General features: G+C 66.4%; 45 protein-coding genes, 1 rRNA gene and 1 riboswitch (1 of these 47 running past the window's edge). Of the genes, 13 read left to right on the top strand and 33 right to left on the bottom strand.

All coding sequences use genetic code 11. From position 1 onward, the window contains the following. From uvrD to ACVOJ1_RS12385, 8 genes are all read right to left on the bottom strand, one after another. Positions 1-1,466 carry the 5' portion of a DNA helicase II gene (uvrD, locus tag ACVOJ1_RS12420; RefSeq protein WP_053519932.1) on the bottom strand. It extends 727 nt beyond the left edge of the window, so only the first 1,466 of its 2,193 coding nucleotides appear in the window; it begins with the start codon at positions 1,464-1,466; its stop codon lies off the left edge, out of view. 9 nt (positions 1,467-1,475) lie between these two features. Next, positions 1,476-2,897: an FAD/NAD(P)-binding protein gene (locus tag ACVOJ1_RS12415; protein WP_346480496.1), complete on the bottom strand. Its 1,422-nt coding sequence runs from the start codon at positions 2,895-2,897 to the stop codon at positions 1,476-1,478. Between the two features lie 69 nt (positions 2,898-2,966). Continuing rightward, the gene (cls, locus tag ACVOJ1_RS12410; RefSeq protein ID WP_053519935.1) at positions 2,967-4,385 is read right to left on the bottom strand and encodes a cardiolipin synthase; all 1,419 of its coding nucleotides are present in this window, start codon (positions 4,383-4,385) and stop codon (positions 2,967-2,969) included. A gap of 118 nt (positions 4,386-4,503) precedes the next feature. After that, a complete protein-coding gene (locus ACVOJ1_RS12405) occupies positions 4,504-4,752 on the bottom strand; it encodes a hypothetical protein (RefSeq protein ID WP_346480495.1) in 249 nt (82 codons plus the stop codon). A 477-nt stretch (positions 4,753-5,229) separates the two neighbouring features. Beyond that, a complete protein-coding gene (rpmG, locus tag ACVOJ1_RS12400; RefSeq protein ID WP_169411268.1) occupies positions 5,230-5,397 on the bottom strand; it encodes a 50S ribosomal protein L33 in 168 nt (55 codons plus the stop codon). A gap of 10 nt (positions 5,398-5,407) precedes the next feature. Beyond that, positions 5,408-5,644, bottom strand: coding sequence for a 50S ribosomal protein L28 (gene rpmB / locus ACVOJ1_RS12395; protein ID WP_005411638.1), 237 nt, complete (start codon positions 5,642-5,644; stop codon positions 5,408-5,410). A 199-nt stretch (positions 5,645-5,843) separates the two neighbouring features. Continuing rightward, on the bottom strand, positions 5,844-8,795 hold the full coding sequence (locus ACVOJ1_RS12390; protein ID WP_346480494.1) for a P-loop NTPase fold protein: 2,952 nt from the start codon (positions 8,793-8,795) through the stop codon (positions 5,844-5,846). A gap of 160 nt (positions 8,796-8,955) precedes the next feature. Further along, the gene (locus ACVOJ1_RS12385; protein ID WP_128987627.1) at positions 8,956-9,852 is read right to left on the bottom strand and encodes a LysR family transcriptional regulator; all 897 of its coding nucleotides are present in this window, start codon (positions 9,850-9,852) and stop codon (positions 8,956-8,958) included. 108 nt (positions 9,853-9,960) lie between these two features. Here ACVOJ1_RS12385 and ACVOJ1_RS12380 point away from each other — a divergent pair, with 108 nt between their 5' ends. The 5 genes from ACVOJ1_RS12380 to ACVOJ1_RS12360 all read left to right on the top strand — a co-directional run bounded on the left by ACVOJ1_RS12380 (position 9,961) and on the right by ACVOJ1_RS12360 (position 16,696). Continuing rightward, complete coding sequence (locus ACVOJ1_RS12380) at positions 9,961-10,350, top strand: RidA family protein (RefSeq protein WP_128987626.1); 390 nt, start codon at positions 9,961-9,963, stop codon at positions 10,348-10,350. A gap of 278 nt (positions 10,351-10,628) precedes the next feature. Further along, positions 10,629-10,964, top strand: coding sequence for a hypothetical protein (locus ACVOJ1_RS12375; RefSeq protein WP_053517722.1), 336 nt, complete (start codon positions 10,629-10,631; stop codon positions 10,962-10,964). Between the two features lie 56 nt (positions 10,965-11,020). Then, the gene (locus tag ACVOJ1_RS12370) at positions 11,021-12,274 is read left to right on the top strand and encodes a TolC family protein (RefSeq protein ID WP_053517721.1); all 1,254 of its coding nucleotides are present in this window, start codon (positions 11,021-11,023) and stop codon (positions 12,272-12,274) included. Further along, positions 12,271-13,476 (top strand): efflux RND transporter periplasmic adaptor subunit, encoded by a 1,206-nt coding sequence (locus tag ACVOJ1_RS12365; protein WP_128987624.1) that lies wholly within the window; start codon positions 12,271-12,273, stop codon positions 13,474-13,476. Before ACVOJ1_RS12370 ends, ACVOJ1_RS12365 begins: the two co-directional genes overlap by 4 nt. A 10-nt stretch (positions 13,477-13,486) precedes the next feature. After that, positions 13,487-16,696 (top strand): efflux RND transporter permease subunit, encoded by a 3,210-nt coding sequence (locus ACVOJ1_RS12360; RefSeq protein WP_346480493.1) that lies wholly within the window; start codon positions 13,487-13,489, stop codon positions 16,694-16,696. 123 nt (positions 16,697-16,819) lie between these two features. Here the strand turns inward: ACVOJ1_RS12360 and ACVOJ1_RS12355 are convergent, their stop codons facing one another. From ACVOJ1_RS12355 to ACVOJ1_RS12320, 8 genes are all read right to left on the bottom strand, one after another. Beyond that, positions 16,820-18,592: a DUF885 domain-containing protein gene (locus ACVOJ1_RS12355; RefSeq protein WP_053517728.1), complete on the bottom strand. Its 1,773-nt coding sequence runs from the start codon at positions 18,590-18,592 to the stop codon at positions 16,820-16,822. A 243-nt stretch (positions 18,593-18,835) separates the two neighbouring features. Next, a complete protein-coding gene (locus ACVOJ1_RS12350; protein WP_053517717.1) occupies positions 18,836-19,177 on the bottom strand; it encodes a lipid-A-disaccharide synthase N-terminal domain-containing protein in 342 nt (113 codons plus the stop codon). Then, positions 19,177-19,899, bottom strand: a complete 723-nt coding sequence (locus ACVOJ1_RS12345) for a glycosyltransferase family 2 protein (protein ID WP_065174256.1) — start codon at positions 19,897-19,899, stop codon at positions 19,177-19,179. Before ACVOJ1_RS12345 ends, ACVOJ1_RS12350 begins: the two co-directional genes overlap by 1 nt. 89 nt (positions 19,900-19,988) lie before the next feature. Next, on the bottom strand, positions 19,989-20,954 hold the full coding sequence (locus ACVOJ1_RS12340; RefSeq protein ID WP_065181412.1) for an NAD-dependent epimerase/dehydratase family protein: 966 nt from the start codon (positions 20,952-20,954) through the stop codon (positions 19,989-19,991). A gap of 29 nt (positions 20,955-20,983) precedes the next feature. Then, complete coding sequence (locus tag ACVOJ1_RS12335; RefSeq protein WP_065174254.1) at positions 20,984-21,907, bottom strand: ParB/RepB/Spo0J family partition protein; 924 nt, start codon at positions 21,905-21,907, stop codon at positions 20,984-20,986. Next, positions 21,907-22,704: a ParA family protein gene (locus tag ACVOJ1_RS12330; RefSeq protein WP_053517712.1), complete on the bottom strand. Its 798-nt coding sequence runs from the start codon at positions 22,702-22,704 to the stop codon at positions 21,907-21,909. The genes ACVOJ1_RS12335 and ACVOJ1_RS12330 overlap by 1 nt, the downstream gene beginning before the upstream one ends. Before the next feature lie 111 nt (positions 22,705-22,815). Further along, the gene (rsmG, locus tag ACVOJ1_RS12325; RefSeq protein WP_053517711.1) at positions 22,816-23,454 is read right to left on the bottom strand and encodes a 16S rRNA (guanine(527)-N(7))-methyltransferase RsmG; all 639 of its coding nucleotides are present in this window, start codon (positions 23,452-23,454) and stop codon (positions 22,816-22,818) included. 39 nt (positions 23,455-23,493) lie between these two features. Next, positions 23,494-24,093, bottom strand: coding sequence for a 4'-phosphopantetheinyl transferase family protein (locus ACVOJ1_RS12320; protein ID WP_065174253.1), 600 nt, complete (start codon positions 24,091-24,093; stop codon positions 23,494-23,496). A gap of 84 nt (positions 24,094-24,177) precedes the next feature. Here ACVOJ1_RS12320 and ACVOJ1_RS12315 point away from each other — a divergent pair, with 84 nt between their 5' ends. Then, positions 24,178-24,429 carry a GlsB/YeaQ/YmgE family stress response membrane protein gene (locus ACVOJ1_RS12315; RefSeq protein ID WP_005411656.1) on the top strand — a complete coding sequence of 84 codons (252 nt, stop codon included), beginning with the start codon at positions 24,178-24,180 and terminating at the stop codon, positions 24,427-24,429. 36 nt (positions 24,430-24,465) lie between these two features. On the opposite strand, the gene xth is transcribed toward ACVOJ1_RS12315, so the two are convergent. The 4 genes from xth to ACVOJ1_RS12295 form a co-directional block, all read right to left on the bottom strand. Beyond that, positions 24,466-25,233, bottom strand: a complete 768-nt coding sequence (gene xth / locus ACVOJ1_RS12310) for an exodeoxyribonuclease III (protein WP_065174252.1) — start codon at positions 25,231-25,233, stop codon at positions 24,466-24,468. 113 nt (positions 25,234-25,346) lie between these two features. Beyond that, on the bottom strand, positions 25,347-26,756 hold the full coding sequence (locus tag ACVOJ1_RS12305) for a coniferyl aldehyde dehydrogenase (protein ID WP_346480492.1): 1,410 nt from the start codon (positions 26,754-26,756) through the stop codon (positions 25,347-25,349). A 260-nt stretch (positions 26,757-27,016) separates the two neighbouring features. Continuing rightward, positions 27,017-28,681: an MFS transporter gene (locus ACVOJ1_RS12300; RefSeq protein WP_053517700.1), complete on the bottom strand. Its 1,665-nt coding sequence runs from the start codon at positions 28,679-28,681 to the stop codon at positions 27,017-27,019. A 94-nt stretch (positions 28,682-28,775) separates the two neighbouring features. After that, entirely contained in the window at positions 28,776-30,197 is a 1,422-nt protein-coding gene (locus ACVOJ1_RS12295; RefSeq protein WP_053517699.1) for a DcaP family trimeric outer membrane transporter, read from the bottom strand. 245 nt (positions 30,198-30,442) lie between these two features. Here ACVOJ1_RS12295 and acs point away from each other — a divergent pair, with 245 nt between their 5' ends. Together acs and ACVOJ1_RS12285 are read left to right on the top strand one after the other, a co-directional pair. Then, on the top strand, positions 30,443-32,386 hold the full coding sequence (gene acs / locus ACVOJ1_RS12290; RefSeq protein ID WP_065181408.1) for an acetate--CoA ligase: 1,944 nt from the start codon (positions 30,443-30,445) through the stop codon (positions 32,384-32,386). 94 nt (positions 32,387-32,480) lie between these two features. Further along, complete coding sequence (locus ACVOJ1_RS12285; RefSeq protein ID WP_005411662.1) at positions 32,481-33,146, top strand: response regulator transcription factor; 666 nt, start codon at positions 32,481-32,483, stop codon at positions 33,144-33,146. 89 nt (positions 33,147-33,235) lie between these two features. On the opposite strand, the gene ACVOJ1_RS12280 is transcribed toward ACVOJ1_RS12285, so the two are convergent. The 8 genes from ACVOJ1_RS12280 to glyQ all read right to left on the bottom strand — a co-directional run bounded on the left by ACVOJ1_RS12280 (position 33,236) and on the right by glyQ (position 49,347). Beyond that, positions 33,236-33,550, bottom strand: coding sequence for a hypothetical protein (locus ACVOJ1_RS12280; RefSeq protein ID WP_346480491.1), 315 nt, complete (start codon positions 33,548-33,550; stop codon positions 33,236-33,238). Between the two features lie 148 nt (positions 33,551-33,698). Then, entirely contained in the window at positions 33,699-34,274 is a 576-nt protein-coding gene (locus ACVOJ1_RS12275) for a manganese efflux pump MntP (protein ID WP_065174245.1), read from the bottom strand. A gap of 88 nt (positions 34,275-34,362) precedes the next feature. Beyond that, positions 34,363-34,452: riboswitch (yybP-ykoY riboswitch) on the bottom strand. A 138-nt stretch (positions 34,453-34,590) separates the two neighbouring features. Further along, positions 34,591-38,049: a hybrid sensor histidine kinase/response regulator gene (locus ACVOJ1_RS12270; protein ID WP_053517694.1), complete on the bottom strand. Its 3,459-nt coding sequence runs from the start codon at positions 38,047-38,049 to the stop codon at positions 34,591-34,593. A 136-nt stretch (positions 38,050-38,185) separates the two neighbouring features. Next, positions 38,186-40,333, bottom strand: a complete 2,148-nt coding sequence (locus ACVOJ1_RS12265; RefSeq protein ID WP_346480490.1) for a S46 family peptidase — start codon at positions 40,331-40,333, stop codon at positions 38,186-38,188. Between the two features lie 115 nt (positions 40,334-40,448). Next, complete coding sequence (locus ACVOJ1_RS12260; RefSeq protein ID WP_346480489.1) at positions 40,449-44,306, bottom strand: translocation/assembly module TamB domain-containing protein; 3,858 nt, start codon at positions 44,304-44,306, stop codon at positions 40,449-40,451. After that, a complete protein-coding gene (locus ACVOJ1_RS12255; protein WP_053517726.1) occupies positions 44,303-46,099 on the bottom strand; it encodes an autotransporter assembly complex protein TamA in 1,797 nt (598 codons plus the stop codon). Before ACVOJ1_RS12255 ends, ACVOJ1_RS12260 begins: the two co-directional genes overlap by 4 nt. Before the next feature lie 176 nt (positions 46,100-46,275). Next, positions 46,276-48,351 (bottom strand): glycine--tRNA ligase subunit beta, encoded by a 2,076-nt coding sequence (gene glyS, locus ACVOJ1_RS12250; RefSeq protein WP_346480488.1) that lies wholly within the window; start codon positions 48,349-48,351, stop codon positions 46,276-46,278. 84 nt (positions 48,352-48,435) lie between these two features. Next, a complete protein-coding gene (glyQ, locus tag ACVOJ1_RS12245; protein WP_053517689.1) occupies positions 48,436-49,347 on the bottom strand; it encodes a glycine--tRNA ligase subunit alpha in 912 nt (303 codons plus the stop codon). 83 nt (positions 49,348-49,430) lie between these two features. Between glyQ and ACVOJ1_RS12240 the strand changes: the two genes are divergently transcribed. From ACVOJ1_RS12240 to ACVOJ1_RS12230, 3 genes are read left to right on the top strand one after another with little or no spacing between them, the layout of a single operon-like run. Further along, complete coding sequence (locus ACVOJ1_RS12240) at positions 49,431-51,266, top strand: GspE/PulE family protein (RefSeq protein ID WP_111187173.1); 1,836 nt, start codon at positions 49,431-49,433, stop codon at positions 51,264-51,266. Next, complete coding sequence (locus tag ACVOJ1_RS12235) at positions 51,238-51,984, top strand: glutamine amidotransferase (protein ID WP_053517686.1); 747 nt, start codon at positions 51,238-51,240, stop codon at positions 51,982-51,984. The genes ACVOJ1_RS12240 and ACVOJ1_RS12235 overlap by 29 nt, the downstream gene beginning before the upstream one ends. A gap of 49 nt (positions 51,985-52,033) precedes the next feature. Then, positions 52,034-52,945, top strand: coding sequence for a BPSS1780 family membrane protein (locus tag ACVOJ1_RS12230; protein ID WP_053517685.1), 912 nt, complete (start codon positions 52,034-52,036; stop codon positions 52,943-52,945). 73 nt (positions 52,946-53,018) lie between these two features. On the opposite strand, the gene tatC is transcribed toward ACVOJ1_RS12230, so the two are convergent. From tatC to ACVOJ1_RS12210, 4 genes are all read right to left on the bottom strand, one after another. Then, positions 53,019-53,768: a twin-arginine translocase subunit TatC gene (gene tatC / locus ACVOJ1_RS12225; RefSeq protein ID WP_010482410.1), complete on the bottom strand. Its 750-nt coding sequence runs from the start codon at positions 53,766-53,768 to the stop codon at positions 53,019-53,021. Continuing rightward, complete coding sequence (gene tatB, locus ACVOJ1_RS12220; RefSeq protein WP_065181400.1) at positions 53,765-54,250, bottom strand: Sec-independent protein translocase protein TatB; 486 nt, start codon at positions 54,248-54,250, stop codon at positions 53,765-53,767. The genes tatC and tatB overlap by 4 nt, the downstream gene beginning before the upstream one ends. 15 nt (positions 54,251-54,265) lie before the next feature. Then, the gene (tatA, locus tag ACVOJ1_RS12215; RefSeq protein WP_053517682.1) at positions 54,266-54,493 is read right to left on the bottom strand and encodes a Sec-independent protein translocase subunit TatA; all 228 of its coding nucleotides are present in this window, start codon (positions 54,491-54,493) and stop codon (positions 54,266-54,268) included. Positions 54,494-54,568: 75 nt separating this feature from the next. Beyond that, complete coding sequence (locus ACVOJ1_RS12210) at positions 54,569-55,462, bottom strand: lipid-binding SYLF domain-containing protein (protein WP_111187172.1); 894 nt, start codon at positions 55,460-55,462, stop codon at positions 54,569-54,571. A 166-nt stretch (positions 55,463-55,628) separates the two neighbouring features. Between ACVOJ1_RS12210 and hemH the strand changes: the two genes are divergently transcribed. Together hemH and ACVOJ1_RS12200 are read left to right on the top strand one after the other, a co-directional pair. Further along, on the top strand, positions 55,629-56,591 hold the full coding sequence (gene hemH / locus ACVOJ1_RS12205) for a ferrochelatase (protein WP_111187171.1): 963 nt from the start codon (positions 55,629-55,631) through the stop codon (positions 56,589-56,591). Beyond that, on the top strand, positions 56,588-57,442 hold the full coding sequence (locus ACVOJ1_RS12200) for an alpha/beta fold hydrolase (protein ID WP_111187170.1): 855 nt from the start codon (positions 56,588-56,590) through the stop codon (positions 57,440-57,442). Before hemH ends, ACVOJ1_RS12200 begins: the two co-directional genes overlap by 4 nt. Before the next feature lie 66 nt (positions 57,443-57,508). Here the strand turns inward: ACVOJ1_RS12200 and rrf are convergent. Then, a 5S ribosomal RNA gene (gene rrf, locus ACVOJ1_RS12195) occupies positions 57,509-57,623 on the bottom strand. Positions 57,624-57,671 lie beyond the last annotated feature (48 nt).

Genomic DNA, 57,671 nt, shown 5'->3' with positions numbered 1-57,671 from the left:
GAGCGCGAGAGCACGTGGTCCACGCGCTCGGCCAGGGTCATGTCCCGGGTCTGCGCCTGCAGTTCGTTGACCAGCACCAGGAATCCCGCCAGTGCGTTGCGCGCACGCGCGGCCAGCGCATTGCCCTGGGTGACCAGCATGGTGGCTTCCCACAGCGAAATGCCCTGCGCTCGTGCCTCGCGCCGCACTTCGTCGAGGGTGCGCTCACCGATGCCGCGGGTCGGCGTGTTCACCGCGCGCTCGAAGGCGGCATCGTCATTGCGGTTGGAGAGCAGGCGCAGGTAGGCCAGCGCGTCCTTGATCTCGGCGCGTTCGAAGAAGCGCATGCCGCCGTACACGCGGTACGGCACCTGCTCGCTCAGCAGGGCTTCTTCCAGCGCACGCGACTGCGCATTGCTGCGGTAGAGCACGGCCACTTCGGTGTAGCTGCCACCATCGCGCACCCACTGGCGGGCACGTTCGACGATGTAGCGGGCCTCGTCCATCTCGTTGTACGCCGCGTACAGGTCGATCGGCTCGCCGTCACCGCTGTCGGTCCACAGCTGCTTGCCGATTCGATCGGGGTTGTGCGCGATCACCGCGTTGGCAGCACCGAGGATGTTGGCCGTGGAACGGTAGTTCTGTTCCAGGCGGATGGTCTGCGCGCCCGGGAAATCACGCAGGAAGCCCTGCACGTTCTCCACCTTGGCACCGCGCCAGCCGTAGATGGCCTGGTCGTCGTCGCCGACCACGAACACATGGCCGGACTCCCCGGCCAGCACGCGCACGAAGGCGTACTGGATGGCATTGGTGTCCTGGAACTCGTCCACCAGGATCTCGCGGAAGCGGGCGCGGTAGTGCGCCAGCAGGCCGGGATTGTCACGCAGCAGCTCATGCGCGCGCAGCAGCAGTTCGGCGAAGTCGACCAGGCCGGCACGGTCGCAGCGCGCCTGGTACTCGATGTAGGCCTGGCGCATGGTTTCCAGCCACGCATCGTGCGGCTCGGGCTGAATGTGCTGCGGGCGGCGGCCTTCATCCTTCTGTTCGTTGATCCACCACGCGATCTGCTTGGGCGGATGCTTGCCGTCGTCGATCTCCAGCGCCTGCACCACACGCTTGACCAGCCGCAGCTGGTCGTCCGAATCCATCACCTGGAAACCTTCGGGCAGCTTCGCGTCCTGCCAGTGCAGGCGCAGCAGGCGGTTGGCCAGGCCGTGGAAGGTACCGATCCACATGCCACGGCTGCCATGCGGCAGCTGTGCGTCGATGCGGTGGCGCATCTCGCCGGCGGCCTTGTTGGTGAAGGTCACCGCGAAGATGCCATGGGTCGGCACGCCTTCGACTTCATGCAGCCAGGCGATGCGGTGGGTAAGTACGCGGGTCTTGCCGGAACCGGCACCGGCCAGCACCAGGTGGTGGCCGGGGGGAGCGGAGACGGCTTCGCGCTGGGCCGGGTTCAGGCCATCAAGCAGGTGGGAGACATCCATGCCCCCATTTTACGGCATCGCCGTCGCGGCTCCTGCGACCACCTGGGTGGCCAGTGCCTGCGCCTGCTGGCGCAGTTCAGGCACCGCCAGGCTTTCCCACAGGCTGCCGATGCGCAGGCTGCCAAGTACGCCCAGCCGCGCCTGCGGCTGGCCGCCGGCGCTGCGCACGCGGTCGCCGGGCACCGTGCTGTCCAGGCCCAGCCCATGCGGCCCGGGACGGGCCAGGCCATCGGCCTGAAGCTGCTGCAGCAACGGATTGCGCAACGCGGTGGCGCGGGTCTCCACACCGGTGGCGTTGATCACACCCCCGATCGTCCACTGCTGCGGGTGTCCGGCCGCATCGTGGCCCGACAGCTGCAGCGCATCGCCCTCACGCCAGACCCGATCCAGGCGTGCGCGATGCACGCGCAGCTGACCGTTGGCCTGCAATGCGCGCAACTGTGCATCGACCTCTTCGGCGATGCGATGGCGATGTACATCCCAGTAGCGCACCCCATGGCGCAGGAACCGCCGCTGGTCGGCCTCGTCGAGGCTGCACCACAGCGCCTGTCCATGCGGACGGAGGCGGTCCATCACGCCCTGCCAGGGCAGGCCATCCGCCTCGGCCCGGCGCACCTGCCGGCGCAGCGTGCGCAGGCGCTGGCGCAGCGTCATCGGCAGCAGGGGGGCGGGGTCGAAATCCGGCAGGCCCGCGTGCGCGTGCGGCAGCGGCAGCAGGCCGTGACGGGAAATCACATGCAGCGGGCCGGTGTGACCGGCCGCGACCAGCGCCAGCACCGTATCAGCCATGCTCAGACCGGAACCGACGATGGCCAGCGCGTGCGCGCCTGCCAACGCGCGCACGCCGTCGTAGTCCCAGGCTTCGACCACGGTGTCGGCAGGCAGTCCATCGGCACCGGCCACCGGCAGCGGACGCATGCTGTTGCCGGTGGCGAGCACCCCCTGCGCGGCATGCCATGTGTGGCCATCGCCCAGCTGCAGGCGGTAACCGGAGTCATCCGGGGTGAGGCCCCGCACCGGCTGCGCGATCACCTGCAGCTGCGCCGGGCTGGCCGCAACCGCCTCCTGCAGACGCTGCTGCAGGTACGCGGCGAAATGATGGCGGCCGACATAACGCTCGCCCAGCACCTCGCGCGTCTCGCCCGGGTAGGCGTTGACGGCCATCAGGTAATCGAGGAAGTCAGCCGGCTGCTCGGCGAACGCACTCATTTTCGCCGCCGGCACATTCAGCAGGTGCTCCGGCCACGGCGTGGCATAGGCGATGCCCTTGGCCAGCTGCGAGGCGGGTTCGAAGATGGCCAGCGCCAGTGGCGACCGGGCCTGGCGCAGCACCTGGATCGCCACCAGCACCCCGGCCGCACCACCACCGATGATCGCCAGGTCCAGTTCGCCATTACACGGTGAATCAGTCATGTGCCGATTGTAGGCCATCGGCCATGACGGGCCGGAGTGCCGCCGCGTGCGCAATGATCGAGACCGCTCGAGCTCCGGCGCACCGGTTCACATCAACGCGTCGGCCAGGCGTGCGATGCCTTCGCGGCTGCGGCGCCAGGCAGGACGCTTGCGCCACTGCTGCAGATCGAGCTGGCGCGACTGGCGCAGGTAATCGTCTTCAATGGCACACAGCTGCGTCACCAGCACGCGGTCGTAGCAGACCAGACCGATCTCGGCATTCAGCGCGAACGAGCGGATATCCATGTTGATCGAGCCGAGCACCGCGATGTCTTCATCCACGCTCATGTGCTTGGCGTGCAGGAACTGCGGCTCGTACAGGGCAATGCGCACGCCACAGCGCAGCAGCTCGTCGTAGTAGGCCTCCTGCGCCCAGGCGGTCAGCCGCTGGTTGTTGCTGGCCGACAGGATCAGCTGCACCTGCACCCCGGACAGCGCGGCGATGCGCAGCGCGCTCAGGGTCGCTTCGTCCGGCACGAAGTACGGGGTGACCATCACCAGCCGCCGGCGGGCCAGATGGATCAGTGCGGCGACGGCATCACGCGCGTTGCTGTACGGATAGGCCGGCCCGCTGGGCAGCAGCTGGGTGGCAACATCGTCGCTGCACTCGGGTACGTCGGCAATGACGTCCAGGCGCTGGCCGGTCTCGATGTACCAGTCGCTGGCGAACACGGCTTCCAGGTGTGCCACCGCCGGGCCGCGCACACGCGCCACCAGCTCGCGGTTGGGATGGCCTGGCACGAACTCCGGCCGTGCCAGGTTCTGAGAACCGATGTAGCCCACTTCGTTGTCGATCACCGCAATCTTGCGATGGTTGCGCAGGTCCATGCGGCCGCTGCGGCGCCAGCGCAGCCCGCCGGGCAGCATCGCCCGCACTTCGATATCGCGCGCCTGCAGGCGCTTGCGGTAGGCGCGCAGGCCGCGCTTGGCGCCCACCGCGTCCAGCAGCACCCTGCACTGCACGCCGCGGGCGGCGGCACGCTGCAGCGCCTCGACGATGGCCTCGCCCACCGAATCGTCGAACATCAGGTAGTACAGCAGGTGCACGCGGTCTTCGGCCTGGTCGATGTCGGCGATGAGCGTGTGCAGCGATTCGTCGTAATCGGTGAGCAGATCGACGGCGTTGCCGTGCACCGGCATGAAATCGCCCTGGCGCTGCACCAGCGGCACGATTTCCGCACTGGCCGTATCCGGTTCCGGCTTCCAGCGCAGGCGGCGCTGCAGCGCCTGCTCTTCGCGGATGACCTGCGAGGCCTCGGCCTGGCGGCGGATGCGCTCGCGCGACAGCCACGGGTGGCCGAACAGCAGATACAGCGGCAGGCCCAGCAGCGGCACGAAACCGACCAGCAGCAGCCAGCTGCGGGCCGCGCCCGGCGTGGTGCGGGTCGGAATCCAGCACAGCGCGACCAGCCGGATCAGCCAGTCGATCAGCAGCAGATACGATCCCAGCAACCACTCAACCAGCATCGCGTCGTCCGTCGGCAGGTGATGGGCCATTCTGCCCAGCGGGGTGTGTAGAGTCGAGCTTGCTCGACTGCCTCAGCGCAGCCGGGCACGGGCTCGGCTCTACAAGGGAGGGCGGGCCTCAATGCCGCACCGGTACCTCGCACAGCTGGCGCACCGATTCGGCGTGGCGGCGGCCGTTGAGCGCCATGCAGGCAATGGCCTGCGCCGCCCGCTCCAGCTGCGCCTCCGGCAGCGGCGAGGAGGTACCCTTGCTCAGCGCCAGATGGTGGTCGCACAGCAGCAGCGCCATGCCTTCGATGCCTTCGAGCATGCGCTGCAGGCGCAGCCAGCCCAGTTCCAGGTCCTGCCGGTGTGATGGGGTGTTCATGCAGCCTCCTTCAACGGATCTGGCCACCGGTGAAGGTGGCGGACGATGCGTGGTTGCAATACCGGGGAACAAGCAACGGGAACAAACCGGCGGGCACACGGCCCCCACGCACCGCCCGCCAGAAGGCAGAGCGGGTCGCCAGCCGCTGCAAAAGCAGGGGCAGCGGCTGGCGAATTTACCGTTACTCGATTCCTCGGGATTGCAAGCCCGGCCGCTGCAGATGCAGCGGCTTGCCATCATGGACACAGCGAAGCCAGTGATTCCAATTGATTTGGATCGCGCGAACTGCCGGAACCGGTAGGAAGAATCACTTATCGCATTCGGCCCATGATTCCGCGCACTGCGCCATAGGCGACAGCCTGCGCAGGGAGTACGGCAGGGCCGGCCAAGGGTCGGCACCCACCAGACCAGACGACAGGCATGAAAAAACCCGCCACAAGGGCGGGTTTCTTCGCGGGGACCAGCAATCCGTGCGGATTACTTGATCTTGCCTTCCTTGTACAGGACGTGCTTGCGCACGACCGGATCGTACTTCAGGAATTCCATCTTCCCCGGGGTGTTCTTCTTGTTCTTGTCCGTGGTGTAGAAGTGGCCGGTACCGGCCGAGGAAATCATACGGACCTTATCGCGCTTGCCTGCCATGATGCTTTACTCCTCAGACCTTTTCGCCGCGCGCACGCAGCTCAGCCAGAACGGAATCGATGCCGTTCTTGTCGATGGTGCGCAGTGCATGCGCGGAAACACGAAGCTTGACCCAGCGGTTCTCGCTGGCCACCCAGAAACGGCGCTCGTGCAGATTCGGCAGGAAACGACGACGGGTCTTGTTGTTGGCGTGCGAGACGTTGTTACCCGTCTGCACTCGCTTGCCGGAAACCTGGCATACGCGGGACATTGCGCACCTCGATAGTAGTTGTTGTCAGCCCGTAGCCCGGGAGACGGCGGCCTCGGTGGTTGCCCACCACACGTCAAGAGAATCAAAGGGTTACGCTGGCGTTGGGCGGCCGGGGACGTGCTCCCGGGGGCGCCGCCCGGTAGAAAACCGGACACAGCGAGCCGCGCATGATGGCACCCCTTTGCCAAAGTTGCAACCCTCAATTCCCGCGCTCTACCGCGATGCCATTTGCGATGACCGCATTGGCATTGGCATTGGCATTGGCATTGGCATTGGCATTGGCATTGGCGTCGGCGTCGGCGTCGGCGTCGGCGTCGGCCCCAGCGTTCAGGTATGCAGCGTCTAACGTGTCCCACACCTGCCTGAGATGCTCAGCATATGAGGCTCTATAGTTCGCCGTCTCGACAACTCGCTCCAAACGATCCAGCCGCCTCAGTTTGAACCGCTCATGGTTATCTAACCAAAACCGTTTGAATCTAGCCGGATCCAATCCTTGCTCCAATGACTCTCGAGTTGGAACAGCACCTATTCCCTCATCATCGAAATAGTCACGAGAGAAGTTCGAAAGGCAGTAATCAGCGAAAACCATCATGGTTTCATCTTGATCTGAACTAAAGCAAAGTCCGAAAAGATAGGTATTCATGATCTCAGCTATACCCTGCTTGTCGGAATCACCCTTTACATCGTAAAAGCCACAGCCCACCCCACTACCAGTCGGCGGCAATGAATTTGACAGCTGGTAAGAGATGAACCCTGCGACGCCACCCCATTTGACGAGGGGCGCGGTGACGAAGTCCTCATTTGACGACTCCTTCCAGCATTCAATGAATACATTGGCCCCAGAATCAATGTATCTTTCTTTGAAAATCTGGAATGACTTCTGCGATATTAATCTCACGCCATCAATTACAAAAATATTCTCCTGTTTCGCGCGGCCGGACTGCATTGCAGGCTTGGCGTATATGTGCTCGCGCGCCAGCGCAAGATGAATATTCCTCAACTGATTTCCTCTATCGGCGCAGCAAAGAAGACGAAGCAGCATGACGTCATGGATCCCTTGCAACCCACGCCCAACTGCGCCGAGCCTATTTATCAATGACGCATCTCCGTTGCCAACTACAAGCTCCTGCAGCTGCGCGGCGGAATGCTGAAACTTCGGAGATGCGTGATCCAGGCCATCAAATATAGAGTTAGTAATTATTGCAAGCGAATAGATACAATTTGAACGATCTGAAGGAGACCCAACCGAACTAAATTTCGGCAGATTTTCAACGATGAAATCAATCATCTGCTCTTTAGCATCACGACTAAATTGATTAGCTGACGAGGCAAAGGCCGCAAGTAATTTCACTTGGGCTGAAAATTTTTCGTGAAGTACAGATTTTTCAATCTCAACGGACACCTCTGACCCCAAGGCAACCTGGTTCAGAATACTTTCGTAGACGACCTCAGTGGTAAGCGGATCAGGAACAACGAACCTAACAATCAGATCAAGGTAGTTGGCTAGATTTCTCCTTCCAGGGGAATTAAAGCATGCCAGCGAAATTAGCTGACCCCTAGTCGCCTTATCTTTATCAATACCTATGACGCCTACGTCAAACAACTGCTTTACCAAGTATTCAGAGTCCCTGCACAGGCCAGCAGCGTATTCGGAGAACTTGGCGCTATTTGCATAGAAGCCACCAGAAGACTCCACTGAGAATATTCCAGTTCGGCCCTCGCCCTCGTTGGAATATATTTCCCTAAACACTCCCGGAAAGTTTAGATGCAGCACAAGAAGATTAATAAGATCCGTTCTGTTAAAGTCCGTCTGATGCAACTCAATCCTCTCAATGCCCAACAGCAGCATCGCGTTAATAAGTCGCTTAATTTTCCTTATATTACCCACCATGCCAACATAATTCCCACCCGTACTGCCTTCCAGCAAATCCGCGAGATTGCTGAGAATTGACTGGAGACCTAGAACTCTCGCAGATCCGATTGATTTATCGTCTGAGGATAGCGCAGACCTCCACCCTCCACGCAGATATTCCGCTAGATCGCGGAGGTCCGCGAAAAGAGAGACTTTGGCGTTGATGAATTTTTCTAAATATTCTCGAGTCGACTGATCTCCAGACCTTTTGATTATTCTCTCAGTATCATAGACAAGGACATATGTTATGTTTGAGGCGAGCCGTGACCTGTGAATCATGAATAGAACCCGATTCATTACCTCGAACTCAACCCGATCGAGGTCATCCAGTACAATTATTGCCCTCCGACCATTCCTACGAAGGACTTCGTCAACATCAGCGACAATTTCATCAACCGTACTGGCATTGCTATCGATGGAGAGACGAACTCCAGGAATCGAAAAGCCGGGCTCAGCTTTAATCATTCGGGCGTATTTAGATGCTAACGGACGTAACTCAGGGGCAAAATGATCAATCCTGATTCGCCCGGATAGCTCTCGAATAAATGACCTGACTAAGTCGCCCTCACCTAAATATTTAATTGGCTCAAATCGAAATACAATTATTTCTTCATTCTTATCCCATTCGATTTGCGCGAAGTTCACAAAGCTGCTTTTCCCCACTCCCCAGGGGCCATCAATGCCGAACACCAACCCGCCAATCGCACTTTCTTTTGCTACCAGGTCAGCAAAACTCTTTGCTTGGTCGCTAGATTTCAATTGATCATTGTTGACGCTTTTCAGCTCATCATCTGGCAGGAACGAAACTCGCTCGTGGCGACTCAACTTAGCTCGACCTGTGGCCCGGACTGTTGCACTTCCGAGCCCGATCGTAGTCAGCAAATAGAAAGATACGCCCCAGGCCACATCTAAGTTCTCAATCCGATTTCCTAGCTGAAAGCTGGCCGCGATTTGCAGGGCAACGTATGCCCCTACAGCGGCTGAAATAAGCAGATCCAATCGACCGCTCTTCAGAATTCGCTTCAATTCCAGCCAGGTAAGTCGCTCATACAGATAGGTCGGAACAACGATTATTGAGCCGAAAACTAATAGGACCACCAGATGAAGGTTGTCCTCAAAAAGATGCTCATACATTGAGCTGCCTGCGATGTGCCCGACGCAGGTGACAGATGCAAGCAAGAATCCTGCTATTGCAGATCCGATCAGCAACTCAATCTCCGCGATCTTCACGGTTGCCACGCTCTGTTTCATCGGCTCTAGCACGAATTTGGAAAGTAGAACTATGGCGCCTCATCATTAAAGAGGCAATGATGCGATTCCCTTCCATCGGCCATCTTTGTCAGTAGAGAGCCTAGCTCCTCAGACAGTCCGTACATCAGATTAAGTTTGGGTATGCGCTCTACTTTCCGAGCACCTCCACCACCCAATCAATGAACACCCGCAGCCGCTGGCTCATGTGCCGGTTCGGCGGGAACATGACGTGCATCGGCATCGGCGGCAGCTGCCAGTCCTCCAGTACTGGCAGCAGCTCACCACGCGCAACGTGCGGTTCGGCCATGTAGCGGGGCAGCGCCACCACGCCCAGCCCCGCCAACGCCGCCGCCAGATAGGCGTTGCCATCATCGAAACCGACCGTGTAGCGGCCCTGCACCTCGATGCGCTCATCGCCACGCTGTGCACTGAATACCCTGGCGCGGCCACTGCGCGGGCTGAGGAAGCCGACCATGTGATGGTCGGGCCCTTCCAGCGCACGCGGATCGGCCGGCACACCGAAACGCTGCACGTACACCGGGCTGGCGTGGAAACCGATCGGCAACGCCCCCAGCGGCCGCGCCACCAGTGCCGGATCGGTCGGGGTGCCGCCACGGATCACGCAGTCGACGTTGTCGGCGATGACATCGACCTCGCGATCACTCACGCCGATATCCAGCTGGATCTCCGGGTAGCGCGCCTGGAAATCCGGCAGCGCCGGTACCAGCCGCAGCCGTGCGTAGGGCCCGGGCACATCCACGCGCAGGCGCCCGCGCGGCTGGGTGGCCGCCTCGCCCAGCCCGCCCTCCACCTCGTCCAGTTCGGCCAGCAGCCGGGCGATGCGCGGGTAATAGGCCGCACCGTCGGCGGTGACGCTGACCCGCCGCGTGGTGCGGTTGAGCAGGCGCAGCCGCAGGTGCGCCTCCAGTTGCTGCACCAGCTGGGTGGCCGTGGTGCGGCTGATCTGCAGGGTGTGCGCGGCGCGGGTGAAGCTGCCGGTTTCCACCACCCGGGCAAAGGCCCGCATCGCCTCGAAACGGTCCATGGCTGGCCGCAATTGTTTGGAATTGGCAATCAATCTAGGCCGATCATCGCGGTTTATCCAGACAGCGCCGACGGGGAGGATGGTGTTCTCTCCCACGGGATCTTCCCCATGTCACAGCGCGATGTCGTTTTCCCCGCCGGGCGCCAGGCCCTCTATGAGCGCAACCGCTACTCGCCGGCGATCCGGTCCGATGGCTTCCTGTTCGTTTCCGGCCAGGTCGGCAGCCGCGAGGACGGTTCGCCCGAGCCGGATTTCGAGGCGCAGGTGCGCCGTGCCTTCGAGAATCTCAATGCGGTGTTGACTGCCGCAGGCTGCACATTTGATGACGTGATCGACGTGACCGTGTTCCTGGTCGATCCCGAGAAGAACTTCGAGAAGGCCTGGGCGATCGTGCCCGAGTACTGGGGCGAGGCGCCGCACCCGACCCTGACCGGTATCGGCGTGACGTGGTTGTACGGGTTCCAGTTCGAGATCAAGGTGATCGCGAAGCTGCCGTGACCCGGGTAGTGCCGGCCGCTGGCCGGCAATGCGATGGGATCAGAGCCCTTTCCAGAGAAAAGGGATCTGACCCCAGCGGCGAAAAGCGTGTCGACCAAGGTCGACACCTACCAGAGCACATGTGCGCGACGCACCCGAACGGCGGGTTGGGTCAGAGCCCTTTCCGGAGGAAAGGGATTCGACCCCGCGCCCGCCCAGCTGAACGGGAGATTCCGACGAATTCCCGAAGTGGCCATTGATATTGTATCCGGCGAAAACCGCTTGCTAGCCTCCCCTCCATGCGCCGGATCGCCCGCCACCTACGCTCGTACCTGCTGATGCTGCTGATGGCGGCATTCGTGGTCGTGCCGGTGGCCGACGCGCTGGCGTGCGCGGTGGAACCGCATGCCAGCGTGGCACATGTGGAGTCGGCGGCCGATGACACCGCAGGCGACAGTGACAGCAAGCACACCGGTGCCTGCACGCATAACCACTGCCACCATTCCACCTCCAGCCTGCCGGCGAACACCTTCGCCGCCTTCGATGCGCCGCTGCCGGCGCGCTGGATGACGGCCGGCGATGCGACGGCCTACGCCGTCGCCCAGGATGAACTGACGCGTCCCCCCCGGGCGTGAGCTGAGCGCGTCCCGCTGCTGCGGGCTCCCGTTTCACTCACAACCGGAATCCCCCTATGTCGATCCTGACACCACGGTCGCCGCGTGCGGCCGGGCTGGTCGTCGCCGTGTTGCTGGGCCTGGCCCCGGCGGCATCGGTGATGGCGCAAGCTGCTCCTTCCTACGACACCCTGCTTGAACGACTGGACCAGCTGCCCGGCGCCCGTGTGGGCTCGGCGCTGGCCGAGGCTGCCGACGCCCGCGCCGACCAGGCCCGTGCGCTGCCCAATCCTTCCCTTTCCTGGTCGGCCGAGAACGCGTGGGGCACCGGCTCCTACGGCGGCATGGGCAAGGCCGACAGTGTGCTCAGCCTGTCCCAGCCGCTGGAGGTCTGGGGCCAGCGCGGCGCGCGCGTACGTGCCGCCCGTGCCGAGGCCCAGGCCGCCAATCTGCGTGGCGCGCAAAGCCGCAGTGATGTTGCCGGCCAGCTGGCCGCGGCCTACGCACAGGCAGAGAGCGCATTGCGCCGCTACACCCTGGCCGAAGAGGCGCTGGCCCTGACCCGCGACGATGCCAAGGCCGTCAATGCCATGGTCAGGCAAGGGCGTGAACCGCAACTGCGTGCGGTGCAGGCGCAGAGCGAGGTGGCCAATGCCAGCGCCGCGCTGGACGAGGCGCAGGCCTTCCGCGACGCCGCGCTGGCGCGCCTGGCCGGCGCCGCGCTGCTGGATTCGCCGGTGCAGTCGATCGACAGCAGCCTGCTCGACCGCGCACCTCCGCTGCCACGCGGCGCCACCGATGCCGCACTCGCGGTGCGTATCGCCGAAGCCGAAGCCGATGCGGCCGGCCGGCTGGTGGACGTCGAGCGCAAGCGGGCGCTGCCCGACCTGAGCCTGACCGCCGGACAGACCCGCTTCCGCGAAGGCGGCGAACGCGCTTACACGCTCGGCGTCAGCCTAACCGTGCCGTTGTTCGACCGCAACCGGGGCGGCATCCGTGCCGCCAGTGCCGACCAGCGCGCGGCCGAAGCCCGCCTGGACCAGCAACGCCGCGACAGCGAGGCCGGACGGCTGTCGGCCATTGCCGGGCTGAAGGCCGCCAGCAGCCGCACCCGCGCCGCCGATGAAAGCGTGGTGGCGGCCGAGGAAGCCTATCGGCTGGCCCGCGTCGGCTTCGATGCCGGACGCATCTCGCAGCTGGAACTGCGCAGCACGCGCAGCGCGCTCATTGCCGCCCGCGGCACCGCGGTGGATGCACGCCTGTCGCGCGTCGCCGCTGAAATCGATCTTGCCCGCCTCGAGGGGCGCGCACCCTTTATGGAGGCCCCATGACACTGTCCCGTTCCTTTCCCCTGCTTGGCGGCGTCGTGCTGGCCGTTCTCCTCGCCGGCTGCGCCGGCAACGCACAGACACCGGAAACAGCCGATGCCACTGCAGCCAAAGCCGGCAGCGATGACGGCCACGGCCACGCAGCTGACAGCCCGGACGCCAAGGCCGAGGCTACCAAGGCACCGGCCGACGCCGACGAAGGCGTGGTGCAGCTGACGCCGGAACAGATCAAGGCGTCCGGTATCGAAGTGGTGGCCGTCGGACGCGGTGGTGGCGGCTCCACCCGCCTGTCGGGCCGTGTCGAACCATCGGTGGGCGCACGTGCCTCGGTGGCGTCCACCGTGAGCGGTCGCGTCGAACGTGTGCTGGTGGCACCAGGCACAGCGGTGAAGCAGAACCAGGCCCTGGCGATCGTGGTCAGCGGCGAAGCCGCCGTGTTCCGCGCCAACGCTCTGGCCGCATCGGCCGAAGCCGAGGCGGCACGCCTGGCCTACGGCCGCGACAAGGCGCTGGTCGAACAGGGCGTGGTCGCCCGCCAGGAGCTGGAAGCATCGCGCGCCCGTTCGCTGGCCGCACAGGCGCAGGCGACTGCCGCACAGGCGCAGGCCGCGGCCAACGGTGCGCCCGATGCCAGTGGCCGCGTGCGCATCACCAGCCCGGTGAGCGGCATCGTCGGCAACGTCCAGGTCACTCCAGGTGGCGTGGTCGCCGCAGGCAGCGCGGTGGCCGATGTCGCCGATCCGGCGATGAACGAGCTGGTGTTCACCGCACCGCCTGCGCTGGCCGCGCAGGTCACCCCGGGCATGACGCTGGAGGTCACGGTGCCGGGCGGCAGCTTCACCGCCACGGTCACCGGTTCTGCGGCTGACGTGCGCCAGCAGGGCGGCGTGGCGGTCATCCGCGCGACGCCGGTGGAGGCGGCCTTGCCGCCGGCCGGTTCGCCGGTCTCGGCCAGGGTGGTCACCGAAAGCCGGGAGGGTGCACTGAGCGTGCCAGCCGATGCCGTGCAGAACGTCGACGGCAGCAGCGCCGTGTTCGTCGCCGTGGAAGGCGGTTTCAAGGCACAGCCGGTGCTGGCCGGCCGTCGTGCCGGTGATCGCATCGAGATCCTGGGTGGACTGAGCGGCAACGAGCGCATCGTCGGCACCAATGCCTTCCTGCTCAAGGCCGAACTGGCCAAGGGCGAAGCCGAGCACGGCCACTGAGGAGGCGACCATGTTCAAGCTCATCATTGAATCAGCGGTGCGCTACCGCTGGCTGGTGGTGTTCCTGGCGGCGCTGATCGCGGCCTGGGGCCTGTTCCAGCTGGGCAAGCTGCCGATCGACGCCGTGCCGGACATCACCAACCGCCAGGTGCAGATCAACACGGTGGCACCTGCGCTGACACCGGAACAGATCGAGCGGCAGGTGACCTACCCGCTGGAAACCGCGCTGGCCGGCATTCCCGGCCTGACCACCACCCGTTCGCTGTCGCGCAACGGCTTCTCCCAGGTCACCGCGATCTTCACCGACGCGACCGACATCTACTTCGCCCGCCAGCAGGTGGCCGAGCGCATGCGTGAAGCGGCGGAAGATCTGCCCGATGGCGCGTCGCCGCTGCTGTCGCCGGTCACCACCGGCCTGGGCGAGGTGCTGATGTGGACGGTGGACTTCACCCCGTTCGATCCCGCCCGGCTGGCCAGACCGGGGGATGCGGGCTGGCAGGCCGGCGAGGTCTACCGGACGCCGGAGGGCAGCCTGCTGCGCACTCCGGAAGAACGCGCCACCTACCTGCGTACGGTGCAGGACTGGATCATCGCGCCGCAGATGCGCTCCAGCCCGGGATTGGCCGGCGTCGATACGGTCGGCGGGTACGTGAAGGAGTACGGCGTGCACCCGGACACTGCCAGGCTGGCTGCGCATGGCCTGGGCCTGGCCGACCTGGTCACGGCACTGCAGCGCGCCAACGTGCAGGCGGGTGCCGGTTTCGTGCAGCGTGCCGGCGAAGGCCTGGTGGTACGTGCGGACGGCCTGGCACTGACCACTGATGATCTGGCGCAGGCCCCCGTTGCGACCCGCAATGGCGTGGTGGTGCGCGTGGTCGACGTGGCCGATGTCGATCTCAGCCGTGCACCGCGCCTGGGCGCGGCCAGCCGCAATGGTCACGAGGCCGTGCTCGGTACCGCCCTGATGATCGCCGGTGGCAACAGCCGCACCGTCGCGCAGGCGGCAGCGGCGCGCCTGGAGCAGGTCAACAGGTCGTTGCCGGCCGACATCGTGGCCGTGCCGGTGCTGGACCGCAGCGTGCTGGTGAACTCCACCATCAGAACCGTGGCAAAGAACCTCACCGAAGGTGCGCTGCTGGTGGTGGTGGTGCTGTTCCTGCTGCTGGGCAACCTGCGCGCGGCAACCATCACCGCGCTGGTGATTCCGCTGTCGTTCCTGTTCGCCGTGATCGGCATGAACCGCTTCGGCATCAGCGGCAATCTGATGAGCCTGGGTGCGCTGGATTTCGGCATCCTGGTGGACGGTGCAGTGATCGTGATCGAGTCGACGCTGCTGATGCTGGGCCAGCGCCGCGCCGAACTGGGCCGTGCGCTGACCGCGATGGAACGTCTGCGCGTGGCGGCGGAGTCGGCGCGGAAGATGGCGCGTCCAGCGGCGTTCGGCCAGTTGATCATCCTGCTGGTGTTTGCGCCGATCCTGACCCTGGAAGGCGTGGAAGGAAAAACTTTTCATCCGATGGCCGCCACGTTCATGCTGGCTCTGGTGGGTGCCTTCCTGTTCTCCTTCACCTTCGTGCCGGCCATGGCTGCGCTGCTGGTGCGCGAGCCGAAGCTGAAGGAAAGCGGGGCGCACGCCGATGACGGCGAACACGAAACACGCCTGATCCGCGTGCTGCGCGCACGCATCGAACCGGTGATCCGCAAGGCGGTGGACCACCCGCGCTCGGTGCTGGCCGGCGCGGTGATGATGGTGGTGGTGGGCATCGGTTCGTTCTCGCTGCTGGGCCGCGAATTCATGCCGACGCTGGATGAGGGCAATGTGGCGATGCAGGCGTTGCGCGTACCGTCGACCTCGCTGGAGCAGTCGCTGGCGATGCAGCTGGCGCTGGAAAAGGCGATTGCCGGGCAACCGGAAGTGGAAACCGTGTTTTCGCGCACCGGTACCGCTGAAGCCGCGATCGACCCGATGCCGACCAACATCTCCGACAGCGTGATCGTGCTGAAGCCGCGCAAGGAGTGGCCCGATCCGACGCTGGACAAGGAGGCGCTGGTGGCGCGCTTCGAGGCGCTGGCCGGGCAGCAGCTGGGCAACAGCTTCGAGTTCAGCCAGCCGATCGAGCTGCGCTTCAACGAGCTGATCTCCGGCGTGCGCACCGACCTGGCGGTGATGATCTTCGGCGATGACTTCAGCCAGCTGCAGAAGGTGGCCGACCAGGTCGCGTTGAAGCTGCGTGCGGTGGACGGTGCGGCTGACGTGCGGGTGGAGCAGATTTCCGGCCTGCCGATCCTGAACGTGAAGATCGACCATGTCGCCGCCGCGCAGTACGGGCTGACCGCTGCGGACGTAAGCGATGCACTGGCCACCGGCATCGGTGGCACGGCGGCCGGCAAGATCTTCGAGGGCGACCGACGCTTCGACGTGGTGGTGCGGCTGGACGATGCCGCGCGCAACGATCCGGACCAGCTGTCATCGCTGCCGATCGCCACACCGGCCGGGCTGGTCATTCCGCTGTCCTCGGTGGCCCGCATCACGGTCAGCGAGGGGCCGAACCAGATCAGCCGCAACAATGGCAGCCGCCGGGTGGTGGTGCAGGCCAACGTGCGCGGCCGCGACCTGGGCGGCTTCGTCGGCGAAGCGCAGGCAGCGGTGGCCGACGTGGCGCTGCCGCCGGGCGCCTATCTCACCTGGGGTGGCCAGTTCGAGAACCTGCAGCGCGCGGAAAAGCGCCTGGCAACGGTGGTACCGGTCGTGTTCCTGCTGATCGGCAGCCTGCTGTTCATGGCCCTGCGCAGTGGCAAGGAAGCCGTGCTGGTGTTCAGCTGCGTGCCGCTGGCGCTGGTCGGCGGCATTCTCGCCCTGCTGCTGCGTGGCATGCCCTTCTCGGTATCGGCTGCGGTCGGCTTCATCGCCGTGTCCGGCGTGGCCACGCTGAACGGCCTGGTGTTGATGCAGGCCATCCGCGAGCGGCTCGATGCCGGTGACCCGCCCCTGCAGGCGGCAATCAACGGTGCCGCCAGCCGGGTCCGCGCGGTGCTGACCACGGCACTGGTGGCGATTGTCGGCTTCATTCCGATGGCGATCGCCAGTGGCTCCGGTGCGGAGGTGCAGAAACCGCTGGCGACGGTGGTGATCGGTGGCCTGATCACGGCGACCGCGCTGACCCTGCTGGTGCTGCCGACCTTCGCGGCGCGCGTGGCCAGACCGCGGCCGGTGCGCTGAAAGACGACGGGGCAGGATCATGTGATCCGGCCCCGTCTGCCGCGCTTCGCGCTCGCCGGGCGTGGCCCGGCGCTACCACCGCGCATTCCGGTAGCGCCGGGCCATGCCCGGCGGCATTTCGGATCAGGCCTGCTTGCGCTGCGCGATATAGGCCTGGATCTGCTGTTCCAGTACCGGCAGCGGCACCGACCCCTGCTTGAGCACGGCGTCATGGAAACCCTTGACGTCGAACTTGTCGCCCAGCTCCTTCTCGGCCTGCGCGCGCAGGCGCACGATGGCGATCTCGCCGAGCTTGTAGCTCAACGCCTGGCCCGGCCAGGAGATGTAGCGATCCACTTCGGTGGTCACTTCGTGCTCGCTCAGCGCGGTATGGTCACGCAGGTAGGCGATGGCCTGTTCCCGGGTCCAGCCCTTGCTGTGCACCCCGGTATCGATCACCAGGCGTGCCGCGCGCCACATCTCGTAGGTGAGGCGACCGAAATCCTCGTAGGGGGTTTCATAGATGCCCATCTCCACGCCCAGCTTCTCGCTGTACAGGCCCCAGCCTTCGCCGTAGGCGGAGATGTAGGCGTTGCGGCGGAACTCGGGCTGTTCGCCCTGTTCGGCGGCGAGCGCGCCCTGCAGGGCATGACCGGGATCGGACTCGTGCAGGGTCAGCGCTGGCAGGTTGTACAGCGGCCGCGCCGGCAGGTTGTAGGTGTTGAGCCAATAGGTGCCCATGCCACCGCGGCCTGCGGTCCAGAACGGCGCGATGTCCGGCGGCACCGGCACGATGGTGAAGCGCGCGCGCGGCAGTGTCATGTACTTGCCGATGACACCATCGATGCGCTTGGAGATCCACGCCGCCCGATACAGCAGCTCGTTCGGGGTCTTGGCGTAGAACTGCGGATCGGTGCGCAGGAAGGTCAGGAATTCGCCGAAACTGCCCTTGAAGCCGACCTGCTGGATGATGTCGTTCATCTCCTTCTGGATGCGCGCGACTTCGCCCAGGCCGATGCGATGGATCTCATCCGGCGACAGGTCCAGCGTGGTGTATTCGTGGATCTGCTGCCTGTAGAACGCCTTGCCCTCCGGCATCGCTTCGGCCGCCAGGGTGGTACGCGCCTGCGGCACGTACTCATTGACGAAGAAGGTACGCAGCTGCTGGAAGGCCGGCACCACCTTGCCGTTGATCGCCGCACGGGCCTGCGCCTGCAGCTGCGCCTGCTCGGCCGCCGGAATGCTGGCCGGCAGCTTCTTGAACGGCGCGTACAGCGGCGACTCGGTGGGGTCCTTCAGCTCGGCGACGGTGGCAATGGAGACCTCGCGCCCGTCAAGCACCGCGCGGGGCACGCTGAAACCCCGCTTGAGTCCGGCGCGCATGTTCTCGGTCTGCTGGCCGAAATAGCGCGGCACATCGTCCAGGCGTGCGATGTAGTTACGGAAGTCCTGCGCGGTCTTCATCTCGCGCCGGGCCATGAACGAGAGATTGGACCAGAACGAGGAATCGGAGTTGAACGGCATCTCGTAGGCCCGCAGACGCACCTCCTCGGCGAGGTTGAACACCTGGTCGCGGTAGATCGCGTAGTTCACCTGGTTGTCGGCGCTGAGTGTCTTCGGGTCGATCTTCTTCAGCTCGGCCAGGGTCTGGTCCCAGACCTTCAGGCGCGCCTGCTGCGCGGCCGCGCCCACATCGGGCAGCCGCGTGGCGTTGGCCGGCGCGTCGCCATCCTCGCTGGCTTCACCGCCCCCGGCCTGGCGCCACTTCCATTCCTTTTCGTACAGCGCGCGGAAGGCGGCATCGGCCGCCGATTCGGTGGTCGCAGGGGCGGACGCCGCGAGCGCGGGCGGAGCCGCCACGACGGCAGCCGGAGCGGACAGGGCGATGAGCAGGGCAACGGCAAGACGGGTTTTCACGAGCACAGGTTCCCGGGAAGGCAGACGCCGATCATGGCACCGCCGGACAGCCGGGGCATGGTTCAAAAGTCCTGCCTGCGCTGCAGGACCGGTAACGCGGGGACCGCACACCTTCGCCGGGCATGGCCCGGCGCTACCGGTGTTCGATCCCGCCCAGGTGCCGCCTCAACGGTTGGATCGGTAGCGCGGGGCCATGCCCCGCGAGCGCGCAGCGTGCAGAACGGACGCCTCTCCGGCGCTGCCTCAATGGCTGGCTTTGTCCCGCTTCCAGCCGCGATGGCGGATGTCCAGGTGCAGGCTGTACAGCGCGGTGAACGCCGGGAACAGGTTCTGCAGCACGCCTACCGAATCCTGCTTGGCCGAGAACAGGAAGTAGCTCAGCGTCATCAGGCTGCCGATCACGCTCATGTACCAGAACAGGCGCGGGATGACCGGCTTGCCGGCACGCCGGGAGGCGATGAACTGGACCAGCCAGCGGCCGCCGAACATCAGTGCGCCGGTATAGCCGATCAGCTTCCAGCCCGTCACATGCAGGCCGGTCCAGAACAACCAGGTCAGCGGCTGGTCGAGCCAGTGCAGCGCCATCATCGTTCTTCCACCGCGGTACGCCTGCTGCGGGTGATCAGCCAGGCAACGCCCCGCAGGTCGCGGATGCCGACCAGCGCACGGCCGAGGTTGTTGTACTTGGAGACGCCAGCGGTACGGTGGCGATGGTTGACCGGCACGCTGGTGGTCTTCCAACCGGCACGCTGCATCAGCGCCGGCAGATAGCGGTGCATGTGGTCGAAATACGGCAGGTCGAGGAAGGCTTCGCGCTCGAACAGCTTGATGCCGCAGCCGGTGTCGGGCGTATCGTCGCGCAGCATGCGCGCCCGGATGCGGTTGGCCCAGCGACTGGCCCAGCGCTTGCTGCCGCTGTCCTGGCGGTTGACGCGCCAGCCGGCAAACAGCTTCACCTGCCCGTCGGCAGCATCGCGGGCCGCCAGCAGCTTGGGGATGTCGGCCGGATCGTTCTGGCCATCACCATCCAGGGTGGCGATCCACGGCGCACGGGCATGCTTGACACCGGTGCGCACCGCTGTGCTCTGCCCGCTCTGCTCGACGTGGTGCAGCACCCGCAGCTCCGGCGTGGTGGCTTTCAGGCCCTGCAGCACCGCCAGGCTGTCATCGCGGGAGTGATCGTCGACATAGACGATCTCGAACGGCAACCGGCCCCGCAGTGCCGCGACGATTTCGGCGATCAGGGGCGCGACATTGTCGCGCTCGTTGAATACGGGGACGACAACGGAAAGCTCGGGTTGGCTCATGGGTCACTCGGCCAAGAGGGGACAAAGACCGCGCATTCTCCGAAGCCGAGGTTATCCGAAGATGAATCCGGCTGTGTGAGGATTGCTCCTCAGGCGCGATCGCCGAAATACTCGCGGCACCACTGGACGACGGGCGGCAGCCCCTGCTCGATCGGGGTCACCGCATCGAAGCCGAATGCGTCATGTGCGCGGCGGGTGTCGGCCATCGTGCGGACCATGTCGCCCGGCTGCATCGGCTTGTAGACCTTCTGCGCAGGGCGGCCGGCGGCCTGCTCGATGACGCTGATGAAGCGCTCCAGCTCGACCGGCGTATGGTTGCCGAGGTTGAATACCCGATGCGGTACCGGACCATCGGCCGGGTGCGCGAGCGCGCCGAGGATACCCGACACGATGTCGGAGACATGTGTGAAATCGCGCTGCATGCGCCCCTGGTTGAACACCTCGATCGGGCGCCCGGCCAAGACGGCACGCGAAAACAGCAGCGGCGCCATGTCCGGCCGTCCCCACGCGCCGTACACGGTGAAGAAGCGCAGGCCGGTGGCATGCAGGCCATACAGCTGCGCGTAGGTGTGCGCCATCAGCTCGTTGGCAGCCTTGGTGGCCGCGTACAGCGAGCGCGGCTGATCCACGCGCTGGTCCTCGGAGAACGGCGGCGTGGCCGAATCGCCGTACACCGAACTGCTGGAGGCGTAGACCAGATGCTGCACGCCGCGGTGGCGGCACAGTTCCAGGATATTGACGAAGCCGACCAGGTTGCTGTCGACGTAGGCCTGCGGATTCTCCAGCGAGTAGCGCACCCCGGCCTGCGCAGCCAGATGGATCACCGCGCTCGGCTGCAGTTCGTCGAACAGCGCGGCCAGGCCTTCACGGTCGGTCAGGTCAAGCGTGCGCAGATCCAGCGTGGGGCACAGCGCGGCCACGCGGTCCCGCTTGATCTGCGGGTCGTAGTAGTCGTTGAAGTTGTCCAGGCCCACCACCGGCTGGCCCGCCTCCAGCAGCGCGCGGGCGGTGTAGGCACCGATGAAGCCGGCAGCGCCGGTGAGCAGGATGGTCATTGCAGGTCTCTGTCCACGTGCCGAGCGACTCAGCCCTGGCGGGTCCGCAGCTTTTCCAGCACGCCGTCGAGGGTATCCAGATCGGTGTAGTGGATGATCAGCTTGCCCTTGCCGCCGCGGCCGTGGCTGATCGCCACCTTGGTCCCCAGCGACTCGGACAGTTCGGTTTCCAGCGAGGCGATGTCGGCCTGCTGCACCTTCGGCGCGGCCGCCGGGCGGTTGCTCGGCACCTTGCCGGCGGCGAAGGCCTGCGCGCGGCGCTCCACTTCACGCACCGACCAGCCTTCATCGGCCGCTTCCTGCGCCAGCTTGCCGGCCAGTTCCGGGGCCAGGGTCAGCAGCGCGCGGGCGTGGCCCATTTCCAGGCGTCGGGTTTCCAGCAGCAGGCGGATGGCCACCGGCAGTTCCAGCAGGCGCAGCAGGTTGGACACCGCCGCGCGCGAGCGGCCGACGGCCTCGGCCGCCTCGGCATGGGTCAGGGTGAACTCGCTGATCAGGCGCTGCAGCGCCTCGGCTTCTTCCAGCGGGTTGAGGTCTTCGCGCTGGATGTTCTCGATCAGCGCCATCGCGATGACGGTGCGGTCTTCCAGTTCGCGCACCACCACCGGCACTTCGTCCAGACCGGCCAGCTGCGAGGCGCGCCAGCGGCGTTCGCCGGCGACGATCTCGAAGTTGCCCGCCGGCAGCTGACGCACCAGGATCGGCTGGATCACGCCCTGCGACCGGATCGAGTCCGCCAGTTCGGACAGCTTGCCCTCGTCCATTTCGCGACGCGGCTGGTACTTGCCCGGCTGCAGCTGGCCGACCGGCAGCTTGCGCAGCACCTCACCCGGCAACGGTTCGATCACCGCGGTGGTGGCCTGCACCTGGCTGACCGCCCCCTTCGGACCGAGCAGCGCATCCAGGCCACGGCCGAGGCCTCGCTTCTTGGCTGCCGGCTTGCTGCTGGTCATCAGACGGTCTCCACGGCCTTGGTGGCCTTGTTGCGTTCGTTGTTGCGACGGATGATCTCGCCAGCCAGGCCCAGGTAAGCCACGCCACCGCGCGAGGCGCGGTCGTAGCCGACGATGCTCTGGCCGTGGCTGGGCGCTTCAGCCAGGCGCACGTTGCGCGGCACGATGGTACGGAACACGCGGTCGCCGAAGTGTTCGGTCAGTTCGGCCGATACGGCGTTGGCCAGGTTGTTGCGCACATCGAACATGGTACGCAGCACGCCCTCGATCTCCAGCGCCGGGTTCAGGCTGGCGCGCAGCGCCTCGATGGTTTCCACCAGCGCACTCAGGCCTTCCAGCGCGTAGTACTCGCACTGCATCGGCACGATCACCGAATCGGCGGCGGCCAGTGCGTTGAGCGTCAGCAGTGAAAGCGCCGGCGGGCAGTCGATCAGGATGTAGTCGTACTCGTCGCGGATCGGCGCCAGCGCGCGCTTCAGGCGCTGCTCGCGCTCGCCCTGCGCCATCAGCTGGATCTCCGCAGCGGTCAGGTCGATGTTGCCGGGCAGCAGGTCGTAGCCTTCCGCGGTCTGCACGCGCACGTCGGCGGCGGTGTTCTCGCCCAGCAGCAGGTCGCAGGTGGACGCCGCCAGCTCACGCTTGTCCACACCACTGCCCATGGTCGCGTTGCCCTGCGAATCCAGGTCGACCAACAGCACGCGCTTGGGTGCGTTGGCCAGGGAAGCGGCCAGGTTGACGGCGGTCGTGGTCTTGCCGACGCCACCCTTCTGGTTGGCGATGGCGATGATGCGGGCCATGCGGGTGTGCCTCGTCGACGGATGCTGGGACCGGTCATTATGCGTACAACCGGGCCCGGGCGGAAATCGTGGATCGCCAACCCCTTGTCGCGCAAAGGGTTGGCGGCGGGATCAGGGGCCTGTAACGGTGACCAGGTGGCGCTCGCCCGCCAGGCCGGGCACGCTCAACGGGGCCACGTCGCGCACCTGCCAGCCTGCCGGCAGTGCGGCGATCTCTTCATGCGGGTAGACGCCCTTCATCGCCAGCAGCACGCCGCCAGGACGCAGCAGGTGGCCACCGACGCGGATGATGCCGGCCAGCGTGTCCATCGCGCGGGCGGTCAACTGGTCGTAGTGGCCGGCCTCGTCCAGCGCTTCGGCGCGCGACTCAGCCACGCGGGCATTGCCCAGGCCGAGCTGGCGCACGGCCTCGCGCATGAAGCGGGCCTTCTTGCCGTTGCTCTCGACCAGGGTGACCTGCAGACCCGGGCAGGCGATCGCCAGCGGGATACCGGGCAGTCCAGGACCGGTACCGAGGTCGGCCAGGCGGCCATCGGCCACGAACGGCTGCATGGCCAGCGAATCGAGCAGGTGACGGGTGACCATCTCCTGCGGGTCGCGGATGGCGGTGAGGTTGTAGGTGCCGTTCCAGCGGTGCAGCAGGCCCAGGTAGCGCAGCAGCGGCGGCGCCAGTGCGGCGTCCAGGCCCATGCCGGCCAGGCCCTGCTCCAGCGTGGCGGTCACGCCGGCGGGAAGTTCGTGTTCGCTCATGCCGCCATTATCGCCCGTTTCCCGGGCTGATTCGCCGCTTCATTGCGGATACCAGGCCAATGCGGCACGGAACTGGCCGCTGGCCTGCCATTCGTGCAGATGCCACTGCCGGGCATCACCCAGCGCAGGGTCGCACCAGCGCAGGTGCAGGGCGCCGTCGACACCTGGCGCCAGCTGCAGGCGATGCAGGCCGAACGAAATGCCCTGCCCGTGTGCCTTCAGCAGCGCCTCCTTGGCGCACCAGACACGGAAGAACCAGTGTTCGCGTTCCGCGGCGTCCAGGCCCTGCAGCCAGGCCACCTCTTCCGGATGGAAGAAGCGCTGCACGATCTCCAGCAGGCGTGGGCGCGGGCGCAGCAGTTCCAGGTCCACGCCGAGCCGTACACCTTCACCCAGCGCCACCAGCAGCACGTCGCCACTGTGACTCCAGCCCGTGCCGTGGTCGGCCAGCGCACCGGTCAGCTCGGGTCGGCCCTTGTCGTCGCGGACCAGCGGCAGTGCCTCCGGCGCGAGATCCAGCGCCTGTGCCAGCACCTGCCGGGCCTGCGGCTCACCGCGCTGGCCCGGCACATGTGGCCGCCGCCAGACCGTCACGGGCCCGAAGCGCCAGGGGCCATCCAGGGTGGCTGGCAAGCTCATCCGCACGCAACCGTCACGCGATTGCACGACGGGTTCACAGCCATGCGCGTCAACTGGTCACGGTTTTCCACCGGAGGTTCGATCATGGGCATCATCATCTGGCTGATCGTCGGCGGCATCGTGGGCTGGCTGGCAAGCATCATCATGAAGCGCGATGCGCAGCAGGGCATCATTCTCAACATCGTGGTCGGCATTGTCGGCGCGCTGATTTCCGGCTGGCTGTTCGGCGGCGGCATCAACGAAGCGATCACCATCCGCACCTTCCTGTTCTCGCTGATCGGTGCGGTGATCCTGCTGGCGATCGTCAACCTGTTCACCCGCAAGAGCATACGTTGATCCGACGGGCAGCGCCGGGCACGGCCCGGCGCTACCTCACCCCAACTGCACCCATGCCGGCGCGTGGTCGCTGGGGCGCTCCCAGGTACGTGGCTCGCGGTCGATGCCGGACGCCACGGCGCCGCCCTTGAGCGCATCGGAGACCAGGGTGAGGTCGATGCGCAGGCCCAGATTGCGGCGGAAGCCCGCCGCGCGGTAATCCCACCAGCTGAACGTGCCGGCTTCCTCGTTGTGCAGCCGGAAACCGTCGTGCAGGCCCAGCTGCAGCAGCTTGTTCAGCGCGCCGCGCTCGGCGGTGGAGGTGAGGATGTGGTTCTCGTTCCACACCTCCGGATCATGCACGTCGCGGGCGTCCGGGGCGATGTTGAAGTCACCCAGCACGACCAGCTTCGGGTGCCGCTGCAGTTCCTCGCCGATCCAGGCGTGCACGGCCTCCAGCCAGCGCAGCTTGTACGCATACTTGTCGGTGCCGACGTCCTGGCCGTTGACCACATACAGGTTGATCACCCGCAGGTCGCCAAAGGTGCCGGCGATGACGCGCTTCTGCTCGTCCTCGAAACCCGGAATGCCGATCTGCACGTCCTGCGCCGGCTCGCGTGACAGCAGTGCCACGCCGTTGTAGGTCTTCTGGCCGGCGAATACGCTGCGGTAGCCGGCGCCGATCAACGCCGCATCCGGGAACTTGTGGTCCTCCAGCTTGGTTTCCTGGATGCCGACGATGTCCGGGCCGAACTCCTTGAGCCACTGCTCCAGGTGCGGCAGGCGGACGTTGAGCGAATTGACGTTCCACGAGGCGATCTTCATGGGGGCATTCTACCCGGGCCTGCTTTGGTAGGCGCCAACCTTGGTTGGCGCATGGATGCCCCGCGTGCCAACCAAGGTTGGCACCTACCAGTAGAGCCACGCCATGCGTGGCTTCACCGCAGCAGCAGCTTCAACATCCCCGCAATCTTCGAATACGGCGGCCGCAGCCTGTCGCTGGCCGCCCAGCGCGACTGCCACAGCACCGGCAACCGCTTGCTCATCGCATAGAACCCGGCGCGGCCGTGGTACGCGCCCATGCCGCTGGCGCCCACCCCGCCGAACGGCAGGCCATCGGCGGCGAAGTGCAGCAGCGTGTCGTTGACCGTCACTCCCCCGGCCACCACGTTGGCGAGAATGCGCTCCACGGTGGCGCGGTCGTGGCTGAAGGGATACAGCGCCAGCGGCCGGTCGCGGGAGAGAACGTCGACCAGCGCCGCATCCAGATCCGGGTAGGCGCGCACCGGCAGGATCGGCCCGAAGATCTCCTCGCGCATCAGGTCCAGATCGTCCGGCGGGTCCAGTACCACGGTCGGTACCAGCAGGCGCTCGCGGCCGGCGCGAGCCTCATCCACGTGCGCCAGCGGAATCACCGGCACCCCGCGTTGCCGCGCCTGTGCCAGATAGCCCTGCAGGCGCTGGTACTGGCCTTCGTTGATGATGCGCGTGTAGTCGCCGGCCTCGCTGAAGTCACCATAGCGCTCGCGTACCTGCTGCTGCAGCGCTTGCACGAACTCGCGCTGACGCGCGCTATCGATCAGCACGTAATCCGGCGCGATGCAGGTCTGGCCCGCGTTGAACCACTTGCCGGTGGCCAGCCGTGCGGCGGCTTTGTCCAGCGGGAAATCACGGCAGACGATGGCCGGCGACTTGCCGCCCAGTTCCAAGGTAACCGGTACCAGATGCTCGGCTGCCGCTGCCATCACCTTGCGGCCCACGGCCGTCGAGCCGGTGAACAGCAGATGGTCCAGCGGCAAAGAGGAGACCGCTGCGGCTACGTCCGCCCCACCCTGCACCACCGCCACCCGATCGGGCGGGAACACACTGGCCAGCAGATCGGCCAGGAACGCGCTGGTGCGCGGGGTATGTTCGGACGGCTTCAGCAACACATGGTTGCCGGCAGCGATGGCGGTGGCCAGTGGCACCAATGCCAGCGTAACCGGGTAGTTCCACGGCGAGATCACCCCGACCACGCCCAACGGCGTCGGCCGCAGCTGCGCGCGCGCCGGCCACAACTTCCATCCCGCCGATGCCCGCTGCGGCTTCGACCAGCGCCGCAGGTGACGCCGCAGGTGGTCGATGGCCGACAGCACGCTCATGCCATCGGCCAGTTTCGATTCAACGTGGGCGCGATGGCCGAAGTCCTCGGCGATGGCCTGGGCCATTTCATCCAGACGCGGCTTCAGCGCCTCGCGCAGGCGGCGCAGGTCGGCTTCGCGCTGATCCAGCGACGGGCGCTGCGACTGCCAGGCGCTGCGCAGGGTGTGCAGGAGGTCGGGGAGGTCGGCTGGGGCGGTGGTCGTCATGGGCCGACTATACGGGGTGCGGCACTGTCCGACGGAGTCAGATACCTTTCGCGCGCGAAAGAGATCTGACCCTGGGCGCGAGATGGCGGGTGGCTTCGGATGCTTTTCAACCACGATTACGGCATTGAACGCTGTCTTTTCGCGTCTGCGGAGTTTTGTGCCGCGCGCTGCGCGGTCGCCGAGCATGGCTCGGCGCTACAAGGCAACGAAAAGGCCGTGGTCTGCACCACGGCCTCTCCTTCATCCGGTGAACATCATTCCTACTTGGTGATATCCACGTCCTTGGTTTCACGCAGGAACAGGCCACCGATCACCACCGACATCAGCGCGATCGCGATCGGATACCACAGGCCGTAGTACAGGTTGCCGGTACCGGCCACCAGCGCGAAGGAGATCGCCGGCAGGAAGCCACCGAACCAGCCGTTGCCGATGTGATACGGCAGCGACATCGAGGTGTAGCGGATGCGGGTCGGGAACAGCTCGACCAGGTAGGCGGCGATCGGGCCGTAGACCATGGTCACGTACAGCACCAGCAGCCACAGCATGAAGATCGTGCCCGCAATGTTGATGCGCGCGCTGTCCGCCTTGGCCGGGTAGCCGGCGGTGGTCAGGGCGGTCTTCAGTTCGGCACCGAACGCGTCGGCCTTGGCCTTGCCTTCGTCCTTGCTCAGTCCCGCCGCTTCATACGAGGTGACGCTGGCGCTGCCGACATTGACGATCGCCAGCGAACCCGCCGCTGCCGGCTGCACGTCGTACGGCACGCCCGCCTTGGTCAACGCGGCGGTGGCCACGTCACAGGAGCTGGTGAACTTGCGCAGGCCGACCGGATCGAACTGGAACGAGCAGGTGGACGGATCGGCCACGACCAGGGCCGGCGAGCTGCTGCGGGCCTCTTCGATGGCCGGGTTGGCGAAGTGGGTCAGGCCCTTGAAGATCGGGATGTAAGTCACGGCAGCCAGCAGGCAGCCGGCGAGGATGATCTTCTTGCGGCCGATACGGTCGGACAGCCAGCCGAAGAAGATGAAGAACGGCACACCCAGCGCCAGTGCGGCTGCGATCAGCAGGTAGGAGGTGGTGGCGTCGACCTTCAGCATGCTGCTGAGGAAGAACAGCGCATAGAACTGGCCGCCGTACCAGACCACGGCCTGGCCGGCCGCTGCGCCCAGCAGGACCAGCAGCATCAGCTTCAGGTTGCCGCCCTTCAGGCTGTCACGGAACGGCGTCTTGGAGCCCTTGCCTTCCGACTTCATCTGCTGGAACAGCGGCGACTCACTCAGCTGCAGGCGGATCCACACCGAGATGCCCAGCAGCACGATGGACACCAGGAACGGAATGCGCCAGCCCCAGGCTTCAAATGCTTCATTGCCCAGGAAGTAGCGGCAGGCCAGGATGATCAGCAGCGACATGAACAGGCCCAGCGTGGCGGTGCACTGGATGAAGCTGGTGTACAGGCCACGCTTGTCGTCCGGGGCATGCTCGGCCACGTAGGTCGCCGCGCCGCCGTATTCGCCACCCATCGCCAGGCCCTGGGCCAGGCGCAGGATGATCAGGATCACCGGCGCGGCAAAGCCGATCGACGCGTAGTTGGGCAGCACACCGACCAGGAACGTCGAGATGCCCATGATCAGGATGGTGACCAGGAAGGTGTACTTGCGGCCGATGCGGTCGCCGAGGCTGCCGAAGAAGGCCGCGCCGAACGGACGCACGAAGAAGCCGGCGGCGAACGCCAGCAGGGCGAAGATCATGCCCGTGGTTTCATTGACACCGCTGAAGAACTGCTTGGCGATGATGGCGGCGAGCGAGCCGTACAGGAAGAAGTCATACCACTCGAAGACCGTACCCAGGCTCGAAGCGAAGATGACTTTCTTGTGGCCCTTGGTTAGGGTGCCCGCGGGATTGTGCGCGGTGCTGGGTGTGCTGGACATGAGACGCTTCCCCTCCGAAGCAATCGTTGTTGGTAGGTGCCGACGGTGGGTCGGCACTCAGTATCGGTAGCGGCCGACCTGGGTCGGCGCGCCGTCAGAAGCTGTACTTCGTGGTGAACTGCAGCCGGGTGATGTCACCCTTGTTGCCGTTCTCGATCTCGCGGCGGCCATACATCAGCTCGGCGCCGACATCGACCTTGGGCAGCGGTGAGTAGAAGATGTTGCCGCGGATGCTCTGCACGCTCTTGGTGACCAGCGGGCCCAGCACGCTGTCGTTGTCGTAGTCGCTGCGCGCATAGATCAGGTTGGTGCGCAGCTTCGGCGAGAACGCATGGCGCCAGCCCACGTAGCCGGCCAGAACGCCGGTCGGATTGAGCTCGTCGCGGGCGATGTCATAGGCCGAGTCGGCGGTGATGCCCAGGCCGATGTAACGCGCGATGCCTTCGCCTCCGGTGAACTGGTAGTGCAGCGAATCGCTGTCGCCCATCACCCACTTGCCGCCCAGGGTCAGGCCGCCGGCAACCTTGTCGGCCTTGGCGCCGGTGGTCTGGTTGTCGACCTTCAGCTGGCGGACGATGCCGCCGACACCGAAGGTGCCCCAGTCGCCCTTCCAGCCGTAACGCATCGTCAGATCCGGCAGGCTGCCGCGATCGGAGTTGGCGCTGGCGTTGGTCCAGGCACCCGTGACCGGATTGCGGGTACCAGTAAGCGTGGTGGTTTCCGGGTTTTCCAGGGCAACGCTGAAGCCGCCGCTGGTGTAACGCACCTGCGCCTGGCGTACGAAGATCACACCGTCGGTCGGGCCGACGAAGTCGACCGCTTCCGGCAATGCGGCCGCGTCCATGAAGTTGGACCAGGTCTGGCCGGCGAGCCAGTTGTTCCAGTACATGTAGGCATGGCGCAGGGTGACACCGTAGGTGTTGGTGGCGGTCTGGTTGCCGAGCGAGTTGCCGAAGAAGTCCATCTCGAAGAACGCGCCGGCCTTGTTGCCGGACTCGCTCACGTTGTCGATGCCCAAGTTGAAGCGCGAGAACTTTGCGTGGGCGTTGTAGTCGGTGCCCGAACGCCTGCCGTTTCCGCCGGCGCCTTCCACCGGGGTCTGGCCCGGCAGATACAGCGAACGGCCGGTGGCATCGTCGGCCAGCTGGCCGTCACTGGTCTGGGTCGCCAGGAAGTCAGCCTTGATGAAGCCACCGATCTTGACCGTGGTACCCGGTGCGGCACCCGGAGTGATGGTGGTGACCTGGATCGGCTGCTTGCCGGCCGGCACCGCCGGCTTCTGCTCGGACTGCACGGTGCGGACTTCGGTCACCGCCTGCTGGGTCTGGGCGATCTGGGTCTGCTGCTGTTGCTGCGAAGACAGCAGCAGCTGGACCTGGCGCTCCAGTTCGGCGACGCGTGATTCGAGTGCTTTCTCTTTGGCGGTCTCTGCGAACGCCATGCCCGGTGCGACCAGGGCGACCAGCAGGCAGGCCGCCAAAGGTGTGCGCACGGCTTTCAACGTACGGTGGCTCATGTTGCCCTCTCTCCCAAGTGGCAAGGTGATGCCGCGCGTGGGGCACGGTCGAGCCGAGACTGCGGGGCACATGCGCGCACCGGCTATTCGCCATTGGTCGAAGCCGGGCCCGCAGGGCGCCCACTTTCGACCATGGTCTAAGCACAGTGGTGACGCGGCCGGGGGTGGATGGGGCAAACTGAGGGGGATCGGTCGTTGCGATGCTGCGACCGCACATACAAAGTCAACGTGCAAGTGAGGGTGCCATGGCTGATATCTACCCCGTCGATCCGCAGTTCGCCGCCAAGGCACGCATCGACAAGACGTCCTACCAACAGCAGTACCAGGCTTCTGTGACCGACCCGGAGGGTTTCTGGGGCAAGGCCGCCGAGCGCCTGCAATGGATGCGCACGCCGACGAAGATCAAGAACGTCAGCTACGACCTGGCCGACTTCCACATCAAGTGGTTCGAGGACGGCGAGCTCAACGCCAGCGTCAACTGCCTTGACCGCCAGCTGGACAGCCGTGGCGACAAGACCGCCCTGCTGTTCGAGCCGGACAGCCCGGACGCACCGGCCCAGCACGTGACCTATCGCGAGCTGTACGAGCGCACCTGCCGGCTCGGCAATGCGCTGCGCAACCTGGGCGTCGGCAAGGGTGACCGGGTCACCATCTACCTGCCGATGATCGTCGATGCTGCCGTGGCCATGCTGGCCTGCGCACGCATCGGTGCGATCCACTCGGTGGTGTTCGGTGGCTTCGCGCCGAACTCGATCGCCGATCGTGTCAGCGACTGCCAGAGCAAGCTCATCATCACCGCCGACGAGGGCCTGCGCGGTGGCCGCAAGGTTCCGCTGAAGGCCAACGTCGATGCAGCCCTGAAACTGCCGGGCACCAACACCGTGGAGACCGTGCTGGTGGTGCGCCACACCGGCGGCGCGGTGGACATGCAGGCCCCGCGCGACCGCTGGTTCCATGACGTCGTGGACAGCCAGCCATCCACCTGCGAGCCGGAGCGCATGAACGCCGAGGATCCGCTGTTCATCCTCTACACGTCTGGTTCCACCGGCAAGCCGAAGGGCGTGCTTCACACCACCGGCGGTTATCTGCTGTACGCGGCATACACCCACGAAGCGGTGTTCGACCTGCGCGAGGACGACATCTACTGGTGTACCGCCGACGTCGGCTGGGTCACCGGCCACAGCTACATCGTGTACGGCCCGCTGGCCAACGGCGCGACCTCGCTGATGTTCGAGGGCGTGCCGAACTACCCGGACACCTCGCGTTTCTGGAACGTCATCGACAAGCACAAGGTGTCAATCTTCTACACCGCCCCGACCGCCATCCGTGCACTGATGCGCGAAGGCGAGGAGCCGGTGAAGAAGACCTCGCGCGCCTCGCTGCGCCTGCTCGGCAGCGTCGGCGAGCCGATCAATCCCGAGGCCTGGCGCTGGTACTACGAGGTGGTCGGCGACAGCCGCTGCCCGATCGTCGATACCTGGTGGCAGACCGAGACCGGCGGCATCCTGATTTCGCCGCTGGCCGGTGCGATGGACCTCAAGCCGGGGTCGGCCACCCTGCCCTTCTTCGGCGTACAGCCGGCGCTGGTGAATGCCGATGGCGAGATCCAGGACGGCCCGACCGAAGGCAATCTGATCATCCGTGATTCCTGGCCGGGCCAGATGCGCACGGTGTACGGCGACCACCAGCGCTTCATCGACACCTATTTCCGCACGTATCCGGGCAGCTACTTCACCGGCGACGGTTGCCGCCGCGACGAAGACGGCTACTACTGGATCACCGGCCGCGTGGACGATGTGATCAACGTGTCCGGCCACCGCATCGGCACCGCCGAGGTCGAAAGCGCGCTGGTCTCGCACCCGAAGGTGGCAGAAGCCGCCGTCGTCGGCTTCCCGCACGACGTGAAGGGCCAGGGCATCTATGCCTACGTCACCCTGGTGGCCGAGGAAGCGCCGAGCGAAGAGCTGCACAAGGAGCTGATCGCATGGGTGCGCAAGGAAATCGGGCCGATCGCCACCCCGGACCACCTGCAGTGGGCACCGGGCCTACCCAAGACCCGCTCGGGCAAGATCATGCGCCGCATCCTGCGCAAGATTGCTGAAAACGCGCCGGACCAGCTCGGCGACACCTCGACCCTGGCCGATCCGTCGGTGGTGGCGTCACTGGTGGACGAACGCAAGGTACGCTGACGTACGACCCGGGGTCGGACCCCCTTCCGCAGGGAAAGGGCTCTGACCCCAGGGGCCTGGCCCCCGAACAGTTTCCCCACGGTTCCCCCCGACCATGACCACCCTCCTGATTGCAGATGACCACCCGCTGTTCCGCGAAGCCCTGCGTGGGGCCGTACAGCGGGTCATCCCCGGCGTGCAGCTGTTCGAGGCTGACAGCGTGGAAGCGCTGTACGCGCTGGCCGACCAGCACAACGATGCCGACCTGGTCCTGATGGACCTCAACATGCCGGGTGCGCAGGGTTTCAACGCACTGGTGCACATGCGCTCGCTGCATCCTCACCTGCCGGTGGTGGTCGTCTCCGCGCGGGAGGAGGCCACGGTGATGCGCCGTGCGCTCGATCACGGTGCGCTGGGCTTCATTCCCAAGTCCGCCGACTCGGACACCATCGGTCATGCGCTGGGCACCATCCTCGACGGCGAGACGTGGGCCCCGCCGGAGGCACACAACGTGCCACCCACCGAGCGCGAGGAACGCGAGGTCGGCCAGCGCCTGCGCGAGCTGACGCCGCAGCAGTTCCGCGTGCTGCAGATGCTGGGCGCCGGCCGCCTGAACAAGCAGATCGCCTACGACCTCAACGTCTCCGAAGCGACGATCAAGGCACATGTGACCGCGATCCTGCGCAAGCTGGGCGTGACCAACCGCACCCAGGCGGTGCTGATGGCCGGCAAGCTGGCCATCGACGACGACGCGATCGTGCTGCCGCCGGAAGAAGACTGATCGTGCCGGGCTGCGGAGCCGTGCACCGGGTCTTGTGATGCCCTCGTAGAGCCGAGCCCATGCTCGGCTGCTCTTCGCCTCAATGCCAATCATGCCTCAAGCGGCCATCGACTCCAGGCATAGGGGTACTCCGCGATACGGGTAGCCAACCCTGCACGCACGGGATTGGCCGCAATGTATCTCGCCTGCGTGTGCAGGCATTCATCACTGCGCAACGCATGGTCGTAGTACCCCGGTTGCCAGATCGGCACGTTCGCATCAGCGCGCGTGGCGATGGATCTTCCACTCCTGGACTTCAGGATCTGCATGCAGCCGGCCAGCGTGCCGGTCCGCAACTCCATCAACCAAGCATGGACATTGCCGGTATGCGACCAACGACCATAACGAAGTGCGGGACTGGCCATGCGAAGAGGCTATGGCACACATGACAACCTCTCCATCAGTGCAACACCGCAATGCCTGTCAGCCGACCCCCTGACGTAGAGCCGAGCCCATGCTCGGCTGCTTCATACGCCAGCCGAGCATGGGCTCGGCTGTACAGGAACGCCCTGCTCAGCCCACGCCGCGCAGGTGTTCGTACAGGATCGTCGCGCCGATGATCACCAGGATCGCGCCGCCAATGATCTCGGCACGCTTGCCAACCATGCTGCCCAGCACGCGGCCGAGCATGATGCCGACGGTGACCATTGTGAGCGTGCACAGGCCGATGACCGCCGCCATCACGCCGATATGGACATCCATGAACGCCAAGCCGATGCCCACCGCCATCGCATCGATGCTGGTGGCGAAACCCGTCAGCGCCAGCTTCCAGAAGCCGTGGTGCTGCGAAGGGTCTTCATCTTCTTCACCATCATCCGTACGCAGGCCGTTGTAGATCATGTGGATGCCCAGCGCGCCGAGCAGGCCGAAGGCGATCCAATGATCGAAGGCTTCGACGTACTGCAGGGCGGCACGGCCGAGCAACCAGCCGATGATGGGCGTGATCGCCTCGATGACGCCGAAGATGATGCCGGCACGCAGTGCATCGCGGAACACCGGCTTGCGCATCGCCGCACCCTTGCCGATCGCCGCGGCGAAGGCATCGGTGGACATGGCAAAGCCGATCAGGAGGATCGAAATGGGGGACATGTGTGCTTGCTGAGGTCGGGCTTGGACGGACGCACGGCCTGCGCTCGCGCCCAACCTGACGTTGCGCGCGCGGGCCGCTGGTCTCGCCAACCATCATGGTTGTCCACGCCACGGCGCACTGGCCGAGTATGTTGACGTGGACGATTCCTGCGTAGGAATCCGGCTACTCCCCAAGGGGACGCGAAGCTTAGCATCGCGATTCGCGCCTGGCACATTTCTGGTGAAACGCGCAGGCAGGGCTGGTTTGTATAGCGATGGCTATATCAGCGCCGGGCTGCGCGCGGAGCCGAGCATAGGCCCGGCTCTACAGTTGCCATCAGGCTTCGTTGCTGCCGGCGTCGCGCAGCGCGCCGAGGAAGGCGCGCAGCGAGGCCGGCTTGATCGGCTTGGTCAGCACCCGATAACCCCGCTCGCGAGCCATCCGCTTCAGCTCATCGCGACCATCGGCAGTGAGCAGGGCACCGGGCAGCGGATATCCCGCCGCCTCGCGCAGTGCCACCAGCGCGTCCAGGCCATCCATGCGGTCATGCAGGTGGTAATCCACCAGCATCACCTGCGGGCGCTCGGCAATCTTTTCCAGCGCCTGATCGACGGTGGCGGCGGTGATCACCTGCACCTGCCAGCGACCCAGCAGCGCACGCATGCCGTCGAGGATTTCCTCGTCATTGTCCACGCACAGCACGCGCAGGCCGGCCAGCGAATCGCTGCGCACCGGCGTGGCGGCCACCTGGACCGCCGTGGCAGGCTCGGTGTAGCCCGGCAGAGGCGCCACGCGCGGCAGGATGATCGAGAACATCGACCCGCTGCCGACGCGGCTGCGTGCGTTGAGCCGATGGTCCAGCAGGCGCGAGATGCGCTGGCAGATCGACAGGCCCAGGCCCAGGCCCTGCTCGCCCCAGTCGAAGGGCTGCTGGTAGCGATGGAACTCATCGAAGATCTGCCGCATGTGATGCTCCGGGATGCCGGGGCCGGTATCCCACACCTGCAGTTCCACTTCCTCGCCCCTGTGGCGCACGGCCAGCACGATGCGGCCCTGCCGTGTATAGCGCAGCGCGTTGGCCAGGAAGTTCTGCAGCACGCGCCGCAGCAGGCGCCGGTCGCTGCGCACCCATGCCGGGCGCGCGAACAGATCCAGGCGCAGGCCACGGCCGGCGGCAACCGGCGTGTACTGTGCGGCCAGCTCGCGCATCAGCGCGCTGACGTCGAACTCGCCGATGACCGGATGCAACCCACCTGCATCCAGCCGCGATACGTCCAGCAGGCCATCCAGCAGCTCCTCGGCCGCGCGCAGCGAGGCGTCCACGCGCTCGGCCAGATGCTTCTGCTCGTCGCTCACATGAACGCTGTCACGCAGCGCCGAAGCGAACAGGCGCGCGGCATTGAGCGGCTGCAGCACGTCGTGGCTGATCGCGGCCAGGAAGCGGGTCTTCGACTGCTGGGCGGCTTCAGCTTCGTGGGAGCGCTCGGCGACGCGCTGTTCCAGCGTTTCGTTGGCTTCCAGCAGCGCCTTCTCGGCGTGCTTGTAATCGGTGATGTCGTTGTAGCTGGTCACGTAGCCGCCGCCAGGCAGGGCCTGGCCACGCATCTCGATCACCTTGCCATCGCTGCGCGTGCGCTCGAACACATGCGGTGAACCGGCGCGCATGTAGCCGATGCGGCGGTTGATCTGCACCTCGATGTCGCCCTCGCCCAGCTCCCCCCGTTCGGCGTTGTAGCGGATCAGGTCGGCCACCGGGCGGCCCACGTACAGCATGCCGTCGGGGTAGCCGAACATGTCCTGGTAGCGGCGGTTCCACGCCGTCAGGCGCATGTCCGGATCGACCACGCTGACACCTGCACTGATGTTTTCCAGCGTGGTGGACAGGATCTCGCGGTTGAAGCGCAGTTCCTGCCCGGCTTCGTCCAACACCGCCACCACCTCACCCAGGTCCATGCCGGAGCCGCGCAGCAGGCTGGTCAGGAGCAGGCGCGCGGAGGCGGCACCGATGGACGCGGCCAGCAGGCGCTCGGTGAACTGCACCCAGGGCCGGTCGGCCGGCGCGGAAGACTGCAGTTCGCGGCCCAGCGACTGCGCCTGCTCGAAGAACGAACGCCGCGCATGACGCTCGCCCACCACGCGCGAGGCCAGCGCCAGCAGGTCGCCCACATGCACGTGGCCGGGCCAACCGCCGGCGACCGAGGGGCGCTCGGCGTACGGATCGAGGAAGGGCGCAGCACGCAGTCGCTCGTCCACCCCCGGCCGCCAGCGTGCGGACACCAGCATCATCGTTGCTGCATTGACCAGCAACGACCAGAAGGTACCGTGGGTCAGCGGATCCCAGCCGGTCATGCCGAACAGCTGCTGCGGGCGCAGCCATTCGATGCCGAACGGACCCTGCTGGACCCAGCCGGCGTCGACCCATCCCGCCATGGTCATCGCCGGCAGCAACAGGGTATAGAGCCAGGTGGCGAAGCCGAGCAGCATGCCGGTTTCCACGCCGCGGCGGCTGGCGCCACGCCAGTACAGGCCGCCGATCAGGCCAGGTGCGAACTGCGCTACCGCGGCGAACGCCATCAGGCCGTAGGACGCCAGGGTGCTGTCGTTGCTGCTGCTGCGGTAGTAGCTGTACGCCATCAGCGCGAGCAGCAGGATCGCCAGGCGGCGGATCCACAGCACGCGCGAGGCCACGTCGGCTGCTTCCTGGTGATCGCCACTGCGGCGCAGCAGCACCGGCATCACCAGATCATTGCTGACCATGGTGGCCAGCGCGATGGATGAGACGATGACCATGCCGGTGGCCGCAGAGAAGCCACCCACATAGGCGACCAGCGCCAGTGCGTTGCGGCCTTCGGCCAGCGGCAGCGCCAGCACCATCGCATCGTCGGCGACGCTGCCGCCGGTGCCGAACAACGTGACGCCCGCGGTGGCGATGGGCAGCACCATCGCCGAGATCAGCACCAGGTAACCACCGAACATCCAGCGTGCGCGGCGCACGTCGCGTACATCGCCACATTCCACCACCGCGACATGGAACTGGCGCGGCAGGCAGACAATGGCGAGGAAACTGAGCAGGGTCTGCGAAATGAATCCCACCGGCGGCAAACCGGTGAACAGCGTATGCACCGACTCGACCACCGCATCGGTGCGGTCGGTCAGCCACACATAGGCGAATACGCCAACGGCGAGCATCGCCAGCAGCTTGATCACCGATTCCAGCGCGATCGCCAGCATCATGCCGTGGTGATGCTCGGTGGCATCCACCTGGCGCGTGCCGAACAGCGTGGCGAACAGGGCCATCAGCAGGGCGACATACAGTGCGGGATCGCTGAAGAAGCCGGTCGGGCCGGTGTTGCCGGTCAGCACCTGCAGGCTCATCGCCACCGCTTTGTACTGCAGGGCCAGGTAGGGAACGATGCCGATCAGGGCGATGATCGCCACCAGCGCGGCCAGGCGCCGCGAGCGGCCGAAGCGCGAGGAGATGAAATCGGCGATGGACACCACGTTCTGGCTGCGGGCGATCAGGGCCAGGCGCTCGATGATGCGCCAGCCGAACAGCAGCAGCAGCAGCGGCCCGATGTAGATCGGCAGGTAGCCGATACCGTTGCGCACGGCGGTGCCCACCGCGCCATAGAAGGTCCAGGACGAGCAGTACACGGCCAGCGCCAGGCTGTAGACCACCGGCCGCAGCCAGGGCCGGTCCGGGTACATCGGCCGACGGTCGCCCCACCATGCCACGCCGAACAGCAGTGCGGCATAGGCAACCGAGACCAGCAGAAGGATCCAGCTGGAGACCACGCGCGCGTTTCCGTCAGAGGAACCCGCAGTGTAGGCCAGAGGCGGCCAGACGTACGGGCTCGTTGGGGGCAACACCCCCCCACCGGCGTGGGGGGCCTACGCGGTGCGGGCCACGACCGGGGTCGTGGCCGGCGTCTTACTGGGCCGGAACGCCCATTTCCTTCAACAGTTCCGGCGCCGGGTAGACCTTGGCCAGCAGCCAGCGCAGATAGCGCATGTCCACGTGCACGGCGCGCTTGTAGCGCGGATCGAACCACCAGCTGGCACTGACCGATTCCCAGTTGCTGTCGAAGTTCAGGCCAATCAGTTCACCCTTGGCATTGAGCACGGGCGATCCCGAGTTGCCGCCGGTGGTATCGAGGTTGGTCAGGAAGTTGACGGTCTGTGTCTTCAGGGCCGGATCGGCCGTGCTGCCGAAATCACCCTTGGCGACGGCGGCCAGCAGCGGAGCCGGCGCATCGAAGGGATAGGCGTTGGTGTTCTTCTCGACGATACCGGCCACCGTGGTCACCGGCGAGTAGGTCACGCCGTCACGCGGGTGCAGTGCCTCGACCTTGCCGTAGCTGATGCGCAGGGTACGGTTGGCATCCGGGTACACCGCGCGGCCCTGCTTGGCACGCCAGGCGAACAGCGCCTGCATGTAGGCCGGGCGCAGGCGCAGCTGCTCGCCTTCGCGGGTCTTGCTCTCGTTCTCGATGCGCAGCTGCGCCGCCACCAGCGGGCCGGCCACTGCGATCAGCGGATCGGGTGCCAGGGCCTTGCCTTCGCGCGCAGCGGCGAAGCGCGAGAGACGCTGCGCCTCGTCGCCCAGCCGGGTGCTGGCGTAAAGCGTGTCCAGCGCCTGCGCCAGTTGCGCCGGGGTGCGGCCGAAGGCGGCATCGAACTCGGCCACGCGCTGCGCGTCCGGCAACTGCTGGTATCGCGTAAGCAGGGTGGTCAGCAGCGCCTTTTCGACCTCCGCTGCATACCGACGCTGCACCTGCTTGAGTACGCCCTCGATCATCGCCTGGTCGCGCTGCTGGTAACCGCTTTCGCGCTGTGCATCCGGCTTGGCCGACTCGATGCGCAGGCGTTCCAGCAGCAGCGCCGAGCGCAGCAGCTGGCTCTGGTTGGCCATCTGCTCCAGCAGCAGGTCGCGCTCACCCACCGCCGCACCCTGCGAGAGATTGGCCAGCAACGCCTGGATGTCACTCCGGTACCGGCGGTCGGTGGCCGCCAGCATGGCCGACTCGTCGGCAGCGCGCTGCGCCTTGGCATCGCTGCGCAGCAGGCCTTCCAGCTCACCGGCGGCGCGCTTGCGGTTGTTCTTCAGCGACTGCAGCTGCGAAGCGTAACGGGTACGCGCCTGCGCGTCCTTGGCAGTTGCCACCTCGATGGTGTCGATCATCTGCTGGAACACCGATACCCGGCGCGGCAACACCGCATCGACCTGGCTGGCGAACTCGGCCGCGGTTCGGTGGCGGTAGGTGATGCCCGGGTAACCGGCCAGCATCGCGTAATCGCCCTCCTTCGGACCTTCAACGGACATCTTCAGGTGCGCCGGTGGCTGATAGGGCACGTTGTCCTTGCTGTACGCGGCCGGCTTGCCATCCTTGCCGACATAGGCACGCAGCAGAGTGAAATCGCCGGTATGGCGCGGCCACATGAAATTGTCGATCTCGTCGCCATAGTTGCCGATCGCACGCGGCGGCGCGTAGACCAGGCGCACATCGCTCAGTTCCAGCTGGGCGATGCGGTAGAAATCGGTGCCGTAGTACATGTTGGCCACCGAGCAGCGCACGCTGCCGTCCTTCTCGCACTCCGCCACGATCTGCTTGCTGGCCGCATCGACCGCATCGAAGTACGCACGGCCGGTCTTGCCGCGGGCATTGGCCAGCACCTGATCGGTCACCTTGTCGAAACCAACGGTGACCAGCACGCGGAAGTCCGGATTGGCCGGCCGCTCGTCGGCGCGCCCCTGGGCGATGAAGCCGTTGTCGATCAGGTTGTGCTCGGGCGAACTGTTGTACTGGATCACGCCCATCGCCACATGGTGGTTGGTCAGCAGCAGTCCGTCGGCGGAAACGAACGAACCGGTGCCGCCGCCGGCCCGCACCACGGCGCTCAGCGGCGGTGCGGTGACGTTGGCAAGGTCGGCCGGATCGCCCTTGAAGCCCGCTGCGCGCAGCGGCTTGGCCAGCTCCGGCAGCTGGGTCGGCATCCACATGCCTTCATCGGCATGGGCGCCCGCAGCGAGGGTGAGGCCCAGGGCCAGGGCGGCAGGAAGGGTTTTGCGTGGCGACATGAGGCGATCCGGTACGACAGAACAGCCCGGGACCATAGCCGCTGGGGCCGGCAGGGGCAACGGCCGATGGTTGGGGGCCGGGCGCGGCCCGGCGCTACCGGTCGATGGCGGCGGGTTACTTCTCCCGCCGCCAGTTGATCGAGCCGCGGTTTTCCACCGTGCTCGACTCCACTTCCACGTCGAAACCGCGGCGCAGCAGATACTTCAGGGTGATCACCGAACCGGCGCCGACCAGCGATACGCCATAGCCCACATACAGCTTGGGCGAGATGTACTTGCCCACGCCGATCACCGATCCGCCCAGCGCGCGCGACTGGCTCACGCCCGCATCGTCCAGGCCCAGCTTGGCCCCCAGCTGCGATGCCAGCAGGCCGCTGCCGGCCGACAGTGCGGCCGAGGCTGCATTGACCTGCTGGGCCTGGTCGCTGCTGGCACCGGTGAGGCTGCGGCCCAGCACCAGATAGGCCAGCGCTTCGGACTGCGACATCGCCGGGTCGGACCACACGTCCGCACGCGGCTGCTGTGCACGGCCGGTCACGTCGATGCCAGCAGTGACATCACCGATCCGGCGCTCGGCGCGGATGTTGATGCGCGGGTCGGATACGGCGTTGTAGTTCCAGTTGAGGTTGCCGCGGGTGATGGTCAGGTCCTGGCCATAGGCCTTGTAGCGGCCACTGACCTCCAGCCCGCCATTGGCGGTCATCTCGCGACCGGGCTTGGCCCAGACCTGCATCTTGCCGGTCAGCGCGCCCTTCAGGCCGAAGCCGGTCATCTTCACCTTGTCGCCCAGGCTGACGGTCAGGTCCATGTCCAGCGGCGAGGTGCGCGATTCCTCCGGATCGGCCGGGTCCAGCACCACCACGTCCTCGGAAACCGACGTGCCGCGATCCAGCCGCTCAAGATCGATGTCCGCCTCCGGCACATGCACGGTGCCACGCAGCTCCATCGCAGCCTTGGCCAGGGTGAAGTCCAGATTGGGGTTGGCGACGATGCGCAGTTCGCTGGTATTGGACACCAGCACGTTCTCGCCGTGGATCTTCAGCTGCAGCGGCTGCGCATCACCGAACCAGGACAGGCCGCCATCGACATACAGCGTGCCCTGGCCCGAGTTGGCCTGCGCGGTGATCTTGGCCGAGCCGTCGGGCTGGGCGACGAAGCTGCCCTTGCCCTGGTCGAACGTCAGCCCCAGCGCGGGGAATTCGCCCTTGAAATTGCTCAGCTGCGCGTCGCCGCCCAGCGATGGCTGGCCACGGGTACCGCGCAGGCTGACGTGGCCCTCGATCAGGCCGGTCGGGCGCACGATGTCCGGCGAGAACAGCTCCAGCCAGTACAGCCGCGACATGTTGAGGTAGAGCTCACCGTTCAACGGCGCGCTGGCTTCCCAGCCGGTCTGCATCCTGGCATCGACGAAGCCGTTGCCCTGGAAGCCCATGCCCAGATAGCCCTTGATGCTGGCCGGGGTCATGTCCAGCTTCAGCGAGAACTGGTCATAACGCACCAGTTCGCCCCGGGTGCTGTCGCCACCGACGTTGCGGTTCTCGCCCAGGCGCACCCCGCCCTCCAGCGAACGCACTTCGACGTGTCCTTCCCACGCATTGCCGCGCGGCCGGATCTGCGCATCCAGACCGAGCTCGCCGCGCAGGTAGATGCGACGTCCGGACTGCGGCGGCAGCCACGGCTGCACCAGTGCCAGCGGCAACGCATCGCCGCGCACCACCAGGCCCTCGCGCGGCCAGTTCGCCTGCGCACAGAGCGCCCCGCTGCTGGCGGCAGCCAGGCAGGCCTCGGCCAGCGTGTAGCTGCCATTGTTGATGGCGAAGGCGGCCGGCGCGCGCAGCGCCCAGGCATCGCCCTTCACCGGTGCGATACGCAGCGAAGCCAGTTCGCCCCGCCATTGCTGGCCCTGCTGGCGCAGGCTGCCCTGCAGGTCGATCGCGCCCAGTTCGTTGCGGGTCTGTGCCGCCAGGCGCAGGTTCGACACGCTGCCCTGCGCATCGATGTTCAACCGTTCCAGCAGCATGCCGGCGTTGACCTGCTGTCCCTGCACGGCCAGCGTGCCGCTGTCGCCACGCCACGGCAGTCGCCCCTTGATGCTCAGGCTCTCGGCGCCATAGCCGTCCCAGTTGAGGTTGTTGCCGACCAGGTCCGCGGTGATGTCCGGTGCGTCACGCGGGCCGGTCACCTGTACCTGCCCGCGCAGGCCGCCATCGGCGCCAGGCAGCAGGTCGCTCAGCTGCAGCGGTTCGAAACGTGCGTCGATGTCCAGGCGGTCGCCCACCTTGCCCGAGGCGGTGACCCGGCTGCTGCCGACGGCCAGCTTCAGCTCGCCCTGGCCCTGTTCGCCCTGCAGCGCGAACTTGCCCTGCGCATCAAGGTTGCGCTGACGCAGCACGCCCTTCAGCGACGGCAGATCGACCGTGGCTTCCAGCGTGCCGGCAGTACCCGGCGGGGCATTTGCCGGCGGCGGCAGCTGGCGGCCCTTGGACGCCAAATTGCCCGACAGCCGGCCATTCCATCCAGGCACGAAATAGCCCGGATCGAAGTCGTTCAATGTGGCCTTGGCATCCCAGTCCAGCTGCGGGGCCCATGCCACCTGGCCCTCCACCTGCAACTGCCCGCCGGGCGTCTGCGCCTGCAGCTCGCGGATCGAGGCCGCCTGGTCGTTGCCGCGCACGTCGAAACGCAGCTGCGCCTTCTGCTGCTCACGCTCCACGTCGGCACGACCGATCGCAGCCCATGCCTTCAGCGTCCCTGCCAGGCCGAAGCGGGCTTCCTTCAGTGTCACCGGTACGGGCGGACCACCGACGGTGTTCGGATCCTCCGCCGGCACCCAGGTCAGATCATGGGCGATGACCGAGAAATCGAGTTTCTGCTGGTCTTCCTGGCTGAAATCAGCGGTACCTTCCAGGCGTGCCTCGCCCCCCAGTCCCTTCACCACCAGCGGCGAGACCTTCAGCACCTGGTCCTGCAGCGAGATGACCGAGGGCGCCAGCTCCAGCGCCTGCTCGCCCTGCTTCACCGTGCCGCGCAGCTGGGCGTTGCCGCCCTTGCCGGTGGCGCTGAAATCCAGCGCGAGTGGCGCGATGGCCGAACCCGCGAGCGCTGGCGACAGCAGAGCCGGGTCCAGTTCGTCGCTGCGCACGGTCGCGCTCCAGCTCGGATCGGTCCGCCCGTCAAACACCAGCATCGCATGCAGCGGTTTGGGCGCGCGCCCGGCCACGGCCACTTCCATGTGCGCCAGATTGCCCCGTGCAACCAGGCCGAGCGTGGCGGCCGTGCGCCCACGCGGCGCCGGCAGCACCGCGGTGACGGTCACGTCGGTGTCGTAGTCCTTGGCCGGGATGTAGCGGCCCTGGGCGGTGAAGTTGCCCATATCGCTGTCCACGACCAGCGCGCGCGCCTGGAATTCGCCGTTGGCGATTTCCACGCCGCCGCGCACGCGGCTGATGTCGATCACCGGTTCACCGGCCTGGGTCACCCGGAAACCGTCGATGGCGATGGCGTCGGCCTGGATGGCCAGCGGCATCTCGATCTGCGGCAGCGAGTCCGGCCACGACGGCAGCTTGAACGGCTCCTCGCTCTTGGCCAGGTTCAGCGAGGCATTGGTCAGTTCCAGCCTGTCGAGCAGCAGTTTGCGGCCCAGCAGCGGGCGCAGGTCCGGCTCCAGGTACGCGCGCTCGGCATGGAAGTGGATGTCGTCATAGCGGAAGTCGACGTTGTGGAGCGTCAGCGGGCCGGCCACCGGTCCTTCCACCTTGTCCCAGGTGAAGCTGGCACCCACCGGCAGGCGCGCGACCACCTGCGCCAGCAGCACGTCACGGCCGGCCACGGTCTGCAGCAGCCAGTACAGCAGCAGCAGGCCGAGCAGGACCAGACCCAGCACGCCCACGCCGGACCATGCCCAGAAGCGGCGGCGGCGATAGAAGCGCACGCGCGGCGGCGGTGTTCCCGGGGTCTGTGCGGGCGTGCTCACAGGTCCGCTCCGATATTCAGATACAGCTGGAACTGCGAATCCGGGTTGTTCAGGCCGTGGGCCACGTCGATGCGCACCGGGCCCACCGGCGACTTCCAGCGCACGCCGAAGCCCACACCGGTATGCAGGTCGATGGTGTTGTCGAAGGCACTGCCGGTATCGACGAATACCGCCGCACCCCAGGGGCCACCGTTGAAGTAGTGCTCGTACTCGGCCGAGCCGATCACCAGGTTCTTGGCACCCAGCGCGTACTTGTCCGGCGCGGGCGTGCGCGGGCCCACCTCGCGGTAGGCATAGCCACGGATGCTGCGGTCACCGCCAGCGAAGTAGCGCAGGCTGGGTGGCATCGCCACCAGATCGCTGGTCCAGGTGGTGCCCCCCTCGCCACGCAGGATCAGGCGGTTGCTTTCGCCCACCGGAACGTACCAGCGAAGCACGGCATTGGCCTGCACGAAGCTGGTATCGGAACCGGCGCCTTCAACGCCCGCGCGCACGGTGGCCGTGCCGCTGATGCCTTTGCGCGGGAACATCTCGTCATCGACATTGACGTAGTCGGCCACCAGCTGCGGATAGACCAGCGTGGAGGTGTTGTAGACCGCGTCGGTGAACTCGGTACCCGATGCATAGCGCCAGCGCTCGCGCAGCGCGTTGACCGACGCGATCGCGGTCCAGTATTCGTTGATCTCGCCGCTGCGGCTGGCGATCAGCTTGAAGTTGCGCAGGTCGATGTAGTCGGTCTGCTCGTCGTAGGCGCTGGCGGCGAAGGTATACCAGCCATCAAGCCAGGCGAACGCGGGAATCCGGTAGCTGGTCACCAGGCTCTTGCGCTTCTGCGCATAGTCCAGCTGGGTGTTCATCTTGTGGCCGCGGTTGTTGAGGAACCGCCGCTCGACACCGCCGCGTACACCGGGACCACTCTCGCTGCCGTAGCTCAGGCCCGCGGTGTAGATCGTGCGCTTGGCACGGGTCAGCTTGACGTCGACCGGCACCTCACCATTGTCGTCGGCCTGGTCCGGCCGCGGCTGGATGTCGATCACGCTGAAGTAGTCGAGCTTGGTCAGCGACTCGCGCAGCCGGTCCAGCTTGCCTTCGTGGTAGTAGCTGCCCTGTTCCCAGTACACCAGCGGATCGAACAGCTTGTCGACGAAGTAATCCTGCTCGAACCGGACCGGGCCCATGTTGTAGCGGCGGCCGCTGTCCCAGGTCAGGTCGATGTCCGCGGCGTTGTCGGCGCGGGTGATCTGTACCTGGCGCTGGGTGTAATCGGCATCGAAGTAGCCACGCTCGGCCAGGCGGCGGGTGATGGTGATCTTGCTGGCTTCGTACTGGGTATGTTCGAAACGCTGGCCCTTGCGCGGCTTGAAGGCGGTCAGGTCATCCTGCAGGTACTGGTCGTACATGGCCGGGCCGGTGATGTCGATGTGCTCGCGCCGCACCGTCACCGGCGTGCCCTTGTCGACGTGGATCAGCACCTGCACATGCTCGTCCTGGCGCGGCGCCTCCACCGTGATCACCGGGTTGTAGTACCCGAACGGCTCCAACGCCTGCCGGGTCTGCCGCTCGGCCTGTGACAGCAGGTACTCCAGCCGCGATTCACCCTGCTCCTTGCCGATCGTGTCGTACAGCGTGAGCGATTCCTGGATGTTCTCGATGATCGCGGCGTCGTCGCCCTTGTCCAATCCCTTGATGTCCACCTTGTCGATGGTGCCGCGCGCGTGGGCCACGGGGGTGGCGACCAGCGACAGGACCATCAGCGGCAGGGCGTATTTCTTTGGCTGCATGCGGCACAGCATACCGACCCAACGTGACGATGCGAAATGCATCACGCCTTCAGGCATCGGTTGTTAAGTGGCGGTCAAAATACGCGTTACCGACATCATCCGCATGATGTCGGTAACGCCGGGCCATGCCCGGCGGCTTCTTCCAGCACCACACCGCGCGTTCGCCGGGCGTGGCCCGGCGTGACCACTCAGCTCGACAGATGCTCGATCGCGGCGACCTTGCCCAGTCGCTCGCCCAGCAGGGTCAGCAGCGCCAGGCGATTGCCGCGCAGTGCGGGGTCTTCGGCATTGACCATCACACCATCGAAGAATGCATCGACCTGCGGGCGCAGGCGGGCCAGGCGGGCCAGCACGGCCACGTAGTCCTTCTGATGCAGGCTGGCGCCCGTGTCGTCGATGGCGGCGGTGACGGCTTCGGCCAGCGCGCGCTCGGCCTCCTCCTGCAGCAGCGACGGGTCGATCTGGCCCGGAATGTCGCCTTCAGCCTTACGGAGGATGTTGCGGATGCGCTTGTTCGCGGCGGCCAGGGCCTCGGCCTCGGGCAGCGCTGCAAACGTGCCGATCGCGTCGAGGCGGCGATCGAAGTCGTACAGCGACGCCGGCTTCAGTTCGGCGACCGCGTTGAAGTGGGTGGCCGGCACGCCCTTGTCGGCGTAATAGCCCTTCAGGCGATCCAGGATGAAGTCGTACAGCTCACCCACATCGGCCTGCACGCCACGCGCAGCCAGGCCCTGGTTGGCGCTGGCCAGCAGCGCGCGCAGGTCCAGCTCGAAGCCACTCTCGATGATCGTACGGGCCAGGCCCAGTGCGTTGCGGCGCAGGGCAAAGGGATCCTTGTTGCCGGTCGGCTTCAGGCCCGCCGCGAACCCGCCGGCCAGTGTGTCCACACGCTCGGCGATGGCCAGCACCTTGCCCAGCGGCGACAGCGCGATGTCATCGCCACCGAAGCGCGGCTGGTACGCCTCGTCGAGGGCCAGCGCCACGTCCGGCGATTCTCCGCCCGCCACCGCGTAATGGCGGCCGGCGATGCCCTGCAGTTCCGGGAACTCGTTGACCATGCGCGACTGCAGGTCGTTCTTGGCCAACTCCGCGCTGCGGCGGGCCTGCACCGGATCGGCACCCACCTGCACGGCAACCGCTTCGGCCAGCGCCGCCACGCGCGCGACCTTGTCCGCCACGCTGCCCAGCTTGGCCTGGTAGGTCACGGTCTTCAGGCCCTCGCCCATCGCGGCCAGCCCCTGCTTCAGGTCTTCATCGAAGAAGAACTTGGCATCGGCGAAGCGCGGGCGGATCACGCGTTCGTAGCCCTTGGCCACTTCGGCCACATCCTTCGACTCGATGTTGGCGATGCCGATGAACTGCTCGGTCAGCGTGCCCGCGTCATCCAGCACCGGGAAGAACTTCTGGTTGATCTCCATCGTTTCGATCAACGCTTCCTGCGGCACGGCCAGGAAGGCGCGCTCGAAGCTGCACAGCACTGCCGAGGGCCACTCGACCAGGTTCACCACCTGCTCAAGATTGTCCTCGGTGATGCGCGCACTGCCGCCAGCCTTGCCGGCGGCGGCTTCGACCTCGGCGACGATGCGCGCGCGGCGCTCGGCCGGGTCGACCAGCACATGGGCCGCGCGCAGCGATTCGACGTAGTCCTGCGGCTGGGTCAGCCACACGGTCTTGTCATGGTGGAAGCGATGGCCACGGCTCATGCGGTCGGCCTTGAGGCCGAACACCTCGGCCGCGACCACGTCCTTGCCGTGCAGCAGCACCAGCCAATGCACCGGCCGCGCGAAGCCCCACGGGTGGTCGCCCCAGCGCATCGGCTTGGGGATCGGCATGGCGGCGATGGCCTCGCGCAGGATCTCGGGCAGCAGATCGGCGGTGCTCGCGCCCGGCGTCACCGCGCGATGCACGAAACGCTCACCCTTGTTGTCGGTGGTCTTCTCCAGCGCGGTCCAGTCGATGCCGGCCTTGGCGGCGAAGCCCTGCAATGCCTTGGTCGGCTGGCCTTCGGCATCCAGCGCGATGTTCAGGTACGGGCCCAGCACTTCGCTGTGCTGCTCCGGCTGTTCCAGGCCGACGCCCGGCAGCAGCACGGCCAACCGGCGCGGGGTGGACAGCGGACGTGCATCGCCCGTGTCCAGCGCAATGCCGCGCTTGCGCAGGCCTTCGACAACACCGTCGAAAAACGCCTGGGCCAGGCCCGGCAGCGCCTTGACCGGCAACTCCTCGGTGCCCAGTTCGATCAGCAGGGGGGACAATTGGCTCATCGGTTCGATCCTGTGGTGGGGGGCGCAGCGCGCAACGCGTCCGGCGCCCCGGGGGTGATGAAAAGCAGGGTGGGAGAGCGGCCGTCAGGCTTTCTTCGCGCCCGGGAAGCCCAGCTTCTCGCGCTGCTCGTAGTAGGCCCGGGCCACCGCCTGGGCCAGCGCACGCACGCGCAGGATGTAGCGTTGGCGTTCGGTCACGCTGATGGCGCGGCGCGCATCCAGCAGGTTGAACGTGTGGCTGGCCTTCATCACCTGCTCGTAGGCCGGCAGCGGCAGGCCCACTTCGACCAGCTTCTGCGCCTCGCGCTCGCAGGCGTCGAAGCGGTGGAACATTTCTTCCACGTCGGCATGCTCGAAGTTGTAGGTGCTCTGCTCCACCTCGTTCTGGTGATAGACGTCACCGTAGGTCACCGGCTGCCCGTCCGGCCCGTAGGTCCACACCAGGTCGTAGACGTTGTCGCAGTTCTGCAGGTACATGCACAGGCGCTCGAGACCGTAGGTGATCTCGCCCAGCACCGGACGGCACTCCAGGCCACCGGCCTGCTGGAAGTAGGTGAACTGGGTCACTTCCATGCCGTTGAGCCAGACCTCCCAGCCCAGGCCCCAGGCACCCAGGGTCGGCGACTCCCAGTTGTCCTCGACGAAGCGCAGGTCGTGCACCAGCGGGTCGATGCCCAGCGCCTGCAGCGAATCCAGGTACAGCTGCTGGATGTTGTCCGGCGCCGGCTTCATCGCCACCTGGTACTGGTAATAGCGCTGCAGGCGGTTCGGGTTCTCGCCGTAACGGCCGTCGGTGGGACGGCGCGAGGGCTGCACGTAGGCCGCGTTCCAGCCTTCCGGACCGATCGCACGCAGGAAGGTCGCCGGGTGGAACGTACCGGCGCCCACCTCCAGGTCGAGCGGCTGGATGAGCACGCAGCCCTGCTGGGCCCAGAACTGGTTCAGGGTCTGGATCAGGCCCTGGAAGGTGATCGGAACGGTCGGGGTCGCGGACATGCGGACGATTCTTGGCCGGCAAGGGGGTGCGCTAGTATAACGGCCGACCTGCGGGGCATTCCGTACCCGGGAGGAGCAGGCAGATGGAACATCGGCTGCCGGCGGGCACGCCCGGCGAGCCCGGCGCGGTACCGCTGCCGTGGGGCCGCCTGCTGTTTGAACAGGTCTCGGCCGCACTGCTGGCCGATGGCCTGGTGGCCGGGCAGGACCGCGAGCGCGTGCGGTTTTCCGCGCAGGGCGCCCGCAACGCCAGTGAAGTCCATCCGCTGGTACTGCTGTCCAACCTCAAGCTTGCCGCCAGCGACGGCGGAGAACTGACCCTGGAACGCCTCACCGAGTGGTTGGCGCGGCGCACCGGCACCCGCTACCTGCGCATCGACCCGACCCGCGTCGATGTGGCGGCGGTCACGGCCCTGGTTTCGCACGCCTATGCGCGCCGCCATCGCTTCCTGCCACTGGCGGTGGACGCCGAACGCGTGCTGGTGGCCACCAGCGAACCGCTGGTACAGGAATGGCGCCGCGACCTGCAGCACCTGACCCGCCGCCGCATCGAGCTGGCCGTGGTCAATCCGCTGGACCTGCACCGCTACACCATGGAGTTCTACGGCGTCACGCGCTCGGTGCGTGGCGCGCGCGGCGACGTGCGCGGCGAGGTGAACACCGCCCTGCCCAGCTTCGAGCAGCTGGTCGAGCTCGGCCGCACCGGCGACGTCAATGCCGACGACCAGCACATCGTGCACATCGTCGACTGGCTGCTGCAGTACGCCTATGAGCAGCGTGCGTCGGACATCCACCTGGAACCGCGCCGCGACATGGGCCGCATGCGGTTCCGCATCGATGGCGTGCTGCACAAGGTGTTCGAGGTGCCTCCGGCGGTGATGACCGCCGTGGTCAGCCGCATCAAGGTGCTGGGCCGCATGGACCTGGCCGAGCGTCGCCGGCCGCAGGATGGCCGCATCAAGACCCGGTCACCGGGTGGGCGCGAGGTGGAAATGCGCCTGTCGACCATGCCCACAGCGTTCGGCGAGAAGTGCGTGATGCGCATCTTCGACCCGGATGCGGCGTTCAAGAGCATCGACCAGCTGGGTTTCAGCCCGCAGGAGGCTGCCGGCTGGAACGCCCTGGTCGAGCGTCCGCACGGCATCGTGCTGGTGACCGGCCCGACCGGCTCCGGCAAGACCACCACCCTCTACTCCACGCTCAAGCGCCTGGCCACCCCGGACGTGAACGTGTGCACGGTGGAGGATCCGATCGAGATGATCGCGCCGGAGTTCAACCAGATGCAGGTGCAGACCAACATCGACCTGGACTTCGCCAGCGGCGTACGCACCCTGCTGCGGCAGGATCCGGACATCATCATGATCGGCGAGATCCGCGACCTGGAAACCGCGCAGATGGCGGTACAGGCGTCGCTGACGGGCCATCTGGTGCTGTCCACCCTGCACACCAACGACGCCCCCTCGGCCATCACCCGCCTGCTCGACCTGGGCGTGCCGCATTACCTGCTGGCCTCCACCGTCAACGGCATCCTCGCCCAGCGCCTGGTGCGCACCCTGTGCCCGCACTGCAAGCAGCCGCATACGCTCGGTGCCGCCGATTGGGCGGTACTGGCTGATAGCCATGCCGCATATCCAGATGCCGCCACGCCCTGTCGGCCGGTCGGTTGCCTGGAGTGCCGGCGCACCGGTTTCCTCGGCCGCATCGGCCTGTATGAGTTGCTGCCATTGGGTTCGCGGCTTCGCGCGCAGATCCGCGCCGACATGGATCTGGCCGGTTTCAGCCGTGCCGCCCGTGCCGAGGGCCTGCGGACCCTGCGCCAGGCGGGGCTTGAAAAGGTGGCGCAGGGGCTGACTACAATCGAGGAAGTCCTGTCTGTCCTGCCGCCCCCGGATGAACCCAGCGCCCTTCCTGATTCTTGAAACCGGCCGTCCAGTGCCCTCGCTGCGTCGTTATGGGCGTTTCCCGCACTGGATCCGCGTCGCCGCCGGCCTGGAAGAACACGAGACGGTGGTGGTCGATGTCGAACACGGCGGCGTCCTGCCCGACCCGCGCGCGTTCGCCGGGGTGATGGTGACCGGCTCGGCCGCTTTCGTCACCGACCACGCCGACTGGAGCGAGCGCAGCGCGGCGTGGCTGCGGCAGGCCGCCCACGATGACGTGCCGGTGTTCGGCATCTGCTACGGGCACCAGCTGCTGGCGCATGCGCTGGGCGGCGAAGTGGCCTACAACCCGGCCGGACGCGAGTCGGGCACCATTGAACTGGAGCTGCAGCCGCAGGCAGCACAGGACCCCCTGTTCCAGGGGCTGCCGCAGCATTTCGCGGCACACGCGACCCATCTGCAGACCGTACTGCGTGCCCCCGAGGGGGCCGCCGTGCTGGCACGGTCGCCGCAGGATGGCTGCCATGCCTTCCGCTGGGGCCGGCAGGCGTGGGGCGTGCAGTTCCATCCCGAGTTCGCCACCCACCACATGCGCGGCTACGTGCGTGCGCGGGCCGACTGCATCGGCCGCCATGGTGGCTGCGCCCGCAGCATCGAGCGCGCGGTCAGCGCCGCCCCCCTGGCCCGGCAGCTGCTGCGCCGTTTCGTCCGCCAGGCACGGCAGTCTTCAGCCCAGCCGGCGGCAAAACAGGGATAATCGGCGGCGCGGGTACTGCCCGCTCCCCTTCTGTCCTCTCCGGATGTCCATGAAAGAGATTCGCAAGCTGCCGGCCTCGGCGGGCGCCCAGTGGTTGCTGGATACGTTCTCCCTGTACCGGCGTGCACCGCTGCAGCTGGCGCGGATCGGCCTGACCTGGATGCTGGTCAGCTGGGTGGTCACCCTGCTGTCCACCCTGGTGCCCGGCGCGCTCGGTCTGGCCGTGCAGCTGATGACCCTGGCCGTCTCGCCGATCATGTTCGGCGGCATGCTGTACGCCATGGGCGAGATCGACGATGGCCGGCCCGGCCTCGTCACCCACCTGCTGCAGCCGATCCGTGACCACCGCGTCAGCCACCTGCTGGTGCCGCTGGCGATCCAGGTGCTGGTGGTCCTGCTGCTGGGCGTGCTGCTGTACCTGATGATCGGTCGCGAAGGCTTCGCCGCCTTCAGCGACGTCATGGCACGGATGGAAGAGATCGCCCGCAGCAACCAGCAGGTCAGCCCCGAAGCCGCCGCCGAACTGGTCGCCCAGCTGCCGGCCACGCGCATCGCACTGTGGATGCTGCTGGTGTTCGTGACCGCCATCGCCCTGACCCTGGCGATGTTCACCCAGCCAGCGCTGGTGGTGTTCGACAAGCAGAGCGGCATGCACGCGCTGCGCCTGAGCCTGCAGGGCTGCATCGAGAACATCGCGGCGATGGCGGTGTTCGCCGTGCTCGGCGTGATCGCCGCCTTCTGCGGCTACATCCTGTTCGTGATCGTGATCCAGATCGCGATGCTGCTGGGGGGGCAGATGGTGGCTGTGTTCATCGCACAGCTGCTGCTGACCACCGTGGTGATGCCGCTGTACGTCGGCGCGGTGTATGCCGCCTGGAAGCAGATGTTCGTGCACCGTGGCAGCCGTGGCGCTCCGCCGGTTCCGGCCACGCCGCCGGCGAACGACGTCTTCCACGCCTGAGCACGCCCAACGGTAGCGCCGGGCCATGCCCGGCGGGCTCTACCCATGCCGGGCATGGCCCGGCGCTGCCGCATCACGCGGCGGGCTTCTTCACCACCGAGGACGGCACCAGCCATCGCGCGGCATGGATGCCCAGTTCGTACAGCAGGCACATCGGGATCGCCAGCATCAGCTGCGAGACCACGTCCGGCGGCGTCAGCACGGCCGCCACCACGAAGATGCCCACGATCGCGTAGCCACGGCCCTCCTTGAACTGCTGCGGCGTCACCCATCCCAGCAGTACCAGGATCACCATCGCCACCGGCAGCTCGAAGCTGCCACCGAAGGCGAAGAAGATCGCCAGCACGAAATCCAGGTAAGCGTTGGCATCCGGAGTGATCGCGATCACATCGGGGCTGAAGGTGGTGAGGAAGTGGAACACCGCCGGCAACACCAGGAAATACGCGAAGGCGCAACCGGTGTAGAAAAGCAGCACCGACGACACCAGCAGGGGCACCGCCAGGCGTTTTTCGCGGGCATACAGTCCCGGCGCGACGAAGGCCCACAACTGGTACAGCAGCCACGGCACCGCCACGAACAGCGCGACGAAGAAGGTCAGCTTCAACGGAGCGAAGAAGGCGCCGGCCGGGTTGGTGGCGATCATCGTCTGGCCGTTCGGCAGCTGCGAGACCAGCGGTTCGGCTAGCGCGTTGTACAACTTCTGGGTAAAGGGCAGCAGTGCCAGCAGCACCACGCCCAGGCCCAGCAGCGCACGCACCAGGCGGCCGCGAAGCTCCACCAGATGCTCAACCAGCGAGCTCTCGCCGAAATCCTGTTCGCTCATCGGCCGCGCTCCTCGCTCTGCGACGCTGGCACCGGACGGGTGTCGTCTACATCCGCTGCGGATGCAGCGGACGCCCCGCCGGCATCGGCCGCAGTGCCGTCGCCCATGGACGCGGGAGGCGCAGCCTGCTGTGCCTGGCTGACATGCGGCGGCAGGTCCGCCGGCGCCGGTGCCCGCGTCTCCTGCGCCAGCGCATCACCCTGCTGCTGTGCCTGCGCGGCTTCGCGCCGGATCGCCTCGCCGCTGGCACGCAACTGGTTCTCGGTGTCCTGCATGCCCTGCCGCACGTCCTGCATCTGCCGCTTGATCTCTTCGGCCTGCAGTTCGCGCTCCAGTTCCTGTTTCACCGAGTCCCACTGATTGCGGGCACGACGGACCCACAGGCCGGCAAAACGGGCCGCCTTGGGCAGACGCTCGGGACCGAGCACCACCAGGGCGACCACCGCAATGACCAGCAGTTCGCTGAAGCCGATATCAAACACCGCGACCGCTCCGGATCAGCGTGCGTTGCGGTCGTGCTCGTCCTGCGCGGTGCGCGAGGCGTCCTGGCTGCGCGTCTCATCGCCCAGCTGCGCGTTCGGCTTGTCCTCGTCGCGCATGCCCTTCTTGAATTCCTTGACCGCCGAACCGAGGTCCTTGGCGCCGCTGGTCAGACGCTTGGTGCCGAACACCAGCAGGACGATGGCCAGCACGACCAACCAATGCCAGATGCTGAAACTGCCCATAAAGACGCTCGTTACGTTAGTGATCAGGCTGTCGAGCATAGCGCACCGGCCGTTAGCCGGCGCGCGTGACGAAAGTCAGTTCCCGCCCAGCGTCTCCGTGCGGATTTCGCCTTCATTGACCGGCTGGAAGCCCTGCTGCTGTGGCGGCGGGTTCTGCGGCACGTTCTGCAGGGGCGCGGTGGTGGCTTCCGCCGGGACCGCCGGGGCTGCCTGAACAGGCGGCGGTGCGACCGTCGGCGCCGGAGCCGGACGCGAGGCCGTGCCACCATTGCCACTGCGGTTGTTGCGCGCGGCATAGGTCGCCTCCTCCAGGCGATCACGGAAGGCAACCACATCCATCGACGGCGCACCTGCTGCCCGGCCCTCGAAGATCATGCGCGGCGTGGTGTTGCTGCCATAGGCGTCAAGGTTGGCGGCATCGTCGATCTGCAGCACCGCACCGTCCAGGGCGACGCCGGCGAACAGGCCACGCGCACGCGACCACGACCAGATTTCGGCCTTGAGCTGGCCGTCGGTGGCCGCGGCCGCATTGCGGCCGACCGGACCGGCCGCCACACCGGCATCGGCGCCCAGGGTGAACTTGCCGTTGACCAGGTTGTCCAGGCTGCGGTCGTTGCGGAACACCAGCACCACGTCTGATGACTGCACGCCGGCCTGGAAGCCAATGCTGCCGCCGGTGAGCTTGACGAAGACCGGGTTGGACCAGGCGCCGTTCGGCATGCGGACCGACATCAGGCCATGTCCACGGCGGCCACCAATGACCAGGCCTGCCTTGATCGTGTCGGGAATGACGATGACCGCGCGGCCTTCGTCGAGCAATTTGTCCGGAATCCCCTGCTCAGGGATTTCCTGGATTTCAGCCAGCACACGCACCGCGTTGCGGGCGCGCTGGTCTTCCTGCGGCCCGGCCATGGCCTGGCTGGACAGCAGGCTGGCAGCGATCAGCAGGGCTTGGATCGGGCGACGCATGGCAGGCTCCAGAAGTCAGTCCATAGGAAGATATAGCAAGTGACTGAAATTAGTAGTGTTGTGATGAATCGGCAATGAGCGTCATCGGTCCCGCATCGGAGATGACTATGCCTGCGATGCAGATCCTGCATCCCGATACAGCGGCAGATCGGCGACAATGAGACCCATGCTCGACGCACCCGATACCGCCGTGCTGGCGGTCAACCTAGGCACGCCCGAGACGCCGACGGCCCCCGCCGTACGCCGTTACCTGGCTGAGTTCCTGTCCGACCCGCGCGTGGTGTCGATTCCGGCGCTGCTGTGGCAGCCGCTGCTGCGCGGCCTGATCCTGCCATTGCGCAGCGGCCGCTCGGCCGCCAAGTACGCCCAGGTCTGGCTGCCCGAGGGCTCGCCGCTGATGGTCCATACCCGGCGGCTGGCGCAGGCCATGCAAGCTCTGCTGCCGACCCTGCGCGTGCGCCATGCGATGCGCTATGGCGAACCCGCATTGACCGCGGAACTGGACCGGCTGGCGGCGGAAGGCGTGCGGCGCATCGTCGTGCTGCCGCTCTATCCCCAGTACTCGACCACCACCACCGCATCGGTGGAGGATCGTGTCGATGCCTGGCAGCGCAGGAATCCGGCCATCACGGTCAGCCTGGTACAGGACTACTCGGTCGACCCGGACTGGGTCGCGGCCGTGGCAGCCTCCATCCAGCGCTACTGGCAGGCGCATGGCCGTGGTCAGAGGTTGATGTTCTCCTTCCACGGCATTCCACAGCGCCTGGCCGATGGCGGTGATCCCTATCCGCAGCGCTGCGAAGCCAGTGCGCAGGCGATCGCCAATGCGCTGGGCCTGGATCGTAGCGAGTGGCAGCTCGGCTACCAGTCGCGATTCGGGCGCGAGCGCTGGTTGCAGCCGTACGCCGAACCCAGCCTGTGGGCGCTGGCCGAGGCCGGCGTGAAGCAGATCGACGTGGTCTGCCCCGGCTTTGCCACCGACTGCCTGGAAACGCTGGAAGAAGTCGAGATGGGGTTCACTGAAACCCTCGCCGAACGCGGCGCACGGATGCGTTACATCCCCTGTCTCAACGATGGATCCGAGCACGCGCGTGCGTTGGCGCGGCTGGCCGTGGCCTCGCTGGCATGAGCCTGCAGGGGTTCGAACTCGAGGTCGGCGGCGCGCGCGTGGCCGGCCTGCGCAATCACGGGGACGGCCCGCGTGTGCTCGCCCTGCACGGATGGCTGGATAACGCCGCCAGCTTCGTGCCACTCGCACCGCATCTGCCCCATCTGGATCTGGTGGCCATCGACCTGCCTGGCCATGGCCACAGCGCCCATCTCCCGGCCGGCGCCAGCTACACCACCGCTGCCGCGATCTGCCACGTGCTTGACGTGGCCGACGCGCTGGGCTGGGAGCGTTTCAGCCTGCTCGGCCACTCGATGGGCGCGGGCATCGCCAGCCTCACTGCGGCGGTCAGTGACCGCATCGAACGCCTGGTCGCCATCGAAGCGCTGGGTGGCCTGCGGGGACCGGAAGAGGACACCGCGCATCGGCTGCGTGAGCATGTGACTGCCACGCGCGCGCTATCGCGCAAGCAGCTCAGGGTCTTTCCCGATCTTGCCGCGCCGATCCGCGCGCGGATGATGACCAACCAGCTCAGTGAAGGCTGCGCGCGCCTGCTGGTCGAGCGCGGGGTCGAACCCGTAGAGGGCGGCTATCGCTGGTGCAGCGATCCGCGCCTGATGCTGCCCACCGCCATCCGGCTCAGCGAGGGCCAGATCGACAACCTGCTGCAGGCCATCGCCTGCCCTACGCAGGTGATCTACGCGACTCCCGCGCAGTCGTACTATCCCGAGCCGATGCGCAGCGAGCGACTGCAGCACCTGCGCGACGGGCGCCTGGCCGTGTTTCCGGGCAACCATCACCTGCATATGGAAGCGCCTGCGCAGATCGCGGCAGTGATCCAGCCGTTTCTGGGGCACGACAACGCCGGCTGAAACATCGGCTGTTGAAACGCATAAAGAAAAACCCCGCTGCGTGAGCAGCGGGGTTTTGGGTATAAACCCTGGCGATGACCTACTCTCGCATGGCTTGAGCCACACTACCATCGGCGCAGCTGCGTTTCACTTCCGAGTTCGGGATGGGATCGGGTGGTTCCACAGCGCTAATTTCACCAGGGAGGCTTTTGGAGAGTCGCACTCGTCCCGATGGGACAAGGCGCCAGCC

The organism is Stenotrophomonas sp. STEN225, assembly GCF_056756445.1.
The sequence above is the reverse complement of the archived record's forward strand: the minus strand, read 5'-3'. Positions and strand labels throughout refer to the sequence as shown.

Coding starts and splice junctions, on each gene's coding strand:
- ACVOJ1_RS12315 (WP_005411656.1), top strand. CDS start 24,178: ATGGGCATCATCATCTGGCTGATCGTCGGCGGCATCGTGGGCTGGCTG.
- ACVOJ1_RS12210 (WP_111187172.1), bottom strand. CDS start 55,462: ATGCGTCGCCCGATCCAAGCCCTGCTGATCGCTGCCAGCCTGCTGTCC.
- xth (WP_065174252.1), bottom strand. CDS start 25,233: ATGAAGATCGCCTCGTGGAACGTCAATTCGCTCAACGTCCGCCTGCCG.
- ACVOJ1_RS12230 (WP_053517685.1), top strand. CDS start 52,034: ATGAAAGAGATTCGCAAGCTGCCGGCCTCGGCGGGCGCCCAGTGGTTG.
- ACVOJ1_RS12295 (WP_053517699.1), bottom strand. CDS start 30,197: ATGAGCCACCGTACGTTGAAAGCCGTGCGCACACCTTTGGCGGCCTGC.
- ACVOJ1_RS12200 (WP_111187170.1), top strand. CDS start 56,588: ATGAGCCTGCAGGGGTTCGAACTCGAGGTCGGCGGCGCGCGCGTGGCC.
- ACVOJ1_RS12380 (WP_128987626.1), top strand. CDS start 9,961: ATGTCACAGCGCGATGTCGTTTTCCCCGCCGGGCGCCAGGCCCTCTAT.
- ACVOJ1_RS12255 (WP_053517726.1), bottom strand. CDS start 46,099: ATGCTGTGCCGCATGCAGCCAAAGAAATACGCCCTGCCGCTGATGGTC.
- glyS (WP_346480488.1), bottom strand. CDS start 48,351: ATGAGCCAATTGTCCCCCCTGCTGATCGAACTGGGCACCGAGGAGTTG.
- tatA (WP_053517682.1), bottom strand. CDS start 54,493: ATGGGCAGTTTCAGCATCTGGCATTGGTTGGTCGTGCTGGCCATCGTC.
- ACVOJ1_RS12340 (WP_065181412.1), bottom strand. CDS start 20,954: ATGACCATCCTGCTCACCGGCGCTGCCGGCTTCATCGGTGCCTACACC.
- hemH (WP_111187171.1), top strand. CDS start 55,629: ATGCTCGACGCACCCGATACCGCCGTGCTGGCGGTCAACCTAGGCACG.
- ACVOJ1_RS12415 (WP_346480496.1), bottom strand. CDS start 2,897: ATGGCCTACAATCGGCACATGACTGATTCACCGTGTAATGGCGAACTG.
- ACVOJ1_RS12280 (WP_346480491.1), bottom strand. CDS start 33,550: ATGGCCAGTCCCGCACTTCGTTATGGTCGTTGGTCGCATACCGGCAAT.
- ACVOJ1_RS12360 (WP_346480493.1), top strand. CDS start 13,487: ATGTTCAAGCTCATCATTGAATCAGCGGTGCGCTACCGCTGGCTGGTG.
- ACVOJ1_RS12285 (WP_005411662.1), top strand. CDS start 32,481: ATGACCACCCTCCTGATTGCAGATGACCACCCGCTGTTCCGCGAAGCC.
- ACVOJ1_RS12235 (WP_053517686.1), top strand. CDS start 51,238: ATGAACCCAGCGCCCTTCCTGATTCTTGAAACCGGCCGTCCAGTGCCC.
- ACVOJ1_RS12375 (WP_053517722.1), top strand. CDS start 10,629: ATGCGCCGGATCGCCCGCCACCTACGCTCGTACCTGCTGATGCTGCTG.
- glyQ (WP_053517689.1), bottom strand. CDS start 49,347: ATGTCCGCGACCCCGACCGTTCCGATCACCTTCCAGGGCCTGATCCAG.
- ACVOJ1_RS12300 (WP_053517700.1), bottom strand. CDS start 28,681: ATGTCCAGCACACCCAGCACCGCGCACAATCCCGCGGGCACCCTAACC.
- ACVOJ1_RS12330 (WP_053517712.1), bottom strand. CDS start 22,704: ATGGCCCGCATCATCGCCATCGCCAACCAGAAGGGTGGCGTCGGCAAG.
- ACVOJ1_RS12275 (WP_065174245.1), bottom strand. CDS start 34,274: ATGTCCCCCATTTCGATCCTCCTGATCGGCTTTGCCATGTCCACCGAT.
- rpmB (WP_005411638.1), bottom strand. CDS start 5,644: ATGTCCCGCGTATGCCAGGTTTCCGGCAAGCGAGTGCAGACGGGTAAC.
- rsmG (WP_053517711.1), bottom strand. CDS start 23,454: ATGAGCGAACACGAACTTCCCGCCGGCGTGACCGCCACGCTGGAGCAG.
- ACVOJ1_RS12305 (WP_346480492.1), bottom strand. CDS start 26,756: ATGACGACCACCGCCCCAGCCGACCTCCCCGACCTCCTGCACACCCTG.
- ACVOJ1_RS12265 (WP_346480490.1), bottom strand. CDS start 40,333: ATGTCGCCACGCAAAACCCTTCCTGCCGCCCTGGCCCTGGGCCTCACC.
- ACVOJ1_RS12385 (WP_128987627.1), bottom strand. CDS start 9,852: ATGGACCGTTTCGAGGCGATGCGGGCCTTTGCCCGGGTGGTGGAAACC.
- ACVOJ1_RS12240 (WP_111187173.1), top strand. CDS start 49,431: ATGGAACATCGGCTGCCGGCGGGCACGCCCGGCGAGCCCGGCGCGGTA.
- ACVOJ1_RS12370 (WP_053517721.1), top strand. CDS start 11,021: ATGTCGATCCTGACACCACGGTCGCCGCGTGCGGCCGGGCTGGTCGTC.
- tatC (WP_010482410.1), bottom strand. CDS start 53,768: ATGAGCGAACAGGATTTCGGCGAGAGCTCGCTGGTTGAGCATCTGGTG.
- ACVOJ1_RS12350 (WP_053517717.1), bottom strand. CDS start 19,177: ATGGCGCTGCACTGGCTCGACCAGCCGCTGACCTGGTTGTTCTGGACC.
- ACVOJ1_RS12335 (WP_065174254.1), bottom strand. CDS start 21,907: ATGACCAGCAGCAAGCCGGCAGCCAAGAAGCGAGGCCTCGGCCGTGGC.
- ACVOJ1_RS12365 (WP_128987624.1), top strand. CDS start 12,271: ATGACACTGTCCCGTTCCTTTCCCCTGCTTGGCGGCGTCGTGCTGGCC.
- ACVOJ1_RS12345 (WP_065174256.1), bottom strand. CDS start 19,899: ATGAGCCAACCCGAGCTTTCCGTTGTCGTCCCCGTATTCAACGAGCGC.
- acs (WP_065181408.1), top strand. CDS start 30,443: ATGGCTGATATCTACCCCGTCGATCCGCAGTTCGCCGCCAAGGCACGC.
- ACVOJ1_RS12405 (WP_346480495.1), bottom strand. CDS start 4,752: ATGAACACCCCATCACACCGGCAGGACCTGGAACTGGGCTGGCTGCGC.
- cls (WP_053519935.1), bottom strand. CDS start 4,385: ATGCTGGTTGAGTGGTTGCTGGGATCGTATCTGCTGCTGATCGACTGG.
- ACVOJ1_RS12320 (WP_065174253.1), bottom strand. CDS start 24,093: ATGAGCTTGCCAGCCACCCTGGATGGCCCCTGGCGCTTCGGGCCCGTG.